General features: G+C 62.3%; 58 protein-coding genes and 1 tRNA gene (2 of these 59 cut by a window edge). 22 read left to right on the top strand and 37 right to left on the bottom strand.

The window, feature by feature from the left end:
* Together ACSQ3L_RS07480 and betI are read right to left on the bottom strand one after the other, a co-directional pair.
* Positions 1 to 1,003, bottom strand: partial view of an ABC transporter substrate-binding protein gene (locus tag ACSQ3L_RS07480; protein WP_436159358.1) — the 5' portion only. The gene continues 80 nt to the left of window position 1, outside the view; the window shows 1,003 of its 1,083 coding nt (coding positions 1-1,003); it begins with the start codon at positions 1,001 to 1,003; its stop codon lies beyond the left edge, outside the window.
* Between the two features lie 30 nt (positions 1,004 to 1,033).
* Positions 1,034 to 1,747 carry a transcriptional regulator BetI gene (gene betI / locus ACSQ3L_RS07475; protein WP_436159357.1) on the bottom strand — a complete coding sequence of 238 codons (714 nt, stop codon included), beginning with the start codon at positions 1,745 to 1,747 and terminating at the stop codon, positions 1,034 to 1,036.
* Positions 1,748 to 2,007: 260 nt separating this feature from the next.
* Between betI and ACSQ3L_RS07470 the strand changes: the two genes are divergently transcribed.
* From ACSQ3L_RS07470 to ACSQ3L_RS07455, 4 genes are all read left to right on the top strand, one after another.
* A complete protein-coding gene (locus tag ACSQ3L_RS07470) occupies positions 2,008 to 3,627 on the top strand; it encodes a phytoene desaturase family protein (RefSeq protein WP_436159356.1) in 1,620 nt (539 codons plus the stop codon).
* Positions 3,614 to 5,179, top strand: a complete 1,566-nt coding sequence (locus tag ACSQ3L_RS07465) for a phytoene desaturase family protein (RefSeq protein WP_436159355.1) — start codon at positions 3,614 to 3,616, stop codon at positions 5,177 to 5,179. Before ACSQ3L_RS07470 ends, ACSQ3L_RS07465 begins: the two co-directional genes overlap by 14 nt.
* 210 nt (positions 5,180 to 5,389) lie before the next feature.
* A complete protein-coding gene (locus ACSQ3L_RS07460; RefSeq protein ID WP_436159354.1) occupies positions 5,390 to 6,616 on the top strand; it encodes an aminomethyltransferase family protein in 1,227 nt (408 codons plus the stop codon).
* Between the two features lies 1 nt (position 6,617).
* Entirely contained in the window at positions 6,618 to 6,878 is a 261-nt protein-coding gene (locus ACSQ3L_RS07455; protein ID WP_436159353.1) for a hypothetical protein, read from the top strand.
* A 6-nt stretch (positions 6,879 to 6,884) separates the two neighbouring features.
* Here the strand turns inward: ACSQ3L_RS07455 and ACSQ3L_RS07450 are convergent, their stop codons facing one another.
* From ACSQ3L_RS07450 to ACSQ3L_RS07435, 4 genes are all read right to left on the bottom strand, one after another.
* Positions 6,885 to 7,943, bottom strand: coding sequence for a dipeptidase (locus ACSQ3L_RS07450; protein WP_436159352.1), 1,059 nt, complete (start codon positions 7,941 to 7,943; stop codon positions 6,885 to 6,887).
* Positions 7,944 to 8,085: 142 nt separating this feature from the next.
* Positions 8,086 to 8,385: a GNAT family N-acetyltransferase gene (locus ACSQ3L_RS07445; RefSeq protein ID WP_436159351.1), complete on the bottom strand. Its 300-nt coding sequence runs from the start codon at positions 8,383 to 8,385 to the stop codon at positions 8,086 to 8,088.
* A 2-nt stretch (positions 8,386 to 8,387) separates the two neighbouring features.
* Entirely contained in the window at positions 8,388 to 9,008 is a 621-nt protein-coding gene (locus ACSQ3L_RS07440) for an alpha/beta hydrolase (RefSeq protein WP_436159350.1), read from the bottom strand.
* A 4-nt stretch (positions 9,009 to 9,012) separates the two neighbouring features.
* Positions 9,013 to 9,945, bottom strand: a complete 933-nt coding sequence (locus ACSQ3L_RS07435; RefSeq protein WP_436159349.1) for a ring-cleaving dioxygenase — start codon at positions 9,943 to 9,945, stop codon at positions 9,013 to 9,015.
* Positions 9,946 to 10,172: 227 nt separating this feature from the next.
* Here ACSQ3L_RS07435 and ACSQ3L_RS07430 point away from each other — a divergent pair, with 227 nt between their 5' ends.
* Positions 10,173 to 11,726, top strand: coding sequence for an alkaline phosphatase family protein (locus ACSQ3L_RS07430; protein ID WP_436159348.1), 1,554 nt, complete (start codon positions 10,173 to 10,175; stop codon positions 11,724 to 11,726).
* 49 nt (positions 11,727 to 11,775) lie between these two features.
* On the opposite strand, the gene ACSQ3L_RS07425 is transcribed toward ACSQ3L_RS07430, so the two are convergent.
* Positions 11,776 to 13,107, bottom strand: coding sequence for a PRC-barrel domain-containing protein (locus tag ACSQ3L_RS07425; RefSeq protein ID WP_436159347.1), 1,332 nt, complete (start codon positions 13,105 to 13,107; stop codon positions 11,776 to 11,778).
* Positions 13,108 to 13,384: 277 nt separating this feature from the next.
* Between ACSQ3L_RS07425 and ACSQ3L_RS07420 the strand changes: the two genes are divergently transcribed.
* Entirely contained in the window at positions 13,385 to 14,305 is a 921-nt protein-coding gene (locus tag ACSQ3L_RS07420) for a diacylglycerol/lipid kinase family protein (protein WP_436159346.1), read from the top strand.
* 27 nt (positions 14,306 to 14,332) lie between these two features.
* Here the strand turns inward: ACSQ3L_RS07420 and ACSQ3L_RS07415 are convergent, their stop codons facing one another.
* On the bottom strand, positions 14,333 to 14,506 hold the full coding sequence (locus tag ACSQ3L_RS07415) for a hypothetical protein (RefSeq protein WP_436159345.1): 174 nt from the start codon (positions 14,504 to 14,506) through the stop codon (positions 14,333 to 14,335).
* Positions 14,507 to 14,660: 154 nt separating this feature from the next.
* Between ACSQ3L_RS07415 and ACSQ3L_RS07410 the strand changes: the two genes are divergently transcribed.
* Entirely contained in the window at positions 14,661 to 16,193 is a 1,533-nt protein-coding gene (locus tag ACSQ3L_RS07410) for a sensor histidine kinase (RefSeq protein WP_436159344.1), read from the top strand.
* A gap of 92 nt (positions 16,194 to 16,285) precedes the next feature.
* On the opposite strand, the gene ACSQ3L_RS07405 is transcribed toward ACSQ3L_RS07410, so the two are convergent.
* Complete coding sequence (locus ACSQ3L_RS07405) at positions 16,286 to 16,762, bottom strand: hypothetical protein (RefSeq protein WP_436159343.1); 477 nt, start codon at positions 16,760 to 16,762, stop codon at positions 16,286 to 16,288.
* A gap of 5 nt (positions 16,763 to 16,767) precedes the next feature.
* Positions 16,768 to 17,094 (bottom strand): DUF883 family protein, encoded by a 327-nt coding sequence (locus ACSQ3L_RS07400; RefSeq protein ID WP_436159342.1) that lies wholly within the window; start codon positions 17,092 to 17,094, stop codon positions 16,768 to 16,770.
* A 431-nt stretch (positions 17,095 to 17,525) separates the two neighbouring features.
* Here ACSQ3L_RS07400 and ACSQ3L_RS07395 point away from each other — a divergent pair, with 431 nt between their 5' ends.
* Entirely contained in the window at positions 17,526 to 17,906 is a 381-nt protein-coding gene (locus ACSQ3L_RS07395; RefSeq protein WP_436159341.1) for a response regulator, read from the top strand.
* Between the two features lie 137 nt (positions 17,907 to 18,043).
* On the opposite strand, the gene ACSQ3L_RS07390 is transcribed toward ACSQ3L_RS07395, so the two are convergent.
* On the bottom strand, positions 18,044 to 18,595 hold the full coding sequence (locus tag ACSQ3L_RS07390; protein WP_436159340.1) for an RNA polymerase sigma factor: 552 nt from the start codon (positions 18,593 to 18,595) through the stop codon (positions 18,044 to 18,046).
* Between the two features lie 3 nt (positions 18,596 to 18,598).
* Positions 18,599 to 18,802: a NepR family anti-sigma factor gene (locus ACSQ3L_RS07385; protein WP_436159339.1), complete on the bottom strand. Its 204-nt coding sequence runs from the start codon at positions 18,800 to 18,802 to the stop codon at positions 18,599 to 18,601.
* A gap of 224 nt (positions 18,803 to 19,026) precedes the next feature.
* Between ACSQ3L_RS07385 and ACSQ3L_RS07380 the strand changes: the two genes are divergently transcribed.
* The 6 genes from ACSQ3L_RS07380 (at position 19,027) to ACSQ3L_RS07355 (ending at position 22,555) form a co-directional block, all read left to right on the top strand.
* Entirely contained in the window at positions 19,027 to 19,821 is a 795-nt protein-coding gene (locus tag ACSQ3L_RS07380) for a response regulator (RefSeq protein WP_436159338.1), read from the top strand.
* A 248-nt stretch (positions 19,822 to 20,069) separates the two neighbouring features.
* On the top strand, positions 20,070 to 20,237 hold the full coding sequence (locus ACSQ3L_RS07375) for a DUF1328 domain-containing protein (RefSeq protein WP_091578592.1): 168 nt from the start codon (positions 20,070 to 20,072) through the stop codon (positions 20,235 to 20,237).
* Between the two features lie 184 nt (positions 20,238 to 20,421).
* Positions 20,422 to 21,450, top strand: a complete 1,029-nt coding sequence (locus tag ACSQ3L_RS07370) for a sensor histidine kinase (RefSeq protein WP_436159337.1) — start codon at positions 20,422 to 20,424, stop codon at positions 21,448 to 21,450.
* A 137-nt stretch (positions 21,451 to 21,587) separates the two neighbouring features.
* Entirely contained in the window at positions 21,588 to 21,767 is a 180-nt protein-coding gene (locus tag ACSQ3L_RS07365; RefSeq protein WP_436159336.1) for a hypothetical protein, read from the top strand.
* Positions 21,768 to 21,898: 131 nt separating this feature from the next.
* A complete protein-coding gene (locus ACSQ3L_RS07360; protein WP_436159335.1) occupies positions 21,899 to 22,225 on the top strand; it encodes a hypothetical protein in 327 nt (108 codons plus the stop codon).
* Between the two features lie 84 nt (positions 22,226 to 22,309).
* Positions 22,310 to 22,555: a YMGG-like glycine zipper-containing protein gene (locus ACSQ3L_RS07355; protein WP_292186766.1), complete on the top strand. Its 246-nt coding sequence runs from the start codon at positions 22,310 to 22,312 to the stop codon at positions 22,553 to 22,555.
* 96 nt (positions 22,556 to 22,651) lie between these two features.
* On the opposite strand, the gene ACSQ3L_RS07350 is transcribed toward ACSQ3L_RS07355, so the two are convergent.
* The 4 genes from ACSQ3L_RS07350 to xylF form a co-directional block, all read right to left on the bottom strand.
* Complete coding sequence (locus ACSQ3L_RS07350; protein ID WP_436163390.1) at positions 22,652 to 24,298, bottom strand: CHASE domain-containing protein; 1,647 nt, start codon at positions 24,296 to 24,298, stop codon at positions 22,652 to 22,654.
* 152 nt (positions 24,299 to 24,450) lie between these two features.
* A complete protein-coding gene (locus ACSQ3L_RS07345; RefSeq protein ID WP_292186760.1) occupies positions 24,451 to 25,251 on the bottom strand; it encodes an ATP-binding cassette domain-containing protein in 801 nt (266 codons plus the stop codon).
* Between the two features lie 10 nt (positions 25,252 to 25,261).
* Positions 25,262 to 26,593 carry a sugar ABC transporter permease gene (locus tag ACSQ3L_RS07340; RefSeq protein WP_436159334.1) on the bottom strand — a complete coding sequence of 444 codons (1,332 nt, stop codon included), beginning with the start codon at positions 26,591 to 26,593 and terminating at the stop codon, positions 25,262 to 25,264.
* Positions 26,594 to 26,742: 149 nt separating this feature from the next.
* Positions 26,743 to 27,783, bottom strand: a complete 1,041-nt coding sequence (gene xylF / locus ACSQ3L_RS07335) for a D-xylose ABC transporter substrate-binding protein (protein ID WP_436159333.1) — start codon at positions 27,781 to 27,783, stop codon at positions 26,743 to 26,745.
* A gap of 269 nt (positions 27,784 to 28,052) precedes the next feature.
* Between xylF and ACSQ3L_RS07330 the strand changes: the two genes are divergently transcribed.
* Positions 28,053 to 29,300, top strand: a complete 1,248-nt coding sequence (locus ACSQ3L_RS07330) for an ROK family protein (protein ID WP_436159332.1) — start codon at positions 28,053 to 28,055, stop codon at positions 29,298 to 29,300.
* 1 nt (position 29,301) lies between these two features.
* On the opposite strand, the gene phoB is transcribed toward ACSQ3L_RS07330, so the two are convergent.
* The 7 genes from phoB to ACSQ3L_RS07295 form a co-directional block, all read right to left on the bottom strand.
* A complete protein-coding gene (gene phoB / locus ACSQ3L_RS07325) occupies positions 29,302 to 29,991 on the bottom strand; it encodes a phosphate regulon transcriptional regulator PhoB (RefSeq protein ID WP_010911896.1) in 690 nt (229 codons plus the stop codon).
* A gap of 16 nt (positions 29,992 to 30,007) precedes the next feature.
* The gene (phoU, locus tag ACSQ3L_RS07320) at positions 30,008 to 30,715 is read right to left on the bottom strand and encodes a phosphate signaling complex protein PhoU (protein ID WP_436159331.1); all 708 of its coding nucleotides are present in this window, start codon (positions 30,713 to 30,715) and stop codon (positions 30,008 to 30,010) included.
* Positions 30,716 to 30,741: 26 nt separating this feature from the next.
* Positions 30,742 to 31,566, bottom strand: coding sequence for a phosphate ABC transporter ATP-binding protein PstB (pstB, locus tag ACSQ3L_RS07315; RefSeq protein WP_127267721.1), 825 nt, complete (start codon positions 31,564 to 31,566; stop codon positions 30,742 to 30,744).
* A gap of 17 nt (positions 31,567 to 31,583) precedes the next feature.
* A complete protein-coding gene (gene pstA / locus ACSQ3L_RS07310; protein WP_436159330.1) occupies positions 31,584 to 32,900 on the bottom strand; it encodes a phosphate ABC transporter permease PstA in 1,317 nt (438 codons plus the stop codon).
* Positions 32,897 to 34,363 carry a phosphate ABC transporter permease subunit PstC gene (pstC, locus tag ACSQ3L_RS07305; RefSeq protein WP_436159329.1) on the bottom strand — a complete coding sequence of 489 codons (1,467 nt, stop codon included), beginning with the start codon at positions 34,361 to 34,363 and terminating at the stop codon, positions 32,897 to 32,899. The genes pstA and pstC overlap by 4 nt, the downstream gene beginning before the upstream one ends.
* A 96-nt stretch (positions 34,364 to 34,459) precedes the next feature.
* Positions 34,460 to 35,488 carry a PstS family phosphate ABC transporter substrate-binding protein gene (locus tag ACSQ3L_RS07300; protein ID WP_436159328.1) on the bottom strand — a complete coding sequence of 343 codons (1,029 nt, stop codon included), beginning with the start codon at positions 35,486 to 35,488 and terminating at the stop codon, positions 34,460 to 34,462.
* A gap of 521 nt (positions 35,489 to 36,009) precedes the next feature.
* Positions 36,010 to 40,590 carry a PAS domain-containing protein gene (locus ACSQ3L_RS07295; RefSeq protein ID WP_436159327.1) on the bottom strand — a complete coding sequence of 1,527 codons (4,581 nt, stop codon included), beginning with the start codon at positions 40,588 to 40,590 and terminating at the stop codon, positions 36,010 to 36,012.
* Positions 40,591 to 40,779: 189 nt separating this feature from the next.
* Here ACSQ3L_RS07295 and ACSQ3L_RS07290 point away from each other — a divergent pair, with 189 nt between their 5' ends.
* Positions 40,780 to 41,130: a hypothetical protein gene (locus tag ACSQ3L_RS07290; protein WP_436159326.1), complete on the top strand. Its 351-nt coding sequence runs from the start codon at positions 40,780 to 40,782 to the stop codon at positions 41,128 to 41,130.
* 52 nt (positions 41,131 to 41,182) lie between these two features.
* On the opposite strand, the gene ACSQ3L_RS07285 is transcribed toward ACSQ3L_RS07290, so the two are convergent.
* Complete coding sequence (locus tag ACSQ3L_RS07285; RefSeq protein ID WP_436159325.1) at positions 41,183 to 41,419, bottom strand: hypothetical protein; 237 nt, start codon at positions 41,417 to 41,419, stop codon at positions 41,183 to 41,185.
* Positions 41,420 to 41,487: 68 nt separating this feature from the next.
* Positions 41,488 to 42,405: a DUF2865 domain-containing protein gene (locus ACSQ3L_RS07280; protein ID WP_436159324.1), complete on the bottom strand. Its 918-nt coding sequence runs from the start codon at positions 42,403 to 42,405 to the stop codon at positions 41,488 to 41,490.
* A 317-nt stretch (positions 42,406 to 42,722) separates the two neighbouring features.
* On the opposite strand from ACSQ3L_RS07280, the gene ACSQ3L_RS07275 reads away from it, so the two are divergent.
* Complete coding sequence (locus ACSQ3L_RS07275; protein WP_436159323.1) at positions 42,723 to 42,938, top strand: hypothetical protein; 216 nt, start codon at positions 42,723 to 42,725, stop codon at positions 42,936 to 42,938.
* Positions 42,939 to 42,952: 14 nt separating this feature from the next.
* On the opposite strand, the gene ACSQ3L_RS07270 is transcribed toward ACSQ3L_RS07275, so the two are convergent.
* From ACSQ3L_RS07270 to ACSQ3L_RS07255, 4 genes are all read right to left on the bottom strand, one after another.
* A complete protein-coding gene (locus tag ACSQ3L_RS07270) occupies positions 42,953 to 43,321 on the bottom strand; it encodes a hypothetical protein (RefSeq protein WP_436163389.1) in 369 nt (122 codons plus the stop codon).
* A gap of 280 nt (positions 43,322 to 43,601) precedes the next feature.
* On the bottom strand, positions 43,602 to 44,459 hold the full coding sequence (locus tag ACSQ3L_RS07265; RefSeq protein WP_436159322.1) for a glutathione S-transferase family protein: 858 nt from the start codon (positions 44,457 to 44,459) through the stop codon (positions 43,602 to 43,604).
* 20 nt (positions 44,460 to 44,479) lie between these two features.
* Positions 44,480 to 45,061, bottom strand: coding sequence for a VOC family protein (locus ACSQ3L_RS07260; RefSeq protein ID WP_436159321.1), 582 nt, complete (start codon positions 45,059 to 45,061; stop codon positions 44,480 to 44,482).
* A gap of 390 nt (positions 45,062 to 45,451) precedes the next feature.
* A complete protein-coding gene (locus ACSQ3L_RS07255; protein ID WP_436159320.1) occupies positions 45,452 to 45,892 on the bottom strand; it encodes an SRPBCC family protein in 441 nt (146 codons plus the stop codon).
* Between the two features lie 95 nt (positions 45,893 to 45,987).
* Here ACSQ3L_RS07255 and ACSQ3L_RS07250 point away from each other — a divergent pair, with 95 nt between their 5' ends.
* Positions 45,988 to 47,076, top strand: a complete 1,089-nt coding sequence (locus tag ACSQ3L_RS07250) for an adenylate/guanylate cyclase domain-containing protein (RefSeq protein ID WP_436159319.1) — start codon at positions 45,988 to 45,990, stop codon at positions 47,074 to 47,076.
* Positions 47,077 to 47,199: 123 nt separating this feature from the next.
* On the opposite strand, the gene ACSQ3L_RS07245 is transcribed toward ACSQ3L_RS07250, so the two are convergent.
* Positions 47,200 to 47,532, bottom strand: coding sequence for a hypothetical protein (locus tag ACSQ3L_RS07245; RefSeq protein WP_436159318.1), 333 nt, complete (start codon positions 47,530 to 47,532; stop codon positions 47,200 to 47,202).
* A gap of 118 nt (positions 47,533 to 47,650) precedes the next feature.
* Here ACSQ3L_RS07245 and ACSQ3L_RS07240 point away from each other — a divergent pair, with 118 nt between their 5' ends.
* A complete protein-coding gene (locus ACSQ3L_RS07240) occupies positions 47,651 to 48,379 on the top strand; it encodes a glycosyltransferase family 25 protein (protein ID WP_436159317.1) in 729 nt (242 codons plus the stop codon).
* A gap of 107 nt (positions 48,380 to 48,486) precedes the next feature.
* Here the strand turns inward: ACSQ3L_RS07240 and ACSQ3L_RS07235 are convergent.
* The 3 genes from ACSQ3L_RS07235 to ACSQ3L_RS07225 form a co-directional block, all read right to left on the bottom strand.
* Positions 48,487 to 48,561: transfer RNA gene (locus tag ACSQ3L_RS07235), tRNA-Glu, on the bottom strand.
* Between the two features lie 90 nt (positions 48,562 to 48,651).
* Complete coding sequence (locus ACSQ3L_RS07230) at positions 48,652 to 49,059, bottom strand: VOC family protein (protein WP_436159316.1); 408 nt, start codon at positions 49,057 to 49,059, stop codon at positions 48,652 to 48,654.
* A 47-nt stretch (positions 49,060 to 49,106) separates the two neighbouring features.
* Positions 49,107 to 49,490 (bottom strand): fimbrial protein, encoded by a 384-nt coding sequence (locus tag ACSQ3L_RS07225; RefSeq protein WP_436159315.1) that lies wholly within the window; start codon positions 49,488 to 49,490, stop codon positions 49,107 to 49,109.
* Between the two features lie 27 nt (positions 49,491 to 49,517).
* Here ACSQ3L_RS07225 and ACSQ3L_RS07220 point away from each other — a divergent pair, with 27 nt between their 5' ends.
* Together ACSQ3L_RS07220 and rpoH are read left to right on the top strand one after the other, a co-directional pair.
* Positions 49,518 to 50,558, top strand: a complete 1,041-nt coding sequence (locus tag ACSQ3L_RS07220) for an RluA family pseudouridine synthase (protein WP_436159314.1) — start codon at positions 49,518 to 49,520, stop codon at positions 50,556 to 50,558.
* 187 nt (positions 50,559 to 50,745) lie between these two features.
* Positions 50,746 to 51,657, top strand: coding sequence for an RNA polymerase sigma factor RpoH (rpoH, locus tag ACSQ3L_RS07215; RefSeq protein WP_013529255.1), 912 nt, complete (start codon positions 50,746 to 50,748; stop codon positions 51,655 to 51,657).
* Between the two features lie 154 nt (positions 51,658 to 51,811).
* Here the strand turns inward: rpoH and ACSQ3L_RS07210 are convergent, their stop codons facing one another.
* The 4 genes from ACSQ3L_RS07210 to ACSQ3L_RS07195 all read right to left on the bottom strand — a co-directional run bounded on the left by ACSQ3L_RS07210 (position 51,812) and on the right by ACSQ3L_RS07195 (position 54,391).
* On the bottom strand, positions 51,812 to 52,711 hold the full coding sequence (locus tag ACSQ3L_RS07210; RefSeq protein WP_436163388.1) for an MBL fold metallo-hydrolase: 900 nt from the start codon (positions 52,709 to 52,711) through the stop codon (positions 51,812 to 51,814).
* A 155-nt stretch (positions 52,712 to 52,866) separates the two neighbouring features.
* On the bottom strand, positions 52,867 to 53,526 hold the full coding sequence (locus tag ACSQ3L_RS07205) for a peroxiredoxin (RefSeq protein WP_436159313.1): 660 nt from the start codon (positions 53,524 to 53,526) through the stop codon (positions 52,867 to 52,869).
* Between the two features lie 218 nt (positions 53,527 to 53,744).
* Positions 53,745 to 54,107 carry a cell division protein ZapA gene (locus tag ACSQ3L_RS07200; RefSeq protein ID WP_436159312.1) on the bottom strand — a complete coding sequence of 121 codons (363 nt, stop codon included), beginning with the start codon at positions 54,105 to 54,107 and terminating at the stop codon, positions 53,745 to 53,747.
* An 11-nt stretch (positions 54,108 to 54,118) separates the two neighbouring features.
* Positions 54,119 to 54,391: a DUF4164 domain-containing protein gene (locus ACSQ3L_RS07195; RefSeq protein ID WP_006200774.1), complete on the bottom strand. Its 273-nt coding sequence runs from the start codon at positions 54,389 to 54,391 to the stop codon at positions 54,119 to 54,121.
* 263 nt (positions 54,392 to 54,654) lie between these two features.
* Between ACSQ3L_RS07195 and tkt the strand changes: the two genes are divergently transcribed.
* Positions 54,655 to 55,092: the start of a transketolase gene (tkt, locus tag ACSQ3L_RS07190; protein ID WP_436159311.1), read on the top strand. The gene runs 1,554 nt beyond the window's last position; the window shows 438 of its 1,992 coding nt (coding positions 1-438); it begins with the start codon at positions 54,655 to 54,657; its stop codon lies off the right edge, out of view.

Raw genomic sequence — 55,092 nt, 5'->3', positions numbered from 1 at the left:
TCTTGTCGACGAATTTCTGCACGTCGTCGTAGCCCTTTTCCTTCAGCACCGCCTGATCGACGCCGGCCATGCCCTTGGCATTGGCTTGGCCATAGCCCCAGTCCTTGACCAGCACCTTGGCGGTCTCCGGATCGTTGACGGCGTTCAGATAATCATAGGCCTTATCGATATTGCCAGGTGCGTCCTTGAACAGCACGTAACCGCAGACCCAGGTCGAGATGCCTTCGTCGGTGTCCTTCTTCGCCATGATCGGCACGCCGGCTGCCACCGACTGCACGGTGGCGTCATTCCAGGCCCAGGCGAGATCGACCTCGCCGCCGCTCAGCAGCTGCACGACGTCGGTGGTGTCGGTCCAGTAGGAGCGCACGTTCTTGTGCACCTGGCGCAGGAAATCGGATGCCTGCTTGAACTGGTCGTCGGTCATCTTGGTCCAGTCCTTGAGGCCGATGGCAAGGCTTGCCAGCGCGTAGGCGTCGTCGACATTGTCGCCGATCGACACCCTGCCCTTGAATTTGGGATCGGCAAAAGCCTTCAGCGATTGCACGTCCTTGGCATCGATCTTGGAGGTGTTGTAGGTGAGCTGGGTATTGCCCCAGTCCCAGGGCATGAACCACGCCTTGCCGTCCGACGTCGTGGCAAGATCCTTCATCGCCATGATGCCGGGATTGAGGTCCTTCCAGCCTGCGATCTTAGACGTGTCGAGCGGCTGCAGCAGGCCGGCTTCGCGCCATTTGACCACGCTTTGCGAGCATGGGTGGCCGAGATCGGCCTTGAAGCCGGAGCGGACCTTCTCGAACGCCTCGTCCTCGTCGCCGAAGAAGGCGAAGGTCGGCGAGTCGTCGTTCTTCTCGACATATTTCGGGTGGAAGCTCGGGTCCTCATAACCGGACCAGTCGAACACGATCAGGTCCTGGTCGGCAGCGACCGCAAGGGCCGCGGCCGAAGCCGCCAGCGCACCAGTCAGCGCCAGGGTCAATGTCAGGCGTCGGGTCAGTTTCTTCATTGCTCCATCCTCTGTCTTGTTCTGGTGTTCTTATGGTTCCGTGGCGCCGGCCGCCTTCGACGGATAGTGTTTCGGAAAGGCCACCGACAGGAATTCATTGGCCGCTTGCAGCGCGCTCTCACGGCTGGTGTCCTCGGTCCCCATCATCAAGCGCAGCCACAGCCCCTCCAGCATGGCGCTGAGCGCCAGTGCCATGACCTGCGGCTCATAGGCATAGGACCCGCTTTGCTTCAGCGTCGCGCACAGGTCGATGAAGATGGTCTGATAGACGGCATCGCGCGCACTGCTCAGCGCCTGGTAGGTCGGCCGCGACTTGGCCTCGCCCCAAAAGGCGCACCAGGCGGCGAGCTTGCGCTTGTTGCAGATCGAACGGTCGAAATCGGCCGCGACCAAGGCCTGGAGCTGATCGGCGGGATCGTCGCCTGCCTTCTGCAGGGCATTGCGCCAATGCGCCGAGTATTCGTCATACATATGCTGCAAGGTCGCGATCAGCAGCTTTTCCTTGCTCTCGAAGTGGAAATTGACGATGCCACGCGACAGGCCGGCGCCGTCGGCGACATCGGCCATCGTCGTTTCCGAATAACCCCGCTTGGCCAGGGAATCGATCGTCGCCTCGATGAGCTGAACCTGCCTGACCTCCTTCGAGGCCTTGCGTCCGCGCTTTTCGGCCTCGCTTTTCCGCGCCGATTCGAGGAGGGCTTCCCTGGCCACTGCTGTCTTCATGCGTGTCATGGTCTCCAGCATCGCCGGCTATCCAACCGGCTTCAATTCGCGAAGATGAGTGGGACGGTGTTCGCCACAATCAAGCACCTTCTGCATGGCCTCCCAGGTTCGGATGTCGAACGCTGGCAAAGCGTAGCCCATACACGACAAAACGCAACACCGTTTGTTGAACATTCATTCAATATGGCTGGACAAAATGGCGACCGCCGTGCCAAATTCCGCGCATTCGGGGGCAGATCACGCAAAAATAAAGAGCGGATCGAGCGGGAAGACAGGCCAAAATGAAAGCTTGGGATGCGATCATCATCGGCGGCGGGCACAATGGCTTGGTCAACGCCTGCTACCTGCAGCGCGCCGGCCTCGACGTTCTGGTGGTCGAGAAGAACGACTGGGTCGGCGGTGCCGCCACCAGCCGCGAGCTGACGCCGGGCTTCCTCTACTCTAACTGCTCCTATGTCTGCTCGCTGTTCCGACCCGAGATCATGCGCGATCTCGAACTGCCGCGCTTCGGCCTGCAGGTCATCTCTTACGAGGGCGGCGCGGTGTTCACCCGCGACGGCGACTACCTCGCCAACTACCGCGACCATGATGCGCACCGGCGCGAGTTCGCCCGCTTCTCCAAGCGCGATGCCGAGGCCTATGACCGCTATGCCCGCGACGTGACGCGGCAGTGCCGCTTCATCCAGCCGCTGCTGATGCGCACCGCACCCGACCCGACTAGCCTCAAGCCGCGCGACCTTGGTGAGCTGCTCTATCTCGGCAAGAAATTCGCCGGGCTTTCCGCCGAAGAAATGGCGCTGACGCTGCGCTTCTGGACCATGTCGATCTCGGAGTTTCTCGACGAATATTTCGAGACCGACGTCATCAAGGCCAATTTCGCTTTGTCCGGCATCATCGGCACCGCGCTCGGGCCGATGTCGCCGGGCACGGCCTATGTGCTTCTGCACCACTACATGGGCGAGGTCGATGGCTCGGTCGGCGCCTGGGGTTATGCGCGTGGCGGCATGGGTGCGGTGACTAAGGCGCTGGCCGCATCGTTCAAGGCATCGGGCGGAACCATCCGCACGGGCGCCGAGGTCGACCATGTGCTTGTCGGCCGGGGAAAAGCCAGGGGCGTGGTGCTGGCTGGCGGCGAGGAGATTTACGGCAGGCTCGTCGTCTCCAACGCCGATGTGAAGCGCACCTTCCTCAAGCTGGTCGAGGAGAAGGAACTGCCCGACATCTTCCTGCGCCGGGTCAGGAACTTCAAGATCCGCGGCTCCTCCGGCAAGGTCAACATCGCGCTCGATTCGCTGCCGGAATTCCCGGCGCTACCGAAGGATTCGCCGGTCTATCGCGGCGACATGCATTTCACCGATTCGATGGAGCGCATGGAGCGCGCCTATGACGACTGGAAGGCTGGGCGATGGTCGGCCGATCCCTTCCTCGACATGGTCATCCCGACGACGCTCGACCCGACCATGGCGCCGCCCGGCAAGCACTTCATGAGCTGCTTCGTGCAATACGCCCCGCCCAAGATCGACGGTAAGGAGTGGACCGATGCCGACCGCGACAGCTTTGCCGAAAGCGTGATTGCGCAGATCGCGGAGTATTCGCCGGGCTTCCGCGACCGCATCGTCCACATGGAGGTGCGCACGCCGCGCGAGATCGAGGCCGAGGTCGGCCTCACCGAAGGCAACATCTTCCAGGGCGAACTAACCTTCGACCAGCTTTTGTTCAACCGCCCGGTGCCGGGCTACGCGCAATATCGTTCGCCGCTCAGTGGGCTCTATATGTGCGGCTCCTCGACCCATCCTGGCGGCGGCGTCATGGGCGCGCCCGGTCGCAATGCCGCGGCTGAGATCCTGCGCGACCTCGCCAAGTCCACCTCGCACATGAGCCCGGCCCATGACGTCATTTGATGCAATCGTCATTGGCGGCGGCCACAACGGTCTTGTCGCCGCTGCCGCGCTGGCGAAAGCCGGCCGCAAGGTGCTGGTGCTGGAAGCCGACAGCGAAGTCGGCGGCGCCGCGCGCACCGAGGAATTCGCGCCGGGCTTTCGCGTCTCCTCCATCGCTCATCTGCTGAACCGGCTGCATCCCGATGTGGTCAAGACGCTGGAACTTGAAAAACACGGGCTAAGAGTCGCGCGCGCCGACTTCATGCCATCGGTTGCGCTGTCGAAGGACGGCCCGCCGCTTGTCTTGCATGGCGCCTATGGCGAGGTGCTGACCGGTGCCAGTCTGTCCGAGCAATCCGCCTGGAGGGAACTGCGCGGGCAGCTGCTGCGCTATGCCGGCATTCTGAAACCTTTCTTGTCCCGTCGGCCGCCCGATCTTGCCGGCATGTCGCTGCTCGAGACCGCTTCACTCGGCCAGACAGCGCTGGCACTGAAAAGGCTCGGCAAGGAGGACATGCGCGACTTCCTGCGCGTGCTATTGATGAACGTAGCCGATCTGCTCGACGAACAGCTAGCCGATATCAGGCTGAAAGGGCTGCTCGCCTTCGATGCGACGCTGGGCAGCCATCTCGGCCCACGCTCGCCGACCTCGTTGCTCGGCCTCTACTACCGCCTGGCCGGCGAGACCGGTGGTGCGACCGGCGCGCAGATCCTGCCGCAGGGTGGCATGGGCGCGGTCGTCGCCGCCATCCGTGCATCGGCTGAAAAGGCCGGCGTCACGATCCGCGTATCTGCGCCCGTAGCAAAAATCATCGTCGAGAAAGGCCGCGCCGTCGGTGTCGCGCTCGACAATGGTGAGATGCTGCGCGCGAGCACAATCGTCTCCGCCATCAACCCGGCGAGCACCTTCCTCGACCTTGTCGGCCCGCGCGAGATCGACACCGGCTTCGTCCGCAAGGTCAGGAACATCCGCATGAAGGGCGATGCGGCGAAGCTCAATCTGGCGCTTGACCGGCCGCCGCAATTCAGCGGTGTCGATGCCGCCGGCCACAAAGGCCGGCTGGTCATCGCCCCCTCGCCCGATCATGTCGAGCGCGCCTTCAACCCGTGCAAATATGGCGAGTTCTCGCCGGAGCCGGTGATGGAGATCACGCTGCCAAGCCTCGCCGACCCATCGCTCGCGCCCGTCGGCGCCTGCGTGCTGTCCGCAGTCGTGCAATACGCGCCCTATCAGTTGAAAGAGGGTTGGGATGCCGGCAAGCCGAAATTCCTCAAGGCTGTTATGGCGCAGCTCGAGTCTCACGCGCCAGGCATCGGCAAGAGCGTTGTCCATGCCGAGCTTCTGACACCGGCTGACATCGAGACGCGCTATCGCATGCCGGGCGGCCATTGGCACCACGGCGAATTGCAGGCCGACCAGATGCTGGTCTCGCGGCCCATTTCCGGCTGGTCAGGCTACGACACACCGCTCGAAGGGCTGTTCCTGGCTGGCGCCGGTTCGCACCCCGGCGGCGGTGTCTCCGGCGCTCCGGGGTTGAATGCCGCGCGGCGCATCATCGCGATGAAGGGGTGATGGGATGTTTCTTTTGGCCAACGCTACACTCTACGGCGCCCCCCTCTGTCCTGCCGGACATCTCCCCCTCTTGGGGGGAGATTGGCTGTCATGCACGCTTTCGCCAATCGCCGGCGTTGCAAGAAAATCGCCGACCATCTTGCAAGCCAATCTCCCCCCAAGAGGGGGAGATGTCCGGCAGGACAGAGGGGGGCGCGAAGGAACGCCGTCATGACCAGCCAGCTCAACACCGCAAACCGTATCGCTGCCCAATCCCATTTCCGCACGCTACGCCTCGGCACGCCGTTCCAGCCGCGCATCGATGCACTGGCCAAAACCCAGGACTGGTACAATTGGGCCGGCTACCGCGCTCCGCACTCACTGTGGGACGAGGAACTCGAATATTTCGCCATCCGCGGCCAGGCGGCGCTGTTCGACATTTCGCCGATGACCAAATACCGGATCGAAGGGCCGGACGCCGAAGCCTTGCTCGATCGCGTCACCCTGCGCGACGTCACCAAGCTCAAGCCCGGCCGTGTCCACTATACGGCGTGGTGCGACGACGAGGGCTTTGTCCTCGACGACGGCACGCTGTTCCGATTGTCGCCGACACGCTTCCGCCTGTGTTCGCAGGAGCGGCATTTGCCCTGGCTGCTCGACAGCGCCGTTGGTTTCGATGTGACGGTCGAGGAGGAGACTGAAGTTGTCGCTGGCCTCGCTTTGCAAGGTCCGACCTCCTTTGCGGTGCTGCGCAATGCAGGCTTCGCCGGTGTCGAGAGATTGAAAATATTCGACCTCGCCGACTTCCCGCATGATGGCGGCACCATCACCATTTCGCGCACCGGCTTCACCGGCGATCTCGGCTACGAACTGTTCGTGTCGGCCGGCAAGGCGCTGAGCCTGTGGGACCGGCTGATGACGGCAGGCGAACTGCGTGGCGTCCGCGCCATCGGCTACACCGCGCTCAACCGCGCCCGTCTCGAGGCCGGGCTGATCGTCGCCAATGCGGATTTCACCACCGCCGAGCACGCCATCCGCGCCGACCGCTTGCGCATGCCCGACGAGATCGGGCTTGGCTTCATGATCGACCTGGAAAAAGGCCATTTCAACGGCCGCCGCGCCATCCTCGATGCTCGAGCCAAACGCAAGCTGCGCCATATGTTGGTCGGGCTGGAGATCGAGGGCAACATCCCGGCCGAGCACGCCATCGTTTACCACAAGAAGGCCCAGGAGGTCGGTCTGGTCAGCGCCGCCATGTGGTCGCCGATGGCCAAGCGCAACATCGCCATCGCCTCGCTGGCGCGGCCATACGGTGATACAATGGTCGAGGACCTCTGGGTCGAGATCTACGCCATGCGCGAACTGCAATATCAGAAGCTGATGAAGCGGGCCAAGGTGGTGGCGCGGCCCTTCATCAAGCTCGACCGCCGCACCGCCAATCCGCCGGCGGATTTCTGACATGACCGACGAAGCGAACAGACTGGATGGAGACGGGGAAGCCGCCGAGCAGTGGGAGCTGGTCAACACGCCGCTCGGTGAAAAATGGTCGGGCCGCACGCGCTATGCCGCCGCCATGTTCTTCTACAAGCGCGACGAGATGAGCGCCGAGACGCTGGAAGTCTACCGCATCTGCGCGCGGCTCGATTCCGAAAATCCGCTGCCCATCATCAGGGATCGCGGCGTCGGCAAGGACTGGCTGACGCGCATGGGCTTCCAATAGGTCGTTCTAACCTATCGTTTTCTCGAGCACATTGAGCCAATTGCGATAAGCGATCTTTTCGATCAGCGCGCGGCCGAAACCGCGTGCCGCCAAGGCATCGATCAGCTTCGGCAGGCCGGCCACGTCGCCGATGACGGCCGGGATCATGGCGCCGTCGAAATCCGAGCCGAGGCCGACGCCATCTTCACCCAGCGCCTGCAGCAGCGAATCGACATGGCGCACCATGATGTCGAGGCTGGTGTCGGCGTTCATGCGCCCGTCCTCGCGCAGGAAACCGGTGGCGAAGTTCAGTCCGACCATGCCGCCGGACTCGCGGATCGCGCCGAGCTGCCAGTCGGTGAGATTGCGCGAATGGCCGCAGATCGCATGCACGTTGGAATGGGTGGCGACCAGCGGCGCATCGCTGAGTGCTGCGACATCGCGAAAACCCTTCTCGTTGAGATGCGAGAGATCGATCATGATCTTCAGCTGGTTGCAGGCCTTAACCAGCGCCTTGCCGGCGTCGGTCAGGCCGGGTCCAGTGTCGGGCGAGGACGGGAAGCGGAACGGCACGCCGTGGCCAAAGGCGTTCGGCCGGCTCCAGACGATGCCGAGCGAGCGCAAGCCGGCTTCATGCAGCACGTCGAGCATGGTGAGCTCGGGATCGATCGCCTCGACCCCCTCGATGTGGAACACCGCCGCGATCGAGCCCTGCGCCATGGCGTTGCGCACATCGCCGGCGCTGCGGCAGACGGTGAGCGCTCCAGCCCGTTCCAGCCGGAACAGGATCGAGGCCATCGCGATCGTCGAGGTCAGCGCCTCATTGCGCGGAACCTCCGGCGGCAGCGGCTCGGCAGCGCTCGGCGCCAGGGGTACGGCGCTGCGCTTGGTTTTCTCGACAGGCGGCGGGAAAATGGCGAACATGCCACCGGCAAAGCCACCGGCTTTGGCACGCGGCAGGTCGATATGGCCGCCCGATTTCCCCTCGATGAACAGCTTTTCGACGTCCGTGTCTTTCGACTGATAGAGCCTGAGCAGCGTATCGTTGTGGCCGTCAAAGACGGGAACGAGGTCGGGTTTGGTCATGGGGGATCATTCGGTTGGTTTGTCGGCAAGGGGCTGAGATATATCATATCTACTTAGGCAAGATGCGCCACCCGCGCAAATGCCAAAGCCATCCCGATATGGTGGCAGCCGCTCGCCGCGCCGTTTCCGAGCGACGAAATCCCTACCGCTTCAGCACGTCGGCCCATTCCTGGTGGCGGCGGAACTGGGCGTTGGCGAAGGGGCAGAGCGGGATGATCTTCTTGCCGGCCGCGCGCGCATCCTCGACGGCGCGGGTGACGAGCCGAAGCCCGGCACCCTGGCCGCGAAATACGTCTGGGACTTCGGTATGATCGATGATGATCTGGTGGTCGCCGATCTTGGTGAACGTCATCTCGGCCTCGGCGCCACCGGGTCCGCGCAGGACATAGCGGCCCTTGGAACCGCGATCCTCCAGTTCGATCTCAGGCAGTTGGTCAGGCATCGCTATGCTCCCTGGCTGACATCGGCAAAGAACCGCCGTGCCGCCTCGATCTCGTTTGGCCGCACCTCGTGCCCGCCTTCATGCCATTCCACAGTGACATCGGCGCCGTCGGCACGCAAATAGGCTTCGAGCCGCGTGGTCAGGTTCGGCGGGCAGATCGGATCGCGCTTGCCTGCGGTCAGCAGAATATGGCGACCGGTGAGACTGCCCTTCACCTCCGGTTCGAACGGGATCAGCGGATGCATCAGCACCGAGGCATCGAACAGTGCTGGCGCCGCAAACACCACAGAGGCCAGGATGTTGGCGCCGTTGGAGTAGCCGAGACCGAGCACGGCCGAAGGCTTCGTCGCTTCGATATGGGCTTTGACGAAGCCGGCCATCTTGTCCGTCGCCCGCACCAGATCGTCCATGTCGTAGACGCCCTCGCCGGTGCGGCGAAAGAAACGCGCCGCACCCTGTTCCGACACATCGCCGCGCGGCGAGACGACGGTCGCCAGGGGCGCGAGATCGCGCCCCAGCGACAGAAGCTGGTTCTCATCGGCTCCCGTGCCGTGGAGGACGAAGAGCATTGGGCCGCCCGGCGAACCGGGCAGCAGCTTGTGGATGTAAGCGTCCTTGCTCATGGCCTCAGCCCTCCAGCTTCTGCAGATGCTGTTCGAGGTAGGGCCGCAGGTGCTGGTGCTGCGTCGGCAGCTTCAGCGCCTCACCGAGATGAGCGGTGTCCTCATCCCTGTCGAAACCCGGCTCGTTGGTGGCGACTTCGAACAGCACACCACCTGGCGTGCGGAAATAGATCGCCCAGAAATAATCGCGATCGATCACCGGCGTCACCCCATAGCCGGTGTCCATCAATGCCTTGCGCACTTCGAGCTGCTTGGCGCGATTCTCGACGGCGAAGGCGACGTGGTGGACGGAGCCGGCGCCGAGATCGGCGAAGGCAGCAGCCGGCAGCGATTCGATATCCACGACATCGGCGCCATTGCCGTTCTTCACAGCGAGCCGCCTGACATTGCCTGATTTCTCGATTTCCTCGTAGCCCATGAATTTCAAAAGCTCCTCGGTGGCGCCGCCATCCTTCAGCCTGAGAGACACCGAGTGAAAGCCACGGATCGCCTCATCAACAGGAATGCCGCCCTTCGCCCAGGGCGCTCTGCTGTCAGCCTTGTCCTCGACCAGCGCGAAACCGTCGCCGTCCGGTCCGGCAAACGCCAGACGCTTCTCGCCGAATGTCTCTTCGCGCGATATCCCGGTGACGCCTTCATCGGCAAAACGCTTTTCCCAGTAGGCAAGCGTACCTTCCGGCACCGAATAGACCGTGGTGCCGACTTCGCCGACGCCATGACGGCCCCTGCCGATGTCGGGAAACGGAAAATAGGTCATCACCGAACCGGGCGTCCCGGCCTCGTCGCCATAATAGAGGTGGTAGACGTCAGGCGCATCGAAATTGATGGTCTTCTTGACCCGGCGCTGCCCGAGTTTTTTGGTAAAGAACTCATTGTTCTGGCGGGCATCCCTGGCCATCGATGTGACGTGATGCAGGCCCTTGATCTGGTCGAGCATTGTCTTGCTCCTTCCCTTGGTGCTTGTGCGGCCCTTGCCGCGGTCCACGCCAATATGAGAACCAGAGCACGTTAGGCAAAGGCTGCAAACATAGAATGGACTGTCCTACAAAGGTGAACAATGAAAGGAGATTTGTTCACCAATCGAATTCCAAAGACAGGCTTGCGCCGTCGTCAAAATTCGGTTCCATGAGCACCGTTCGACCATCCCAGCGACAAGGGTAGCGCGTGACCGGAAAAGCCAGGCGGCCCAACATTCTCCTGATAACCTGCGACCAGTGGCGCGGCGATTGTCTGTCGTCCGCGGGCCATCCGGTTGTGAAGACGCCGAATGCCGACGCGCTGGCCGCCGAGGGTGTGCTGTTCAGGCGGCATTATGGCGGTGCGGCACCATGTTCGCCGGCGCGTGCCTGCCTCTATACCGGCCTCTACCAGATGAACAACCGCGTCTGCCGCAACGGCACGCCGCTCGACACCCGTCACGGCAACATCGCGCTGGAGGCGCGCGGCCTCGGTTATGATCCGACGCTGTTCGGCTACACCGACGTGTCGCTCGATCCGCGCAGGCTGGCGCCGGGCGACCCGCGGCTGCAAAGCTATGAAGGCGTGCTGCCGGGCTTTACAGTGCGCCAGTTGCTGCCCGAGCATCAGAAACAATGGCTGTCCTGGCTGAAGCTGAGGGGCGTCGATGCCAGCGCCGGACATCCCGACATTCATAGCCCAGTGACCGGAGATAAGGCCGGTGCCGTCAGCAGTGCACCGCCCATCTACTCCAGGGACGAGACTCCGGCCGCCTTCCTGACCGGCGAATTCACCCGCTGGCTTGGCGAGCAGGAGCACGCCGCGCCGTGGTTCGCGCATCTCTCCTTCATCAGCCCGCATCCGCCCTTCATCGTGCCGGAGCCCTACAACACGATGTACGATCCGGCTGACGGCCCGGCCTTCCAGCGCGCGGCAAGCTGGCAGGAAGAGGCGGAAAGCCATCCCTATCTCGCCTATGATCTCGGTCGGCAGAAACAGATGAAATTCCGCCCCGACGCCAATGGCAAGGTGCATGACTGGAGCGAAGACGATTTCCGCCGTATCCGCGCGATCTATTACGGCATGGTCTCGGAGGTGGACGCGCAACTCGGCCGCGTCTGGCAAGCGGTCAAGGCAGTGGGCGCCTGGGACGATACCATCATCGTGCTGACCTCGGACCACGCCGAGATGATGGGCGACCATTTCATGCTGGGCAAGGGCGGCTACTTCGACTGCAGCTACCACATTCCGCTGATCATCCGCGACCCACGCCACGGCAAGGTTGCCGGCGGCAGCGTCGATCGCTTCACCGAAGCAGTCGACATTGTGCCGACGCTTCTCGACCTGCTCGGCAAAGATCCCGCGCCGCACCTCGACGGCTTGTCGCTGAAGCCATTCCTAAGCGGCGAGGGTCCAGCAGTCTGGCGCGATGCCGCGCATTGGGAGTTCGATTTCCGCTCTATTGCCGAAGGCGAGGCTGAACGTCACTTCGGCATCGCCTCGCGCCAGTGCAACCTCGCCGTCATCCGCACGGAAAAATTCAAATATGTGCATTTCGGCGGCGGCCTGCCGCCGTTGCTGTTCGACCTGGCAAGCGATCCTGGAGAACTTGACAATCTCGCAGCCGACCCAAAGCATCTTGCCGTACGGCTGGAATTCGCCGAACGGCTGCTCGCCTGGCGGGCCGAACATCTCGACCAGACACTGGCACTGGCAGAGCTGACGGAGCACGGCGTGGTTGGCCACGTAGGTGGGGAATAGGCAGTAGGGGAAACGGAGACCCTACTGCCTACTGCCTACTGCCTACTGCCTACCTCACAATCATCCGCTGTTGATCGCGCTTTTCGGCATAGCTGCCCTTGTCATAGGCGGTTTGAGCCTCAAGCTGCTCCTTGGTGAAGGTCGTGTAGAGGTACTTGTTGCCGTCCTTGTCGGTCATGAATTTGAGATTATCCATGCCGACCGCGACTTCCTTCTCGCCAATGCCGAGGAAGCCGCCGACATCGACGATCACCGCATCGGCCTTCTTGTCGGGCGCCAGCACGACGTCGCCGATCTCGCCGACCTTGGCGTCATTGGCGCCGTAGACGGTGGTGCCCTTCAGGTCATCAGCGCGAATCTCACCGACAGGCATCTCGGTCAACGTCGATTTGTCGATGGCAGCAGTCTTTGTCTGGTCCGGAGCCGAGGCATCGGGGGTCGTGGGCGCCGGAGCCTGTGCCGTTTTGTCAGCCGGAGCGACAGCGGGAGCCGTCGTATCGGACGGTACGGCGGCCGGCGCGACTACCGCCGGCGCATTTGAAGCCGTCGTTGCCGGCGCCGGATCATAGGCCTTGCGGTTGAAATCCGGCTGCGCCTGCAGCTCTTCCTTGGTGGTCTGTGCCACCAGCCAGCGGTCGCCATTCCTCTCGGCCCACTGAGCCTTGGAAAAGTCATAGGTCACATTCTTGGCGCCGAGACCAAGGAAGCCACCAACACCGATGACAAGGGACTCGGCCTTGCCTTCCTTGGTGAGCACGATGTCGTTCACATTGCCGATGTTCTGCGCGTCGTCGCCGGTACCGTTGTAGACGGTTTCGCCGATGATGTTGGTGGCAAGATTGCCGTCGGCGCGCTTCACCGGTTCGGCCGGAGGGGCATTCATGTCGACGGGAGCTTGCGCGCTGTCGGTCGGCGCCGAAGCCGACGGAGCCTGTGCGCCTGTCGATGCGGCTGGAGCCGGCGCATAGGGCTTGCTATCGAACTCCGGCTGCGCCGTCAGCTCATCCTTGGTCGTCTGGGCAACCAGCCAGCGATCCCCGTTCTTTTCGGCCCATTGCAGTTTGCCGTAGTCGAAAGCGACATTCTTCGCTCCGACGCCCAGAAAGCCCCCGACACCGATAATGACGGATTTCGCCTGGCCGTCCTTGTCGAAGACGACGTCGCTGACCATGCCGATGTTTTCGGCATCGTCGCCGGTGCCGTTGTAGACGGATTCACCGATGATGTTGGTGACGATGCTGCCCTCGGCGCGCACTGGAGCGCCACCTGGCTCCTGGACGGCAGGACCCGGCGCGGGCGCCGGGCTTGTCGCGCTCTGCGCATAGGCGCCAGTCGCGACCAGTGTTGCGAGTGCGGTCGTGGCTAAGAGGTTGCGGATCATGATAATCTCTCCTCGTGCGTGATTTCGTGCGCGCCGTGTCCAGAATCGTCGCTTGGGAGATCGGACGCGGCGCCTACCAGTTCACAACGTCGTGAGCATGCTGTTGTTCCGACAAAAGCGGGCGGCATCCGCGGCAAAGATCACAGAGCGGACGCGCGGCGGCTGTAGAATGCGCCGGCGAATGTCGCGACCCTCAAAACGGAACCTTTCCCGCATCGTCGCGTTTCAGCCTGCGGCTGGGTTTGTCCCGGCCCATCACGTTTGAACGGAGCGGGGCATGAAATTTGCAGCGGTGCTGAACCGGGACGGTGGCACCTTGCGCAGCACTGACCTTGCCGCCTTCTGCGATAGGATGCGTCAGACCCTGGAGACGGCAGGGCATTCTCTCAGCATTGACGTTGTTGCCGGCAAGGATCTTGTGGACGCGCTCGACGGTGCTGCATCGCGCCGCTCCGTCGACGTCGTGCTGGCCGGCGGCGGCGACGGAACCATTTCCGCCGCGGCCGCCCGGCTGATGGGCACCAAAAAGGCGCTTGCCATACTGCCGGCCGGCACGATGAATTTGTTTGCGCGCGGGTTGGGAATTCCGCAGTCCCTTGAGGCCGCGCTGAAATCCTTCACTGACGGCGAAATCATTGCGGTCGATATGGCCACGGCCAACGGCCGGCCCTTCGTTCACCAATTCTCGATCGGCATGCATGCCAAGATGGTGCAACTGCGCCAAAAGATGGAATTCGGTTCGCGCCTGGGAAAGATCCGCGCCTCGGTTAAGGCAGCCTGGGCGACGATCAACAATCCACCGACGATGAACGTGACGCTCAGCATCGGCAAAGCCGAGATGGCGGCCCGCATCACCGGCATCGGCATCACCAACAATTTGTTCGGCGAGGGTCACCTGCCATATGCCGACAACCCGGCGGGCGGCGTGCTTGGCGTCTATGTCACGGTGGCGCAACAGCGTACCGAATTGGTCAAATTCTTCTTCAACATGGCGCGCGGCAAATGGCGCGATAACCAACATGTCGAAATCCATCAGGCGGACAGAACGGTTCTGAAAATCCATTCGGGAAGCAGCAGGTTTCGCGCCGTGATGGATGGAGAGCTGGTCCGGCTCGACCGTGAAACGACGATCGAAATTCAGCCTGGCGCGCTGAACGTCCTGGTACCGGCGAGCATCGCCAAGGCAGAGGCTGCCTGAATGCGATCTCGCCCGATAGCCCAAAATCTAGCCGCTTGGCGCACTTCCTTGCTCTGTCGCCGGCGTCTTGACCACTTCACCATAGATTTCGGCGATGCCCCAGGCAGCGAACGCCAGAAGCAACGCGGCAATCAGGATACGCAAGCCGTGCCAGCCCCATCGCCCCTGGCGCGCTTTGTTTTCGGGAATGATCTTGGGCATGGACGATCCTTGTCTCGTTTTGCACCAGCCGCCGCGTCTGGCACAACATGGTCAAGTAACGGTTCCTCGCTAGGATGGTTCCGGGTCGGTGGGCTGGTCCTGGGCCGGCGAGACGGCGCAAGGACGGGGATCAAGGCGGGGCATTGGGGGCTTGGTGAATAGCAAGGCAGAAACGGAGCCGGGTCTGCCGGCCGAGGTTGTACGCGCGGTCAAGGATGTCGACCGGCTGACCGTGCTGCACGGGCTGAAGATGCTGGATACGGCGGCAGACCCGGATTTCGACCGCATAAGCAGCCTTGCCGCAGCGGCAATGCAGGTGCCGATCGCCCTGGTCACGCTCGTCGACCACGGGCGGCAGTGGTTCAAATCCTGTTTGGGCCTGGACGAGACCGAAACGGCGGCCGACATCTCCTTTTGCGCCCATGCGATAGCCGCCGGCGACGAGCCGATGGTGGTGGCGGATGCCGCGACGGACCCGCGTTTCAAGGCCAACCCGCTGGTCACCGGCAAGCATCACATCCGCTTCTATGCCGGCGCTCCGATGATCGTCGCCGGCGCCCGCATCGGCACGCTGTGCGTGCTCGACCGCAAGCCGCATACCTTTCCATCCCGCGCCAGGCTCGAGCAGTTGAAGGCGCTTGCCGACCTCGCCGCCAGCCTGGTCACCTTGAAGAATGCGACCCGCAGCGGCGCCATCGCCGAGGCAGCACTGGCGCGTGAGGAAAAGCGGCGCGCCATCGCGCTCGATGCGGCTTCGCTCGCCAGCTGGGCATGGGACATCCGCACCGACATCATCGAGTGCGACACCTTGCTTTCGGAACTGTTCAACCTGCCGCGCTCGAACCGGCTGCGGGCACGCGACATCCTCACCGCCATCGACCCGCGCGACGTCTACCAGACCGAGACGCGTTTTCGCGACGCCTTGACCGGCAGCGACGACTATTTCGGCGAATACCGGGTGAAGGGCCTTCATCCGCCGCGCTGGCTCGCCACGCGCGGCCGTGTCATCGAGCGCGACAGCGACGGCAAGCCGACGCTGATCTTCGGCGTCAATTACGACATATCGGAGCGCAAGCTTGGCGACGAACGGCAACGGCTGCTGCTGCGCGAGCTCAACCATCGCGTCAAGAACACGCTGGCGACCGTCCAGGCGCTGGCCACGCAGACCGTGCGCCATGCCCGCCAGCCAAGCGAGTTTCTCGAAGCTTTCGGCGCGCGGCTCCAGGCGCTGGGCATCGCCCATAACCTGTTGTCCGACCGAGAGTGGCGCGGCATCGGCATCCGTGAACTCGTCCAGATCGAGGTCAAGCCCTTCGACACGGTCGAACAGCCGCGCATGACGATCTCCGGCGACGACTTGTTGCTGTCGCCCGACCAGGCCGTCGGGCTTGGCCTGATCCTGCATGAGTTGGCCAGCAATGCTCTGAAATATGGCTCGCTGTCCGTGCTATCGGGCAAGGTTGATCTCGACTGGAGGACGCAAGGCAGGAAGGGCGCTCGGCGCCTCGTGCTGACCTGGCGCGAAAGCGGCGGCCCGCAAGTCGCCCCGCCGGACCGGCAGGGCTTCGGCTCGATCCTCATCCGCCGCAGCCTTGCCAAGGTCATTTCAAGCGAGGTGACCCATGAATTCCGGCCGGAAGGCGTGTTCGCCGAAATATCGATGCCGCTGGAAGATCTGTCGAAGTGACAGACTATGATCCCGAACCGAGGGGCAGCGCAGCAAAAAGTGGAAAGCCGGTTTTCACGGACAAACGGTTTCCGTTTGTCCAGAGATCATGGTCAAACAGACCGGTCGTCCTGTTTTCGTTCGCTTTCATCCGGATCGTCGGGTTTCACGTTTTCGCGGTAGATGGCGTAGGCCGCCAGCGCCACGGCAGGCCCCAGAAGGACACCGAGACCACCTTTTCCCTTCAGCAGTGTCGGCAGCACGGCAAGCGCCGCGGCGATGCCGATCGCTTTCAGGTCGGCGTTGCGTCGTTGCGCCCGGCGCCGAGCTCGCGAACCTGCGGATATCTGGTAAATCAGCAGGATCAGCCCGGCAAGCACCAGGAAACCGGCGCCGAAGCCCGACGCCGCGGCAAATGACCCGTAGCGAATTGCCGTCCAGATATAGGCTGCCCCAACCAGAAAGCCGAGGCCGCAGAGCGCGGCCAATGTGGCGAGCATGTAAACGATTGCCGCCGTGCGCGCCCGGCGTATGGCGGCAACGGTTTCTCCCGAGGCGAGACCCGAAATCAGGGATGCGAGCATCTGCAATGCGGCTACCGACGCGCGATGAGCGCGACGAGGAAGCCGACGCCGGCAGCGATCGCCAGTGACGTCACCGGCTTTTCGCGCACGCTTGCCATCATCTGCGCTTCGATATCCTTGGCGTTGCTGCGCAGGCTGTCAAAGGCTGCCTCACCCTGCGCGCGTAGCTGCTCGACCCCTTCCGTGGCCGCACGGCGCGCGGTGCCGTAGCCATGCTCGCCGGTCTTGGCCAATTGCTTGGTAAGCTTGTCGATATCGGCCTTCAATTGCCTGATGTCGGCTTCGAGGTCTGAATTCGCGCGCGCTTCGCTGGCGGTCTTTCCTGAGGCAGTTGCCATTGCTTAACTCCTTGTGATTGCTTGATTTCAAACGCGGCGCATGTCTCATGGTTCCGACATCGGGGACAAAGTAGCCGAAAACGCATCCATGCGCATCCGACTGCCGGCGATGGCGAAGAGACGCTTCCTCAGATCAGCGGCCGGCGCGCCTCGCCCAACGCCCTTCTTGAATATGCTATGAAGGCCAGTTCCTGCTTTTCGAAGTCGCGGAAAACTGCAACGGGCGGTTTTTCGCAAGAATACCGGCGGCTGGAGACAGCACGACTGCTCTGGGTTGACATTTCGACCCCTCTTCGAAAGCCCGCTCCTTGGAAGGCTGCATTTCAACGCGTTGCAAGGATTGAGGTTCCTCCGCCGGCCACATGTCTTTTTTAAATGACAGCACGCCATTTAACGATCATGACTCCATGCGTTTCGAGGAGTCCTTGCCTGTGTCCACATTGCTTGACGGATTGCGGATTCTCGTCCTGGAGGACGAATTTCTGATCGCCATGGATGTCGAGCAACTTTGCCGTGACCACGGTGCTGGTGACGTGGTGATCGCCCGCGATCTGACCGAGGTCGATGGCCGGGAGGTCGCTACGCAATTCGACGCGGCCATTGTCGACCTCATGCTGGGCGGCGCCTCGACGATCGATTTCGCCTCGGGGCTGCGTGCGGCAGGCGTACCTTTCGTGTTTGCATCGGGCTATTCGGATGCCGATGAAATCAGGGCGTCCTTTCCAGGCGTAAGGCTGGTCGGCAAACCCTATTCGGGTGAAGACCTCGTGCAAGCGGTGGCGGCGGCCTGCGGACGCACTTCTCCCGGTTGAGATAAGCCCGACCCTTGCGGATCGCGCCGAATGCATGTCGCTCAAAAGTGGCCCCGGTTGTGAGAATGACAAGCATAGAAACAAAGGCTTAAAGCGCGTCGCACGAATCCGTTTCGTCGGGCTTAGCGGATTGCAGGTCAACTGGCCGGCGAGCCCGTTACCTGGGCCGAGATCGCATCCGGACCATACTCGTCTTCGCCTGATATTTTCAGAATCTCTTGCAAGCGGGTGCGGGCTCGGCTGACGCGGCTCTTGATCGTTCCGACCGCGCAACCGCAAATCTCGGCGGCCTCCTCATAGGAGAAACCCGACGCACCGATGAGGATGATGGCTTCGCGCTGGTCCTCCGGCAATTGTTCAAGGGCGCTGCGGAAATCCTTCAGGTCGAGCTGGCCATGCTGGGCCGGATGAACGGCCAGCCTGGCCGTCATGATGCCGTCGCTATCCTGCACTTCGCGCCCGCGCTTGCGCATCTGCGAATAGAATTCATTGCGCAGGATGGTGAAAAGCCATGCCTTGAGATTGGTGCCGGGCTGGAAGCTCTCATGCTTGTCCCAGGCCTTGACCAGCGTTTCCTGGACGAGGTCGTCCGCCTTGTCGGCATTTTGCGTCAGCGACACGGCAAAGGCGCGCAAGCTCGGGATCGCCCCAAGCAGATCGGTCTTGAAGCCTTGTGAGACCGCTGCCATGCCTCAGTCTTTCTTCCGCGCGGGTTCGGCCTGTTCCAGCTGGCTGAGCAACTGGGCGAAGCGATCCGGCACATCGTCGGAGACCAGCTCGTCGTAATATTGCTTGAGTTTTCGTCCGATTTCGGAGTTCGGTCCCAGTGCGTCACCGGAACCGTTCCGGCGCCTGCTTGCGGCGCCAGCCAGAATATCTTTCGTCATATCCTTCATTTTGCCCTTATATTCCAGTGCCGAAGCCGCCCATAATATTACTCAACACAACGCAAGCGACGCCCTCGTCTGGTTGCCCATCCCGACCCCCCAAACGCCGTCCCGGCATATTAGTTCCACCAGGAACGGAACTTTTTCTCAGGATCGACGTTGTTGAACCGGGCTTGCAATCAGCTTGACCTGCAATCTATGCAATCACGTCATTCTGAGGGAGACGTCTTATCATGAGCTTATCCGCCACCATCGCACCACACCTACCGTTTCTGCGCCGCTTCTCGCGGGCCGTTTGCGGATCCCAGGAGAGTGGCGACGCGCTGGTCGCCGCGATGCTCGAAGCCATCATCGCCGATGTCGATATCTTTCCCGAAGCGTCGAGCGACCGCATCGCGCTGTACAAGGTTTTCGCCAAGCTGTTCACATCGGTCGCCATCCGCGTCCCGCAGGAGCAGGCGCAATCGGCATGGGAACAGCGCGCTGCCGCCAATCTGAACGCGATTGCGCCGCGCCCCCGCCAAGCCTTCCTGCTGGTTGCGGTCGAAGGGTTCAGCGAGGACGAGGCAGCAGAGATCCTCGATGTCGGCGACGAGGAGTTTTCAGAGTTGCTTGCCCAGGCAAGCAACGAGATATCCCGTCAGGTCGCGACCGACGTGCTGATCATCGAGGATGAACCGCTGATCGCCATGGATATAGAAGAAATGGTCGAGAGCCTCGGGCATCGCGTCGTTGGAACGGCACGCACCCATGCCGAGGCGGTGACGATGTTCGGCAAGACACGGCCGAAGATGGTGCTGGCCGACATCCAGCTTGCCGACGGCAGTTCGGGCATCGAAGCCGTGAACGAGATCCTGTCGTCGACATCGGTGCCGGTTATCTTCATCACCGCCTTTCCCGAGCGTTTGTTGACAGGCGAACGTCCCGAACCGGCCTTCCTGGTCACCAAGCCGTTCAACCCCGACATGGTCAAGGCACTGATCAGCCAGGCGCTGTTCTTCGACCGGCAGGCGAAAGCGGCCGCATAGTCGGGAATTGGGGAGTGGAGGAATTGGAGAATTGACGAACCCAAGCGACAGCCTCGCTCGCCGATTCTCGCCAGATCATCAATTCATCAATTCCTCACTTCGTGCCGCCTGATGCACGCATCGGGCGGCGACGGCGAATTTCCAGCGCACTTGCTCCGAACGATTTGCAAGCATCGTCTTTTTCGGCAAAGGGTGGAACAAACCGCATCTACTCACGTTTTCATCGCACCATTCGAAGGAGATGGATCATGCTTTACTGGGCGCTCGTATTTCTCGTTGTAGCGATCATCGCTGGCGCGCTTGGTTTCGGCGGCATCGCCGGCACCTCCGCCGGTATCGCGCAGATATTGTTTTTCATCTTTCTCGCTTTCCTGATCATTTCGCTACTTGCAGGCCTGTTCAAACGGGCTTCGTGAGGACGAACGGCACCGAACACTGGAAGCCGCACCCCTCAAACGGTTTCCAGCCACCGCCGGGCGGTATCCTTCAAAGGAAACCGTCCGGCGGACCGCATTTGGAGGCTGTTTTCGGGGGAAACTCTTTTTGGGAACCCATTTAACAGTGAGCCGTTCAGCCTGAGTTGGGCGGACAGATTGGCCGATGCGTTCCAGAACCAGAGATATCAAGGAAGGCATGAGCGATGAAGTCATCGCCCTGCATCCCGCTGAAACCGGCATGCAGCTCGGCCGGGCTCTTCTCCATGCCTTGCACAATGCCGGCATCTCCGTTCTCTACCAGGATCGCGAAATGAAAACCGTATGGGCGCGCAACATGCGCGCGCCCTGGGCCTCTGATAGCGCTGAAAGCGCCAGCATCCTGCCGGCGGCGCAAGCTGACCGCATCAGTGCGGCCAAGCGTGACGTCATCGCATCCGGCAATCCGCAGCGCCTCGAAATCAGTGTTCCCGTCGAGGATGGCATCCGTTGGTTTCAGGTCTGGATCGATGCCGACCATGGTGATGGCGGCACGGTGCAAGGCGTCGTCACCACAATGGTCGAGACGACCGAGCAGAAGCGCCGGGAGCAGACCCTGACGACGCTGCTGCGCGAAGTCAGTCATCGCTCGAAGAACCTGCTGGCGATCATTCAAAGCATAGCCACTCAAACCGGGCGCTACTCCGACGGCATCGGTGATTTCCTGACACGTTTTCGCGGCCGGCTGCAATCGTTAGCGTCGTCCCAGGACTTGGTAACCTCTTCCAATTGGCGGGGTGCTGCACTTCGCGAACTGATATCGGGCCAGGTTGGCCGCTACGGCGGGGATCCCGTGCGCAGCCTGCGTTTCCAGGGGGCAAACCCCTATCTCAATCCGAACGCTGCCCTGCATATCGGCCTCGCCATGCATGAGCTCGCCGTCAACTCGGTGAGCTATGGCGCCCTGTCGCGGCCCGATGGCTTCGTCGAGGTTACGGCCAACCTGACCGCCGCTGACACCGGGACCTCGCTGTCTCTGACATGGGCAGAGGCGATCGGGGCCAATGACAACCAGCGTAGTGAAAAGCGCTTCGGCAGCGTCGCGCTCGAACGGGTCGTGCCGGCGTCGCTGAATGGCACCGCGACGCTTGAAATCGCGGCTGGTCGCCTCGAATACCGCCTTGTCGTTCCGCACGGCAATTTCGAGACGGAATAAGCGACCGCCGTTTGCCGGATGCTTAACCGGCTGTTCACCATAAAAGCGGATGCTGTTTTTCCCAGATACCGCTGGATCCTGCCGCACCGCCGAACCTTTCCGCAGCAGGACTTGCAGCATCGTATGGGAGGAATGCGTTGACAGTTGCCGACATGAACAGACTGGAGCAGGCCGCTCGTGTTTCGATGGGTGAGTTTGAGGATTCCGAGGCATCCGCGCCACCGCGGCCTCTTGTTCCCTCCGCCTCACCGCGCCTTGCCGCGTTTGGATTGGCCGCGGTGATCGCCGCGATCGCCCTGTACGAGCTGGTCTACTGAGGATCCGTCATGCCTGCCGTTGCGGCTGGTGGACGGAATTGGCATCGCGCCAGCCTAATTCGCTGGCAGGCCAGGCAGAACAGGAACTTTGGCGAATTCGGACCGTTACTATGGCGAGAGGACATCTTCCCATGGAACACATCGCTGCATTGTTGCTGGTCATCGGTTGCTCGAACACGATGGCCGACTGCCGTGAACTCCAGGTGCCCGTAAGCGTTTTCGCGACCGCCGACCAATGCGTCGCCGAACGGCCGTTTGCCTTGGACGACGTGAAGGGCCAGGCCGAGCACATCGTCGCCAAATGCCTTGCGGTCGACCCGGCGCTTGAAGACGACTACGACCAGGTGGTGTGGAAGGTCAGCCCGGACGGCCGTCTCGACGCATCCTTGGAGATTTCAAATGCCGTTGTTGCGTCGAACATGACACGCCCCGAAAAAGACTATCTTAGCCAACAATAAATTCGCGCGGGCAAAGGGCGCCATTTCATGCTAAATGGCGGTTGGAGCTTACTAAAGTGAGGACACAAAGTGAGGAGTGACTCGATGCGGAAGATCATTATTGCCATGGTTGCAGTGGTCGCGGTCAGCGGCTGTACCTCGACCGAGCAGGACGTGGTTGGCGGCGGCTTGATTGGTGCTGGTGTCGGCGGCTTGGTCGGCGGCGGCAAGGGCGCGCTGATCGGCGCAGCCGTTGGTGCCGGCTCCGGCCTGCTGGTGCGCAATCTGCGCAACGGCTATTGCCAGTATCGCGATCATCGCGGCCGGATCTACACGGCTCGCTGCAACTAGTTCGGCGATAATCGAAACGTCAATCCGGAGACCGGTCCGTCGGTCTCCGGATTTTCGATGTCTGGATGCTTGATCCCGCTCGCCTGACGACCGTGGTCAGTTCGCCAGAGGGATTGTGATTTCCACATTCAGCCCATTGGCCTGGTAGTCGCGCTTGATCGTTCCGCGCAATTCGCGCGTGACATTGAGGTCGATCAGCTTGGTGCCGAATCCGGTCTTGGCCGGCGTTTCGAGTTTCTTTTGCCCGGTCTCGCGCCAATTGAGGACCAGCGTCCTGTCGCGCCCCCGCCCTTCGAGCGACCAGTCCACTTTCAGCGCCCAGTCGCCCCTAAGTGAATTGGCGGAATTGCCGGCTTCGCCATATTTCAGCGCATTTGTCGCCAGTTCGTGAAAGGTCAGGCCGAGCGCCTGCGTGGTGGTTTCGTCGAGCAGCACTTCCGGTCCCGACAAAAGCTCTTCGGGCAACTCCTTGCCAAACACCTGGCCAAGTTCGATGCGCAAGAGATCACCAAGATCGGCCTTCTGCCAGCGCGAGCGCGTCAGCATGTCCTGGGACGCCGCCATCGCTTGCAATCTGGCCGCGAAGGATGAAGAGAACTCGTTGACGTCGGTGGCTCGCGAAGCCGTCTGGCGCGCGATGGCCAGCACCCTGGTGATGGAATTCTTGATACGATGCTTCATCTCCTGCAGCATCAGATCCTTCTCGATCAGGCTCTTTTCCGTCGTCTCGTGCAAGCGCGACGCCGCCTCATAGGCCCGCTCCTGGTAGCGCGCCACCAGCGCGATAGCGCCCGCCAAAAGCAGGCCGAACAACCCCAGCATCACCGGGATGGCGCGCGATGACGGCTGCGAGAACGCGCTGGTCGGTCGGAACAGAATGGTCCATGGCCGGCCAGCCACTATGATCTTGCGAGTGACCAGCAGCCTGTCGCGGAAGGTTGAACCCGGTGGCGTCTCCGACCGGAACAACAGATTGTCGCCGTTCACCACGCCGTCGCCGTCATAGATTTCGGTGTTGACCGGCAGCAGCGGCGATCGGCTGAGTGCGACCTGGAACAGGTCACGAGCTCGAAAAGCCGCATAGAGAAACCCGGCCGTGGAGGACCTGGACGCATTGATGACATCGGGCGCGGTTTCGACATTGAGCCGCACGAAGACGAGGAAGCCGGTGAACGTCTGCGCGGCACTGGTGTCCTGGCCCAGTTGCAGCAGCCCGCTGGCGTGCTGCTGGTCGTCCGACATCGCCTTTTCGACAGCGGCGCGCCGTACTGGCTCGCTGAACATATCATAGCCGATGCTGGCCCGGTTGGACGGATCCTGCGGCTCGAACAGCATGATGGGCGTGCGCCAGGGTTGCGTTGTGTCAGGATAGATTGGATGGCTCACGCCCTGGTCGCGCAGTATGTCGCGCTCGACCGACGCCTCGTCTCCAGTCTTCACCAGCCTGAGAAAGCCAATGCCGCGCAAACCGGCGAAATTCTTGTCGACATCGAGCGCTTTGAAGAACGCTTTGAACTCATTGTCGGAAATATCGCCATTGCGGGCATCGAACAGGGCCTGTGTCGAGCGCAGCAGCGACAAATGCAGGTCGATGCGGCTCTCTATCCGGTTGAGCGCATCGTCGGCCGTCGCGTCGAACTTGATGCGTGCGGCTTCCTGCGTCGCGAAATAGGCGAACCCCGCCATTGTCATGCTGATCAGCGCGACGGCGATGAACGCGACGACTGGGAAAAGCTTCTTCAACGGATGAATGCGGTCCCTGAGCATGTCGGGCCTTTATGGGCAAGTCGCCGTGCCAACACAATGGCAAGGCCAAGCCATCCTGACGGCTGGCACATCGGATGGCCCGAGACCCGGCACATTCGTCCGGCCACGCGGCGTCGCTACGGCAAGCCTCAGGCGGCGATCTTCAGCGCGCCCGGTCCGGGAATGGCGCCTGGCGGGCATTTGCCCAGAATGATCATGCCGAGCACCTCGTCCTGTGTCACATCCGTGGTGCGGGCGGTGCCGACGACCTGGCCGTTCTTCATGACGCAGACCCGGTCGGCAAGCTCGAACACATCGTGGATGTCGTGGCTGATCAGGAAGATGCCGATGCCATCGGACTTGAGCTGCTTGACCAGTTCCCCGACCTGCGCCGTTTCCTGCGGACCGAGAGCCGCCGTCGGCTCGTCCATGATCAGGATGCGGGCATTGAACAGGATCGCGCGCGCGATCGCCACCGATTGCCGCTGGCCGCCCGAGAGCTTGATCACCGGTTCCTTGAAGCGCTGGAAACGGGGATTGAGCCGGCCCATCACCTTGCGCGCCTCCGCCTCCATGGCAACGTCGTCGAGCGTGCCCCAGGCGGTCATCAGCTCGCGGCCGAGGAACAGATTGGCGGCGGCATCGACATTGTCGGCCAAGGCCAGTGTCTGGTAGATCGTCTCGATGCCGTATTTCTTGGCGTCGCGCGGATTGGAGATCGATGCCTCCTCGCCGTTGACGAAGATCTGGCCCGCATCGCGCTTGTAGGCGCCGGACAGGATCTTGATCAGCGTCGACTTGCCGGCGCCATTATGGCCAAGCAGCGCCACGACCTCTCCGGGGAAAAGATCGATCGAGGCGTCGTCGACGGCGCGGATGCCGCCAAACGCGATCGAGATGTTGCGCATGTCGATCAGCGCAGTGGCTGCAGGAGCAGTCTTGTCGGTCATGGCATGCCTCCTAGACGCGCTTGCGATAGACGGTGTCGAGCCAGACGGCGATGACCAGCACGGCGCCGACGACGATGCTCTGCAGCGGCGAGTCGATGCCGAGCAGCACCATGCCGGACTGCAGCGACTGCATCAAAAGCGCGCCGAGCATGGCGCCCAACACCGTTCCGGCGCCGCCGGCCAGCGACGTGCCGCCGATGACGGCCGCCGCGATGACCAGCAACTCGTCCAGCGTGCCCAGCGCATTGGTCGACGCGTTGAGTCGGGCCGATGAGATCGCCGCGCTGATGGCCGCCAGCACGCCCATGATCATGAAAACCTTCATGGTCACCCAGCGCGTGTTGATGCCGGCGAGTTCCGCGGCCTCCGGATTGCCGCCGATGGCGAAAACATAGCGGCCGAAACGCGTGCGCTTGGTGATGAAGGTCATGATGATGCCCACCGCCACCGCCATCAGCACCGGTATGGCGATGCCATGTGCGATGAACAGCCCGCCTTCGGGAATTGTGATGCCGTTCTGCTGCGCATATTGGCGCACGATGCCGATCGGCCATGGATAGGAATTGGCGATCCAGACGGCGCCAAGGATGGCGGCGCAGGCGACCACGCCAAGCAAGGTCTCAGCCCAGACGGGGCGCAGTGGAAAGGCGAATCGCTTGCGCTGCGAACGGCCGTTGAGCAGCGCGAAGGCAACCGCCGCACAGGCAACGACGCCGACGATCCAGCTGGCTGTGGCGCCGATCGAGCCGCGTGGTCCACCGCCCATCAGTTGGAAGGTGGCGTCGAGCGGCGCGACCGTGCGGCCGCTGGTGATCAACCACGCCATGCCGCGCCAGACCAGCAGGCCGCCCAGCGTCACGATGAAAGCCGGAACCTCCATATAGGCGATGATGAAGCCCTGGAACCCACCGATCAGCAGACCAAGCACCACGCCGGCGGCAAGCGCGATGATCCAGAGCCAGGGATTTCCGAGCTGGAAGCCGATGACGCGAATGAGGAATTCGGCCTGCGCCACGCCCATGATCATGCCGATCACGCCTTCGACGGAGCCAACCGAAAGGTCGATGTTGCGCATGACGATGACCAGCACCATGCCGGTGGCCATGATCGCGACCGAGGAGGTCTGCACTGACAGGTTCCACAGATTGCGCGGCGTCAGGAAAAGCCCGCCCGAGAGGATGTGTATGCCGACCCAGATGACCAGCAGCGCGCCGACCATGCCGAGCATGCGCGTGTCGAGCTCGGTAGCCTTGAGAAACCGCCCTGCGGCGCTGAGTTCGGATGCCCGCGCCCGGTCCGCTGCAGTGCTGGCGACCGGCTGATTTGAGGTCGTGTCGGTCATCTTGCTATCCTCCCACCGGTTGCCGTCTGGCGCGGATGCCGGAATATGGATGCTATGTGCTTTCCGCTGTCATTTGAAGCGGAAGCCCCTTGAGAAACGCCGCGGCTTGGGGCCGCGGCGCCGAGATTTCGAACCGATGGCGGCCTGGTTTAGTTGCAGGCCGCGACGCTGCCGGCCGCAACGCCCGCGCAGACTTCGTCCTTCTTGATCCAGCCGGCGTCGATGACGACGTTGAGATTGTCCTTGGTGATGGCAACTGGGGTCAGGAACAGCGACTTGACGGTGTTGCCGCCCGGCGTCGTGAAGTCCTTGGCGCCGGCAATGTCACCTGTCTTCTTGCCGTCGGCGAGCTGCGAGGCGATCTCGGCGGCGTTCTTGCCGAGTTCGCGCGCGTCCTTCCACACCGACACGGTCTGCGTGCCGAGAGCGATGCGGTTGAGTGCTGCATGGTCGCCGTCCTGGCCCGAGACTGGCACGGTGCCGGCAAGGCCCTGCGCCGTCAGCGCCGCGACGACGCCGCCTGCGGTGCCGTCATTGGCCGCGACCACTGCATCGACCTTGTTGTCGTTGGCGGTCAGGAACTGTTCCATGTTCTTCTGGGCATTGGCGGGCAGCCAGCCGTCAGTATAGGCCTCGCCGACATTCTTGATCTTGCCGCTGTCGATGGCGTCCTTGAGCACTTCCATGGAGCCGGCGAACAGGAAATCGGCATTCGGATCGGCACCCGAACCCTTGATGAAGACATAGTTGCCTTCCGGCTTGGCCTTGAACACTTCGCGGGCCTGCATGCGGCCGACTTCCTTGTTGTCGAAGGTCAGGTAGAAGACGTCCTTGTTCTCGATCAGCCGGTCATAGCCGACGACCGGAATGCCTTCGTCCAGCGCCTTCTGCACGGCCGGGCCGATGGCCGAGGCATCCTGCGCCAGGATGATCAGCGAATTGGCGCCCTGCGAGATCAGGCTCTCGACATCGGTAAGCTGCTTGCCGGGATTGGACTGCGCATCGGCGGAGATGTATTTGTCGCCGGCGGCCTCGATCGCCGTTTTCATCGCAGCCTCGTCGGTCTTCCAGCGCTCTTCCTGGAAGTTGGACCATGAAACGCCGATGACCTTGTCCTTCGCCTGCGCGACCGACGCGAGCGTCAGCGACATGGCGACACCCGCCAGGATGGCGGCTGTGAATCTTTTCATATTATCCTCCCTGCGCCGCGTATGGCGCGACCAAACTGACCCGAAGGCCGGCACAGAGGCCCTATTTTTTCGAGCCTCGAAAAAATACTGATCCAACACCCGAACGCTGTCAACATCGATTCTGATGGATTTTGATGTCCTTCCGAAATTTTTTCGAGCCTCGGAATAAATAAATGACAGGTCGGCCTACGTCTGCCAGTATTTGACCGCGTTGCCGGCAGCGTTCCAGGGCAGGAAGAACCGCGGCGACCGGGAGGATGTGAAGAAACATGTCGGTCGGAATCCGCCACGACGATTTGCGCCGTCGCAACCGCGCGATGGTGATCGCGGCCGTGCGCCGCTCCGGACAGCCCTCACGCACCGAGATCGCCGCGACAACCGGACTCAGCCATTCGACCATATCGGCGATCTCTTCCGATCTCATTGGCGAAGGCATCCTGACCGAAAGCAAGCCGAGCGAGGCTGGCTCGCTCAAGCGCGGCCGGCCGCAGGTCGGCCTCAGCCTCAATCCCGAAGCGGCGGCGGTGATGACCGTGGTGCTGTCGCTGAATTTTCTCTCCGTCACTGTCATCGACTATGCAGGCCAGGTAGTCGCCGAGGAACAGCGCCGGCTGGACACGCTGACCATGCCGCGCGACGCGCTGATCGGCGAATGCGTCGCAATCGTGCGGCGCCGCCTCGAAGATCCCGACCTTGACGTGCGCAGCATTGCCCGCATCGCGCTGGCGATCCAGGGCATCACCGACACGCGTGCCCGCGCCATGCTGTGGTCGCCGATCACGCCGCACACCGATATCGCCTTCGCCGACATACTCGAAGACGAGTTCGGCATTCCCGCCACCATGGAAAACGACTGCAACATGATGGCGATAGCGCTGCGCTGGCGCGATCCCCAGCGCTACCGTGACGATTTCATCGCCATCCTCCTGTCGCACGGCATCGGCATGGGCCTGGTGCTGAAGGGCGAGCTGTTCACCGGCACCCATTCCTCGGGCGGCGAGTTCGGCCACATGATCCACCGGCCGAACGGCGCGCTGTGTCGCTGCGGACGGCGCGGCTGCGTCGAGGCCTATGCCGGCAACTACGCCATCTGGCGCAACGCAAGGCAACTGGGTGAGGACGCAGAACCCGTTGCCGATGTCAGCGATGCCGACATGCGCGCCCTGGCGACCGCGGCCCGCGAAAGGGATGGACCGGAGCGGGAAGCCTACCGCAAAGCCGGCGAAGCGCTCGGCTACGGCCTCGGCAGCCTGTTTGCGCTGATCGACCCGGCACCCGTTGCCATGGTCGGCGCCAGTGCCGCCGCTTTCGACCTGATCGAGCCGGCGCTGCGCGAGGCCATCGCCCAGACCGCCGGCGGCCAGCACTCGAAATCGATTTCCTTCGACACCGAGCCCAACGAACTGCCGCTGATCCGCGAAGGCTGCGCGATGCGGGCGCTGACCTTCGTCGATCAGGAGATTTTCGCGCCCGGCGCGCAGGCGAGAGCGGGCCTCGTCGGTAAGAACGTCGCTTGAGTTAGTCCTCCCTGATGGCGTAGCCCGCGCCTCGGATCGTGCGGATGACGTCGGGCATGCGGCCGTTGTTGACCGCCTTGCGCAGCCGGCCGACATGCACGTCGACCGTGCGCTCGTCGATGTAGATCGTCTCGCCCCAGACATTGTCGAGCAGCTGGCTGCGCGAGAACACGCGGCCGGGATGACGCATCATGAATTCGAGCAGGCGGAATTCGGTCGGCCCGAGGCGGATCTCGCTCTTCTTGCGATAGACCCGGTGCGACTCGCGGTCGAGCACGATGTCGCCGACCTTGAGCACGCTGGACAGCACTTCCGGTTTGGCGCGGCGCAGCAGCGCCTTGACGCGGGCCATGAACTCCGGGGTCGAGAACGGCTTGACCAGATAGTCGTCGGCGCCGGTCGACAGGCCGCGCACGCGATCGCTTTCCTCGCCGCGCGCGGTCAGCATGATGATCGGCAGCCGCTCGGTCTCTGGACGCATTCGCAGGCGCCGGCAGAGTTCGATGCCGGAAACCGCCGGCACCATCCAGTCGAGCACCAGAAGGTCGGGAACGTTCTCCTGCAGCCGGATCTCGGCCTCGTCGCCGCGCGTCACCACCTCGACCTGGTAACCCTCGGACTCCAGATTGTAGCGGAGCAGCACGCCTAGCGGCTCCTCATCCTCCACCACCATGATGCGTGGCGCGATCATCGGCTGGTTACCCCTGTCATGCCGCTGGCGCGGACATTGCCGTCTCGTCCTGCTTCGGACGATTGGCGGGCAGTTGCGTGCCGGTCAAAACATAATAGGCATTTTCGGCGATGTTGGTCACATGGTCGCCGATGCGCTCGAGGTTCTTGGCGCAGAACAACAGATGCGTGCAGGCCGTGATGTTGCGCGGGTCTTCCATCATATAGGTCAGCAGCTCGCGAAACACGGAGGTGTATTTCACGTCGATGCGCTCGTCGTCGGCGCGCAGTTTGGCCAAGGCCTCGGCGTCGCGCGCCGCATATTCCTCGATCACGCCCTGCACCTGGATCAACACCAGCTGCGCCATCCCGTCGATCGAATGCGACAGGTCGCGCGGCGTGACGCTCAGCCCGACGGTGCCGACGCGCTTGGCGATGTTCTTGGCAAGGTCGCCAATGCGTTCGAGATCGCCGGCCATGCGGATCGAACCGACCACCGCACGCAGGTCGTTGGCCATCGGCTGGCGCTTGGCGATCAGCGTGATGGCCCGGTCGTCGAGCTCACGCTGGCGCGCGTCCATGATGGCGTCGTCGGAGACGACGCGCTGTGCAAGCGCATTGTCCGAATTGAGCAATGCCTTGGTCGAGCCACTGACCATCAAGCGGGCGAGATCGCCCATGTCGCGGATCAGGCGGCTGATCTGCTCCAGATCCTCATCGAAAGATGCGACGGTATGTTCACCCATGATCTTCGTCCCTCGTATGCCTGAACTTAGCCGAACCGGCCGGTGATATAGTCCTGGGTGCGTTTGTCGTCGGGGGTGGTGAACATCTTGTCGGTGGCTCCCTCCTCAACCAGATAGCCGAGATGGAACATCGCGGTGCGCTGCGACACGCGCGCCGCCTGCTGCATCGAGTGGGTGACGATGACGATCGTGTAGTTCTGACGCAGTTCGTCGATCAGTTCCTCGACGCGAGCGGTGGCGATCGGGTCGAGCGCCGAACACGGTTCGTCCATGAGGATCACCTCGGGCGACACGGCGATGGCGCGCGCAATGCAAAGACGCTGCTGCTGGCCACCGGAAAGGCCGGTGCCAGGTTCCTGCAGGCGGTCCTTGACCTCGTTCCAGATTGCCGCCTTCTTCAGGCTCGACTCGACGATCTGATCCATGTCGGCCTTGCGCTTGGCCAGTCCGTGGATGCGCGGGCCATAGGCGACGTTCTCGTAGATCGACTTGGGGAACGGATTGGGCTTCTGGAACACCATGCCGACGCGCGCCCTGAGCTCGACGACGTCGATGTTCTTGTCGTAGATGTCCTCTTCGTCGAGCGTTATCTTGCCGGTTACCCGCGCTGAATCGATGGTGTCGTTCATGCGGTTGAGGCAGCGCAGGAAAGTGGACTTGCCGCAGCCGGAGGGGCCGATCAGCGCCGTCACCTGATTGAGGCGGACGTCGAGATTGACATCGAACAGCGCCTGCTTCTCGCCGTAGAACACGCCGACCTTGTCGCCGCGCATTTTGATCACTTCGTTCGACTTGGCGTTCATCTTGTCGCCCACTGCGTTTTCAAGGGACTGTTCGGTCATGATGTTCATACCAAAATGCCTTTTTTCTACCAGCGCCGCTCGAACCGACGCCGAAGCACGATCGCGGTGATGTTCATGGCCATAAGGAAGACGAGCAGGATGATGATGGCGCCGGACATACGCTCGACGAAGGCGCGTTCGGCTTCGTTCGCCCACATGTAGATCTGCACCGGCAGCGCGGTGGCCGGATCGAAAGGCGTCTTCGGATAATCGGCGACGAAGGCGACCATGCCGATCAAGAGCAACGGGGCGGTTTCGCCGAGCGCACGTGCCAGACCGATGATAGTGCCCGTGAGTATGCCGGGCGCGGCAAGCGGCAGGATGTGCTGGAACACCATCTGCATTTTGGAGGCGCCAAGACCGAGAGCTGCCGAGCGGATCGACGGCGGCACGGCGGCAAGTGCCGCGCGCGTCGCGATGATGATCGTCGGCAGCGTCATCAGCGTCAGCACCAGGCCGCCGACGAAAGCGGCGGAGCGCGGCATGCCTAGGAAATTGATAAACACCGAGAGGCCGAGCAGGCCGAATACGATCGACGGCACGGCGGCCAGATTGTTGATATTGACCTCGATCAGGTCGGTGAGGCGGTTCTTCTTGGCGAATTCCTCAAGATAGATCGAAGCGGCGACACCGATTGGCAGCGCCAGGAGCAACACGATCACCATCATGTAAAAGGAGCCGATGATCGCCACGCCCATGCCCGACGTTTCCGGGCGGCTGGAGGCGCCATAAGAGAACAGGCCGGTGTTGAAATGCTCCGCCATCACGCCATCGGCCTTGAGCTTGTTCATCCAGGCGATCTGCTGGTCCGAGACCTTGCGTCGCGCTTCCTCGACACTGAGGTCGATCTGGCCCTTGAAAGCCGAGTCGAGATTGGCGGCGGTGAGGATGTTGACGTCGCGCGTCGTGCCGATGACCGACGGATCGGCTGCGACGATGTCGCGCAACTGGACGCGGGCGCCTTCCGACAGGAAGCCCTTGAGCTGCCTGATTGCCGGCTTGTCGTCGGGATTGATGCCGAGCTTGGCGACCAGCGCGTTTTCGGCGAGCTTGGGATAATTTGCCTTGATCAGAACGCTCGGATCCGTGGCGCGCTTTCCGGAAGGATCGATCACCTTCTCATCGAACGTGATCGGCAGCGATACCGTCGTCTGCCAGAAGGCGGTGTAGCCTTTCGAGACGATGGTGATCAGCATGATGGCCAGGAACGCCAGGCCAACGGAAATCGCCACGGCGCCGTAGATGCGGAAACGGCGTTCGGCGGCGTAACGGGCCTTCAGGCCGATGTCGCGGCGCGGATGGGCCGCGGCCCTGACCATCGTATCCATGGGGATGTCGGTCATTCGTACTGCTCCCGGTATTTGCGCACGATGTAGAGCGCGACGATGTTCATCACCAGCGTCAGCGCGAACAGCGTCAGGCCGAGCGCGAAGGCGACCAGCGTCTGCGGCGAATTGAACTCGAGGTCGCCGGTGAGCTGGTTGACGATCTTGACGGTGATGGTCGTCATCGCCTCGAACGGGTTGATGGTGAGATTGGCGGCGACGCCCGCCGCCAGCACGACGATCATCGTTTCGCCGATGGCGCGCGAGGCGGTCAACAGGATGGCACCGACGATGCCCGGCAGTGCCGCCGGCAGGATCACCCGCTTGATCGTCTCGGAGCGGGTCGCGCCGAGGCCGAGCGAGCCGTCGCGCATGGCGCGCGGCACCGCGGTGATGATGTCGTCGGACAGAGAGGATACGACCGGGATGAGCATGACGCCCATGACCAGGCCGGCGGTGAAGATGCTCTGGCCCTGGATGAAGGGCGAACCGCCGGTCAGCGCCGCCGACAGGTCGCGCAGGAATGGTCCGAGCGTGACGACGGCGAAGATGCCGTAGACGATGGTCGGTATGCCGGCCAGCAGTTCAAGCGCCGGCTTGACCACGGAGCGCACCCTGGGTGTTGCGTATTCGGCCATATAGACAGCCGACATCAGCCCGACCGGTACCGCCACCAGTAGGGCGACGGCGGCGATGTAGAGCGTGCCGGCAAGAAGCGGGATCAGGCCGAACTGGCCCTGGCTGCCGCCCGAACCGGCAGCGGCAAAACGCGGATCCCAGACCGTGCCGAAGAAGAAGCTCATCGGCGAGACGCTCTCGAAGAAGGTGATCGTCTGGAACAGCATCGAAAGCACGATGCCGACCGTGGTCAGGATGGCGATTGTGGAAGCCGCGAGCAGCCCCCACAGCATCAGCCTCTCGACATTGTTGCGCGCCCTGGCGCGCGGCGCGATCTGCCTGAGCGCATAGAAGGCGCCGGCGATCGACAAAGCGAGAATGACGACGGCACCGAACAAGCCGAGCCGGTCCTGGACCTTGTTCGCCTCGACGGCGATCGGGATCATGTAGTCCTGGGTGTCGCTCGCCAGTGCCACGCCCTTGGCGGCGAGCAGCGGCTGCAGCTCGGCGAAGCTGGCAGGCGGTGCGGCCAATGTGCCTGCATCGAGTTTGCGCAGGCCCCTGGCGAGGCTCTTTACCAGGCTGACGTCCAGCGCCTCGCTGGCAACCTTGCTGTCGACGGTGCGCTCGGGCAAGGCAGCATGAATGTGTCGGTCAAGATAGACTGAAGAGCCGACGGCCCAGACGGCAAGCAGCAAAAGAGCAGGCAGGACGGCGAGCAGGAAGGCCCACCAGCCGTGATAATGGGCACGCGAATGCGGCTTGACCTTGCCATTGTCCTGGGCCGCGGCACGCTGGCGGCCGATGAAAAAGGCAACCAGGCCGATGGCAACGACGATGGCCAGTACGAGCAAGGACGACATGGACCCACCCCAAGGGAAATTCTAGCGCAGCCGCCATTGCGGCGTGCGGTGAAACCAGGGCGCGGATTTGGCCCGCGCCCTGGTCCGGTAGCTTGACTACATCGCCTTTCCGGCGGCGAAAGCGTCGCGCTGGGCCTGACGCTCGGCGTCCGGAGCAGCCACGAGGCCGTATTCGGCGAGCGGGCTCTCGGGGCCGACCATCTGGTCGTCAAGGAAGAATTCGACATATTCCTTCAGGCCCGGAACGACGCCGAGATGCGCCTTCTTCACGTAGAAGAACAGCGGGCGCGAAACCGGGTATTTGCCGGTAGCGATCGTTTCGGTCGAAGGCACGATGCCTTCCACGCTGGCGACCTTCAGCTTGTCGGCATTGTTCTCGTAGAAGGAGAGGCCGAACACGCCGACACCGGTCTTGTTGGAGTCGATGCGGGCGAGCGTCTCGGTGTAATCGCCATCGATGTCGACAGCCTTGCCGTCCTTGCGGATGGCGATGCAGGTCTTGCCGACTTCCTTGTCGTCGCTGATGCCGGTGGCCTTGATGGCCGCCTTGTCGCAGCCGGCGTCGAGAAGCTTGGTCTCGAACACTTCGCGGGTGCCGTGCTTTTCGCCGGGGATGTAGGCGGCAATGTCCCAGTCGGGGAGCTTCGGATTGACCTGGCTCCACTTGGTGTTCGGATTGTCGACCAGTTTGCCATCGACGACCAGCTTGGCTGCGAGCGCCTTGTAGATGTCGGCGGGAACCAGCGCCCAGTCCGGACCCTTGATGTCGGTGGCGAAGACGATGCCGTCATAGCCGATGCGGACTTCCTGGACTTCCTTCACGCCGGCGTCGGCGCAGGACTTCAGTTCGTCCTTCTTGATCGGACGCGACGAGTTGGCGATGTCGATCGTGTCTTCGCCGACGCCCTTGCAGAATTCCTTGATGCCGGCGCCGCTGCCGCCGGATTCGACGACTGGGGTCTTGAAGTTCGTGAAGGTTTCGCCGAACTGCTCGGCGACGATCTTGGCATAGGGTAGCACGGTCGATGATCCGGCGACCTGTATCTGGTCGCGCGCGGCGGCGAAGCCGGACGACGCGGCGAGCGCAAGCGCCGCGGCCGACGCCGTATAGAGGAATTTCTTCATGTGGCCTGCTCCTGTTCGGAAGATGGTCTCTCGGCGCCAGTGTCTCTCGGCGCCCGCTGAGGCCAATAGCCTTCGATTATAACAGTCGCATGACAGTTTGATGTCACCCCGGTAACGCGTCATCGGGACGAGCAAGATGCCGCCTGGCCGGCACTCCCGATGCAGCGCAGCTTTGTCCCCGGAATCAGAGACTTGCTCCGGTTGGGCCGAAACTGGCCGGCGATTTGGGGTTAGCCGGCCTTTATGAAAAAAAGCCGGACGGGAGCGCGTTGCTCTCGGCCAGACGGTGTCGTGGCCGGGCCATCGCCGAAAACAGGTCCGTTGGGGTAGGTTGACGCTGTTCCATGCTGGCGGTCGCTGCTCCCGCCCGTAACTGGAGAGCGGAATTCGAATGTGGCCATTGTCTCGGCTGGACGCCGCCTTTGATATGGTGCGATCGCGCCATAGTCTTTGGCGTTGGCTGGGGCGCGAATCTTCACCGCATCCCCGCAATCGGCCAGAACCGGCGCGGCGCCGGCCTCTTAGCCGGCGTTGCGCTGAGCCTGGCGGCTGGCGCCGACCCAGCGCTCGACCTTCTCGAGTAGGGCTCTGGGGCTGATCGGCTTGGGCAGATAGTCGTCCATGCCGGCCTCCAGGCAGCGCTCGCGGTCGCCTTTCAGCGCATGCGCGGTAACGCCGACGATCGGCACATGCGTCCCGGTTTCCTCCTCCAGACGGCGAATGGCGGCGGTCGCCTCCAACCCGTTCATCTCCGGCATCGAGACATCCATCAGGATCATGCACGGATTGAGCCGGCCGAAGGCGTCGAGCGCCTTGCGGCCGTTGCCTACGATTTCGAACCCGTAACCGGTCTCGCCGAGAATCTGGGTGAACACCATCTGGTTCACCTCATTGTCCTCGGCCACCAGGATATCCAGCCTGTCGCCGCCATCCGTCGCGGCGGGCCGGGGGCGGATCGAAGGCGGCTGCAGCAGCGCGCGCTGTTCCGCCGGCGCCGTCGGCTGTGGCCGTGCAAAATTGCTCGGAGGAATGTCGGCTGCCAGCGGCGGGGCGCCGCTGCCGCTCGTGTTGTGGCGATGCCGCTGGATGGTGGCGACCAGCGTCTCCAGCAGCACCGATGAGCGCGCCGGCTTGATCAGCTGGGCATCGATGCCAAGGTCGCGGTAGCTGGTGTTGGCAAGCGACTGGTCGACCGAGGTCAGCATGATGATCGGCGTGCCGGCAAGACCGGCGGTGTTGCGCACGATGCGCGCCATTTCAGCGCCGCTCATCTCGGGCATCTGGTAGTCGAGCACGACGCAATCGACCGGCACGCCATAGGCGGCGGCGGCGATCAGCACCTTGAGGCCCTCGGCGCCGCTTTCGGCCGCGCAGGAATCGAACGTCCACGATGTCATCTGCTCGGTCAGGATCGCGCGGTTGACGGCATTGTCGTCGACGATCAGCACGCGCGCACCGGTCACGTCGATCGGCATGATGCGTTGTCCGTTCTGCTGTCCAGCCCTCGGCAGCGTGACCGAGAACCAGAAGGTCGAGCCCTTGCCCTCGGCGCTCTCGACCCCGATGTCGCCGCCCATCAGTTCGACGAGCCGCGAGGTGATGGCAAGGCCGAGGCCCGTTCCCTCGTGCCGCCTCGTCGACGAGGTGTCGACCTGGCTGAATTTCTCGAACACCAGTTTCAGCTTTTCCTCGGGGATACCGATGCCGGTATCGGTGACCGAGATGGTGAGCTTCGTTCCGGTCGGAACCCGCTCGCCGGTGACGTCGACCAGCACATGGCCTTCATCGGTGAATTTCACCGCGTTGCCGAGCAGGTTGGTGACGATCTGCCTGATGCGGCCGACATCGCCGACGAACAGGCTCTCGAGCCGAGGCTCGACGCGCACGATGAGCTCGAGGTCCTTCTCCTTGGCGCGTGTCGACACCAGCGTCGCCACATCCTCGATCGCCTCGGCGAGATTGAAGGGCGCCGGATCGAGCACCAGCTGGCCGGCATCGATCTTGGAGAAGTCGAGGATGTCGTTGATGATGGTGAGCAGCGCGTTGCCCGACTTCACGATGATGTCGGTAAACGTCTTCTGCTTGGGGTCGAGATCCGATTTGGCCAGCAGTTCGGCCATGCCGAGCACGCCGTTCATCGGCGTACGGATCTCGTGGCTCATATTGGCGAGGAATTCCGACTTGGCGCGGTCGGCGAGCACGGCACGCTGCCGCGCCTCGCGCAGCTCAGCCTCGCGCATCTTCAGCTCGGTGATGTCGGTGGTCGAGCCGATCAGGTAAAGCGACCCGTCGGAGGCGATCATCGCCCCCTTGCGGGCGAATTGATGCCTGACGCTGCCGTCGGCCGCAGTCACCGTCTCCTCGACCTCCTGGGTTTCGCCGGTGCGCAATAGGGCGAGATCGCCATTGACGAAGGCTTCGCCGTCCGGCCCGAAGATCTCGATATCGGTCTTGCCGATCGCCTCTTCCTGGCTGAAGCCGGTGAGATCGCTCCAGCCCTTGTTGACGTAGAACTGCCTGAGGTCGGAGCGCTTGGCGTAGATCGACACCGGCACGTTGTCGATCAGGCTGCGGAACACCTCGTTCTCGCGCATGCTCTCTTCCAGCGCCCGCTCGCGTGCCTTGACGTCGGTGATGTCGGTGCTGGAACCGACCAGATGCACCGATCCGTCCAGCGCCACCAGGCGGCTCTTGCGCGTCATCAATTGCCGAACCGTGCCGTCGCGATGGGTGACGGGTTCCTCGACCTCCTTGACGGCGCCGGTCACGGCGACTTGCGTGTCGTCATGGCTGTAGCTGTCGCCGTCCTGCGCACCGAACAGCTGGCGGTCGGTGCGACCGATGACATCCTCCTTGGCCAAGCCTGTGATCGCACACCAGGCCTTGTTGACGAACTCGATGCTCAGGTCCTGGCCCTTGATGAAGGCGGCCACCGGCAACTCGTCCAGTACGTGCCGGAACAGATCGATCTGGCGCATCGAATCGCGCAATGCCGCTTCGCGGCTCTTGATCTCGGAAATGTCGACGCGAACGCCGATGAAGGTGCCGTCGTCGGTCCGCATATCGTAGACCTGATACCAGCGGCCGTCGGGGTTGTGACGCTCGTAGGAGGAATTGGGCAAGCGGTAGCGGGCGAGGATCGCGTCCAGCCAGCGGTCATGGTCGCTATCGTAGAGTTGGTCGACCTGCGGATCGCCGCTGTTGCGGAAATAGCCGTTCGCATGGCCCAAAACGAGTGCCTCGCGGAATGTACAGCCGGGCTGCCATGCCGGCTTCAAGGCGGGCAGCGTATCCTGGATCTTGCGGTTGGCGAAAACGAACCGGTCGTCGCGATCGTAGATGATCACGGCCGCCGGCAAGGATTCCAGCACGCTGGCGAGATGCTGGCGCGCATCCTGCGCCTCCGTCTCGCGGCGCTTCATGTCGGAAATGTCGAACAGGAAACCGGCAACGTAGTTGCGCCCGCTGGCCATGCCGACGCGGCTCTTCCTGACGATGCGCGAGCGCTTGGCGCCATCGGCCTCGAAATTCTCTTCCACCTCGTATGGCCGCCCGGTCGCAAGCACGTCACGTTCGCTCTGCTCGAAGAGCGCGACAGCGTTCGTCGGGAGGAAATCGCCGCCGGGCTTGCCGAGCATGGCTTGCGGCGTCTGGCCAAACAAGGCAGCGAACGCCTCGTTGACGAACACGAATCGCAAATGGTCGTCCTTGACGAAAATCGGATCCTTGACGGCGTTGATCACCGCTTCCGCCAGTCGCGCTTTCTCCAGCGCGTCGGCAAGTTCGGCCTCGCGATCCTTCATGTCGGTGACGTCGACATAGGAAATCAGCCGCTTGCCGCCGGCCAGCGGCGCCATCGACGAGATCAGCGTGCGGCCGTCATTGCGTGGGAACTGCCGCGATCCGGCAGTACCGGCCCTGATTTCCGCCTCGCGCTCGGCGATATGCCGCTGCCATGACGCGTCGTCGGCGCCAAACGGATCGATGTCGCGGCTGGCATCCATCAAATCGCGGAAGCTGCAGCCGATCTCGGCCCGCCGGGCATCGATCTGCCAGAAATCATAAAAGGCACGGTTGATGACTTCGGCGCGCATATCGACATCGAGGACGAGGACACCGATCGGCATCTGGTCGACCATGGTGCGGAGATTGACGAAGGTCTCGGCGATCTTGGCGTTGGCGCTCTCGATCTCGGCATCGCGTGCCTTGATCTCGGTGACCTCATAGTAGGTCAGCAGACGCTTGCCCCCGGACAGCGCCGTCACCGAGAACATCATGGTCCTGCCGTTGGCGTGGACAAACTCGCGCGGCGCAACGGAGCCGGCGCGAATCTCGTCGATGCGGGTAGCGAGATAGCGCTGCCATTGCTGTTCGTCGATGTCGCCATAGATGCCGTTGCGGCGGTTGAGTTCCATCAGCAGGCTGAACGGAGCGCCGACAGTGACGGTGCCGTCCGGAATCCTGGAGAGGTCGCGATAAGCCTTGTTGACGATCAGCGTGTCGAGCCTGGCGTCGAGAAGCACGACGCCCATGTGCATGGCGTCCATCGTTCGCTCGAGATCGGCCAGATGTTGGTCGAGGAGATGCTGGTCGGGTTCGGCGTCCGTCGATGGTCCCTGCCCGGGACTTTTGAAGGCGCCGGCCAGTGCCGTGACGTTGCGGCCTATGCCGCGATAGCCGGCAAATCTTCCCTCGCTGTCGAACCTTGGGAAGCCTGATGTCAAAACCCAACGACAATCGGCGCGGCCACCTTTCAGCTCATAGACGAAATCGCGAAACGGTCGGTGCGCCTGCAGGTCTTCCAGATGCGCGGCGCCGCTGCGGTCACCGTTCAGGACCTGGTTGAGGAAGTCGAAGCGGAACCGGCCAAGCACGCTTGCCGGATCGATGCCGGTGGCTGCCTGGTAGTTTTGCGAAAGCCAGGAGAAACGCAGTTCGGCGTCGGTCTCCCAGACCCAGTCCGACCCGGCTTCGACCAGTTGGCGAAGCGCATCGTTCGAATCCATGCAGGCGGCGGACGACGATGCATCGTCGCCATGCGCTATGGATTTGCGAGGCCCGCGCTTGCCGCGCGCGCCGATTGTTTCGTCCGCTTCCGCCATGCCGTCCCACCCCGAAAACCAAGGCCGAACCCTCCTCCGCGGTTCGTCGGCGGAATGTGCCCGAGAAGCATTAACGATCCGCTAACCTTAACGGCCGGTTAGACATATCGGCCGACACCGCCTGCTTCATTCCGCCAGGTTGTCGGCGGGGTCGAAGCCGCTATATAAGCGCCGGCAGGGGTATTGCTGATGTTTGGACGGATTGTGCCTTTGTTCATGGGGCTGGCGCTGCTTTTCGGCAGCGGCTGCTCGCGCAGTTACGACGGCACTGTCGTCATTCCGAGACCGCTCGATGTCCGGCGCTTCTGGGATCGTCCGCCACCAAATGTCGACTATGGGCCATCCGAGGTCGAGAACGGCGCCTTTCCGGTGGCGCCACAGCCGCCGAGGCGATTTTCCGAGCGCAAGGTCACCCATGCCGCGCCGAGACGGCACCAGACAAGGCTGGCCCCGTCAGCGTCCCTCTCCGCGCCGGCGAAACCGCTCACATGCAGGAACGTCAGCGAGCCCGGCAAGAGAGCTCGCATGGTCTGCGATTAGAGCAGCTCCCAAAGCGGGGAACCGGTTTTCCAGTAAGACGCTCAACTCGTCTTCACAGCGAGGCAGCGCCCTTTTTCGGCTCTTTCGCACCGAGCTTGTCGAGTGCAAGGCGAACCTGACGCAGATCGTCCTGCCAGCCGTCATCGTCGTCCATCGGGCTCTCCGTGGCAGCCCGCTGCAGCCCACGCGCCTCGGATTCGATCTCACGCAGTTCAGCGATTTTCTGTTCGGTGGTCAGGGAGTCGTCTCCGACGATCTCCAGCACCCGCATTTCCCTGAACGTAGCCATGGCGTTTCTCCAGGCTGATGTCGATTAAAACGCCGTGAGGGCTTCTCTGTTCCAGCGATGGCTAGCGGTCACTCGGCCGGGAAAAATGCCGGGCCTACGACGCGCACCAGCCGCTTGCCGGCCTCGATCGACTGGTGCTGGGCGGCGCCCGAGACTTCGGCGCCGGTCGCGACAATGGCTGCAACGGTGCCGAGATCCGGTTTTGCCGTCGGCAGCGGAATGATGGCGTTGCTCATGTCGGCGGGCGTCACCGTCCTTGCCCGCAGTTCGGTGACCCGCTGGTAATAGCGCCTGACGTCGCATGCCTTGAAATTCGCGTCATCGCGGTATCTGAAGGCCGCAGGCAGCTCGGTATAGGGCTTGCGCGTATCGAGCGCGATCATCTGGTCGGTTTCGAGGCTGGCGTCGCTCAACGTGTAGAGGTCGACGCCTGGATCATCGCAGATGTACCGGCACTGATCGGCCGTCTCCTTCATGTCGCCGCTAGCGGCAAATTGCGACTTTGGCGCCGGGAAGAAATATCCGTCCGACAGGCGCACGCAAAACAGCATCGCATTGCCGCCGAGCGTGGCTCCCGCTGATTGGGTGGTACTGGGCGCGGCGCGCGCAGGCCGTTGCTTTGCAGAAGGCGCGCAGCCAAGCGCGACGAAGCGCGCCTGCAGGCCCGATGTGTCGCGGCCCGAATTCCCAGCCGTAGCGATCCGGCGCTGCACATCCGTGCGGCTCCTGGCAAGATCGGCGCAAGCGTTGAAGAGGCCACCGAGCGAACTTTTTGCCGTGCACTGCCGCTGTCTCTCGATAGTCTGGATGGCGGCAAGTTGCCGGCGCAGCTGGGCAAGCTCCGGGCTCGCCCCGCCGCTGCGTCCGGCCGAAAGCAACTGGCTTCTGATCGCGCCGCAGCTGTCCGCGTAGGACGAAAGCGTGCCGAGAAAAAACGCCGACACCGATATCAGCGCGATCATCATGAGAGGCGAGAAACGGATCATCGGGACGACTTGGTCCTTGTTGCTGAGAATCTGGAATTACAGTCCTTGACTTCGGCAAGCTTAGGCTAAATGAGTAACGTCTAATTTCTTCCAATCTTTTTCAACCTGGAGAGACTTCATCTATTGCATTAAATCGCCTCCTGTAAATTCGATATTACATTTTTATTTCAAGATTGAGACGAACCCGAAAAGAAAAGCGCAAGGCCATCGCCGACGGCCCGCAGCGCAATGGGCCGGGATAAATCCGCCGTTACCCGCCAGATGCGCTTGAAACCTTTGCCCGTCCTTCGGCGTTGAAGGACCAAAGGAGAACTCGGATGTCGATCCACTTCACCGTCTCGGACCTGACAAGAAACCTGTTTCACTCGCTGGGGCTGGATCACGAGCGCGCGCCAAGGCCTCTTAACGCCGAGCAAAGCCTGTTGCTGGAATGCTATCTGGCCGGCCAAGTTCCGGAATCGGCCTGGAGCGATTATGTCTTCGAGACGCCTGATCTTGCTCGGCACGCCGAGGCAAGGCGCAGTCACCACTGAGCCGACAATGGGGCTTACTTGGGAGAGGCGAATTGCAACGTGAACACGTTGCCGGCGACCCCTTGCGCCAGCTTCGGTGAGAAGGTCAGGGGCAGACAATTCCGCAAAGCCGCTGTCGCGGCATCGACGAACGATTTTTTCGCCTTGGCGTCACCATTCACTTTGGTGGCCGTCGGCCTCGGTGGACCGATCAGCGTGCCGTCCCGCTTGAAACTGAAGCTCAAGGTGACGCTTGCGGTTCCGGCGCCCGCCGGCGGCGTCCAGCATGCCTGGATCGCGGCCCCGACATCGTCCATTGTGTTGAGTTCAGCCGCATTCGAAAGATGAACGGCGCCCGCCAGCATCACGCCCGCAATCGCAACCCGCCTCGCAACGCTTTTCATCGCCAGCCCTCGTCTCGCACCGACCGACAATCCATGTCGGACCGCCAAAATGGATGGTAGGGCCGACGCCGGCGATGACAACATCTCTCGGCAAAATTGACGCCAAAAATAGCGACACCCGATGAGGTTTGCGTGGCCCGGCAATGGCGCACAAAGCAAAAAGGCCGGCATTTCGCCGACCTTTCCCATCGCTGTGACGTTCTGCGCCAGTACATCCGTGGTCGCGGGCCGAAGCGAATTGCCCCGAGTAGACAGGGCTTTGGTTAACGAATCCCTAACCTCAGGCCTTGGCCTGCGACTTCACATAGGCGATGTAGCCGCGCACGTCGCCGGCCGGCTCGCTATAGGCCTTGCCGAGCGTCTTCTCGATCGCTGCCACATAGTCCTTCGCCCATTTGGGCAGAGGATAGTCGATGACAGCCAGGAATTCGAGCGTCGCCGCCAGTCGGATGTCGGCGATCGACGGGTTCTTGCCGCCGATGAACGGCTTGCCATCCCTGAAGAAGGAGTGGAAGACCTCCAGCGGCTCGGCGATCGCCGCCATCGCCGCCTTCTGGGCTTCGGACTTCTTGTCAGGGTGGGCGTCGCTGTGGCCGACCTCGCCGGCATATTGCGGAAAGCCTAGGAACGGATAGGTGGCGCGCGCCACATAGGGATAGAGCGTACCGATCAGGTAGAACATGGCGCTGTCGATCATCGCCCGCTTGGCCGGCGCCTTGGGATAGAATTTCTCCAGCCCATGCTTGTTGGCGAGGTATTGCATGATGGCGCAACTTTCCCACAACACGCCTCTGGGAAGGCCCTTGTCCTCGATCATCGGCGTCAAATGGGCGGGGTTTCGCGCCATGAATTCCGGCGAACGGGTGTGTCCCCAGGCATCGGTCTCGGCATGATCGAAACCGGCCGCGCGCGCAAACACCCGCACGGTCATGTTGTTGACGCTCGGCTTCAGCATGCTGAGCTTCAGCACCGGCTTCTTAGCCGGCTTCGCCTTGGCCCTAGGCGCGGCTTTTGCCGTCGCTTTCACGGCAGGCTTGGCAGCCGCCTTGGCTGCCGGCTTTGCCGCAGCTTTCGCCGCCGGCTTGGCGGCTGCCTTAGCGGCCGGTTTCCTAACACTCTTCGTCGCTGTCTTGGCCATCTTGTTCCTCCCTGGTCTGTTCAGTATGGGTTCTTCGGTGCCCGGTCGTCCGACAAGGTTGCGCGGGAACGCTCGACGAGCGCCTGGATCGCGTCGGCGAGATGCACTTCCGCGATGTTGTAGTCGCCGCGCGCGACGCGCAGCCTGTGCGCCTCCATCAGCACGTCGGCATGGGTGAAGCCCGCCGGCGGTTCGAAGCGGTAGGAGGCCAGCTCGATCAGCAGGCCGAGCGGATCCTCGAAATAGATCGAATCCATGAAGCCGCGATCCTTGACGCCGCTGTGCTTGATGCCACGCTCGTCAAGCCGGGCGACCGCCTGCAGGAAAGTGACGCGCGACACCGAAAAGGCGATGTGGTGGACGCAACCCGGATCGGTCGGCGTGCGCCGCTTCTCCGGCATGCGGCTCTCGTCGGTGAAGATGGTGATCAGCCGGCCGTCACCCGGATCGAAATAGAGGTGGCTTTCCCTGGGCTTGTCGAGGTTGGGCTGTTCGAAGATGAACGGCATGCCGAGCACGCCTTCCCAGAAATCGATCGAGGTCTGGCGCCCGGCGCCGACGAGCGTGATGTGATGGACAGCTTGCGATTGTAGTTTCTGCATCTGGCTCCTCCCGGCCACGCCGCGCCTCGCCGGCGTACGGGTTTCAGATGCCCAGTCGCCGCCCGGCCTCGCTCCCCTGCGCTCCGCATTCCGCATCCTGCAGGAGTGCGACCGGGGCTTTGATGAACGGATGCTAATTCAATCCGAGGCGTTGCGCCAGAAGCGCTGAGTTTCAAGAACTCCACGCAGGCGACAAGAGCGGCGCCGGGATCGCGGACGCCTTCGCCGAGCTCGCCGAAACGATCCGTCGTCGGCAGCTATAATGGTGCGGCAGCCCGCAGGTCGCTGGGTTTCCCGAGCGGCCGGTTTGGCGACGGCAGTTCAAAGGGCCTCGTTGACGCATGCCGCGCCTGGTTCGGATGACGGGCATCCGCGGCCCTTAGATGAAAATCACATATTCTTCATCGGCACGTCGGGATCGACATGTCCCCCATCGGCAGTGATCTTCAGCCTTGAGAGGTAGTGCTCCCATCCCCTTCGGTGGCTGTCACGCTCCTTTGCGTTCGGCAGTCCGCTGTGCGTGAAGCGGATCAGTGTCCCCGCATCCCTCGCGATCAGGTCGATCTCGACATGGCTGGAGCCGGGCGGCACGGTCTTGTTGTCTTCCCAGCCAAAACTGTAGGCAAGACGGTGGACCGGGATCACCTCGGTGAACTCACCGCGCGCCATATGGCGACCACCGACATTGACGAGGAACAGACCGCCCGGCGTTGCATCCAAACTCGCTTCGGTCCCGATCCATCGCACGATCTGGTCCGGATCCGTCAAAAGCGCGAACACGGTCGCTTGTGGCGCCGCGACCTCAATCTCTGTGTAAACCGAATCCGCCATTGCTCACTCCAGGTCACATCCGCATCGAATGCCGTGCATGATTGAAGCGAATGTGGGGAGTTGCAAGAAGATGTTCGAGGTGTAAGCATAAGCTGGTGCCGAGCGACCTCCTACCGATGCTTCTCGCAAAATCGCTTTCATTTCTTCTGGACGACGCCGCGCATATTGGCGACGGTGGGCGACTTCTATTGCAGCTCTCAACGCATTTGATGGAAGACGGCTTGCCGATCATTGCCGGCGCGCTGGCGCAGGATGCTCAGGACCCGATCATTTCACGCCGTATCTGGCTCTGGCGAGCGCCTAGCCGTGAAGTGGTCGAGGCTTTGGGGATAGGCGCCGACCGCCAGAATGCCGATCCCCGGCTCGTGCTGCGGGAGTGGCTTGGCACGACGCGGGCGATCGTGTTCGACGAGGGTGCGGGCGGTGTCGCACCGACTTTGGTGTGGGCGTTCGATCATACTCCGGATGAGGCGCAGTCAGAGCTGCTGCGGCAAATCTCCCGGTTTGCCGCGGCTCCGATGACCGCACTCGCAGAACGGTCCGCGAAACGCGCACTGCTCGAAGCATATTTGGGAAAGCGCAGTGCAGCACATGTGCTCAACGGTCATTCTCGTCGAGTAAAGGGAGAGACGATACGGGCTGCGCTTCTGTGCGCGGACCTTCGAGGTTTCACCGATCTATCCGAGGTTCATGATGCAAACGAGGTCGTATTGGTACTTGATGCCTGGTTCGATTGCGTCGCCGGCGCGGTGCACGCATTTGGTGGCGAGGTTCTCAAGTTTATAGGTGATGGCGTCCTCGCGATTTTCCCGATTGGCGAGCGCGATGCAAGGGCCGCATGCGACGCGGCGGTACGCGCCGTGAAGGCCACGCGCGCCGGGATAGATCATCTCAACCAAACTCGGCGCCGCAATGGGGGTCCAGAGTTCGGATATGGCATTGGCCTGCACGTCGGCGAGATACTTTGGGGGAATATCGGCACTGCCGGCAGGTTGGACTTCACCGCGATCGGCAAGGCTGTAAATCTTGTCAGCCGCATCGAAGGGCTGTGCAAGCCGTTAGGACGGACAGTGCTCGCGTCGACAGCGTTCGAGGCAGAAACTACCGAGCCGATGATCGCCATGGGCAGTCATCCGTTCAGAGGAATAGCAGGCGCGCAAACACTTTTCGGCTTGCCGGAATAGATCGAATGGTCGAGCGCGCCGTGGATGTGTCGTTCACTGCATATCTTGATATCGTGCGAAGCGGAGAGATCTAAGAGATTCGCGGTCTTCGGTCGAAAGCGAACTGCCTCCAACGCCAGCACGCTAGTCGAGAAATCTGATCTTAGTGAAGGACATCATCTCCCCCATGACATTGCCGCTGTCGTCGACCTGCTGGCCTTGCCCGACCGTGACCGTCACGCGTTTTCCCTTGTAGCGGGACGGCATCACGGTTAGCTCGTTCCAGCTTTCACACTCGGGTGCGGCACACAGGCCAACCTGCTCGGCCTTCTTGCCGTCGACAATCGTCAGATAGCAATTGTCGCCGCATTCGAACCCTCGAATGGTGCCAGTGATCCTCCTGTCATTGGAGAAGGACGGGCCACACTGGGCAATCAGGGATACGGACACGAGGAGGATTAAGGTGATTTGTTTCATGCGGATAACTTGCTGCAACATGTGATGCGGCGCAAGCATTGCACGCCGGAATACGCTTTGCGGCTGCGGCCGTTCAGTGCGCGTAGACTTTCAAAACGCCAGTGGCTATACGGGTCGTATGCTGAGATTTCCCGATGACAAAGTCTATGTACGTATTTGCCACGTCAAAAATGGCTATGAGGACCGCGAACAGCACATCGCAAGGCAGATCGACCGACATGGTATTCCGGCCACCTGGTATCTGCACTGGGATGTTCCAGATATTACTGAGGAAGATGTCGCAAGATTTACCACGACAAGCGCTCTCAAGATGGCGGAACTGTCCTGCTCTTTGAAACACATCGGCATCTGGCGTGAGTTTCTGAAGACCGACAAGCCTTATTGTCTGGTTTTAGAGGATGACGTGTTCCTGGCAGCCAATTTCAACACAAAATTCAACCTCGCTCTTGCAGAACTCGGCGATCCAAATCGCAAAGCCGCCATCTATATCGGCAACGCCGGCACATACTACATTTCGGCGTTCAAGTTGAAGCGTGGACAACATCTCTATCCGGCCCCTCACGGCAAAGCGACCGATTCCTACATCATCACCCGCTCCGCCGCGGCGGCGAGATGCGCCTGGTTTGACGAACGCAAGATGTCCGCGCCGATCGGTCACGAGATCGACCGTGCCGATGCAGCGCTTGGCGTCGAGGTGCTTTGGTTCGAGAGACCCTTTGTTGAGCAAGGCACCCACATTGGCGCCTTCCTGACGTCCATCAACCCCGATAAGCAGAGGCCGCTTTGGTACAAGCGCATTGAGTGGCTGTATAAAAAATATCGCCGACAACTGGTTGGCCACGTCTAGAGTCAGCAGTTATGCATCGCGTAGGTCCGACTGCCCCAAGCGCACAGACTGATGTTCGACCAGTATAGGACAGTCTTTGTGCCTGCATGGCTAAGTGCTTGAAAGCTTGGTACGCCCAAGGGGAATCGAACCCCTGTTCCCGCCGTGAGAGGGCGGTGTCCTGACCGCTAGACGATGGGCGCGTTCAAGAACCGGCGATATAGGCTGAGCGCCGGGAAAAAGCAACTGGGGTTCGGCCGCTTTACCGGATCGCATAAAAACCGGCGGCAAGGCTAGCGTTTCGGCTCGATCAGATCCCAGAGATTGCCGTGCAGATCGGCGAAAACGGCCACCGTGCCATAGGGCTCGAAACGCGGTGCGTCGCGGAATTCGACGCCCTTCTCCAGCATAGCCGCATGGTCACGGGCAAAGTCGTCGGTTTCGAGGAACAGGAAAACACGGCCGCCGGTCTGGTTGCCGATGCTTTTGCGCTGTGCCTCGTCGGAAGCCTCGGCCAGCAGCAGCCTGGCGCCTTGTCCGTTGGCCGGCGCCACCGTGACCCAGCGCTTGCCGCCGCCGAGATCGACATCCTCGACGAGCAGGAAGCCGAGCCGCTCGACATACCAGGCAATCGCCTCGTCATAGCTGGCGACGACCAGGGCGACGGTCGCGACACGACGATGTTCGGCGAACCCGGTCATCTCTGAGGCTTGCTCATCCCCGAGGCTTGCTCATCGCTGCGGCCCGCTCATTTGTTGCGAATTGCAAAACGACCGATCACGCGGCGTTCTGTCATGTCGTAGACGAAGATCGTGCGGCTGCCGTCGGCAAGCTCGGCGTCGATCGAGACCCGGTTGCCGGACAGCGACTGGCTGATCACCTTGGCGCCGACCGGAAGCACGATATCGCCGCTGATCGGCTCGCCGGCGGGCGTCTGGATATCGCCGGCCAGCGGCGGGGTCACCGGCGGCGCATTGCGCGCTTTGTAGACAAGGGCGCCGATCACCACCATAAGGGCGAGGAACAGCAGGCCGAGATTGATACCGACGAAGCGGACGAGTTTCCTGCGCACCTTTTCGACCTCGGGGTCGAGCGGCTTATCCTGGTCTTCTTCGGCAATTGGGCTGGCCATGGCAAAACAGTTCCGGACGGTTTTTCAATGAGCGCTCATAGCGAAGAGGCCCCTGAATTGATAGAGGCGGCACCAACCGTGCTGGTGGCGGGCGCGGATGCGGCCGGTCAGCGTCTCGATCAGTGGCTGGCGGCGGGCCTTGGCCCCGACATGTCGCGCAGCCGCGTGCAGATGCTGATCAGGCAGGGTGCGGTTTCGATCGACGGCAAACCTGTCGACGAGACCAAGCGCAAGATGACGCCAGGCGAAAGCGTCTCGGTGGTCATGCCCGAGCCGGAGCCGGCGGCGCCCCAGGGTGAAAACATCGCGCTCGACGTGCTCTATGAGGATGACGAATTGATCGTCATCAACAAGCCGGCTGGGCTTGTCGTGCACCCTGGCGCCGGCAACTGGACCGGCACGCTGGTCAACGCGCTGATCCACCATTGCGGCGACAGTCTTTCCGGCATCGGCGGCGTGCGCCGGCCAGGCATCGTTCACCGCCTCGACAAGGAGACCAGCGGCGTCATGGTGGTCGCCAAGACCGACCGCGCCCACAAGTCACTGTCCGAGGCCTTCGCCGATCACGGCCTGACCGGCGACCTCGAACGCGCCTACCTGGCGCTGGTCTGGGGCATACCGCAAAGGCCAACGGGAACGGTCGACGCGCCGCTCGGCCGCGCCGCCGACCGCGTGCGCCGCGCCGTGGTGCCAGAAGGGCGCGACGACGCCCGCCATGCGGTCACCCATTTTGCCGTGCAGGAGCGCTTCGGCGTCGATCAGCAGGAATTCGCCACCGCCAGCCTGGTCGAGTGCCGGCTGGAAACCGGCCGCACCCACCAGATCCGTGTCCACATGGCGCATATCGGCCATCCCGTGGTCGGCGACCCGGACTATGGCCAGGCCTTTCGCACCAAGGCCAACCGGCTGCCGGAACCCCTGAAAAGTCAGGTCAAGGCATTTTCCCGGCAAGCTTTGCATGCCTGGCTCCTTGCATTTCGCCACCCCACTACCCATCTAACGATGAGGTTCGAGGCGCCGTTGCCGGGGGACATGGAGGAACTCGTCGGCGGTTTTCGCAAGCTCTGAACCGGTCATAGAAAACCTGAGCGGCATTGTTCACTTTACCGTGACGCACTGTTTCGTGTTGAACAAATGCTGTCTTTTCTGGTTTTGTTCCTATATATATCGGTTGTCGCGGGCGAGCCTTTTGGTGCTCGCGTCACATGCCCGCCGCGTTTTGGGGGCATCACTCCAATAGAGAGGGGGCGCTATCATGGCCCAGTCATTACCCAGTATCGTTTCCGGCGAAGGCGGCCTCAGCCGCTACCTGGAAGAAATCCGCCGCTTTCCGATGCTTCAGCCGCAGGAAGAGTACATGCTCGCCAAGCGTTACGCCGAGCATGAAGACACTTCCGCGGCGCACAAGCTCGTCACCAGCCACCTCAGGCTCGTCGCCAAGATCGCCATGGGCTATCGCGGCTATGGCCTGCCGATCGGCGAAGTGATCTCGGAAGGCAATGTCGGCCTGATGCAGGCCGTCAAGAAATTCGAACCCGAGCGCGGCTTCCGCCTCGCGACCTATGCCATGTGGTGGATCAAGGCCTCGATCCAGGAGTACATCCTGCGCTCATGGAGCCTGGTCAAGATGGGCACGACCGCCAACCAGAAGCGCCTGTTCTTCAACCTGCGCAAGGTGAAGGGCAAGATCCAGGCGCTGGACGACGGCGACTTGAAGCCCGACCAGATCGCCGAGATCGCCACCAGGCTGAACGTTTCCGAAGCCGAAGTGGTGTCGATGAACCGTCGCCTGTCGGGCGATGCGTCGCTCAATGCCCCGATCCGGGCCAGCGAAGGCGAATCCGGCGAATGGCAGGACTGGCTGGTCGACGACCACGAAAGCCAGGAAGAGATGCTGATCGAGCAGGACGAGCTGGAAAACCGGCGCGGCATGCTGTCGGGCGCTCTTGCCGTGCTCAACGAGCGCGAGCGGCGCATCTTCGAGGCACGTCGCCTCGCCGAGGAGCCGCTGACGCTGGAAGAGCTGTCGTCCGAGTTCGACATCAGCCGCGAACGCGTGCGCCAGATCGAGGTGCGCGCCTTCGAGAAGGTGCAGGATGCGGTCAAGGCCGCCGCCAAGCGCCAGACCCAGGCGCTGCGCACCATCGAGGCACAGCCGGCGGCTTAAAGCCGGGTTCGGCAACAAAGATCAAGGTGGCGTCAGGAAACTGGCGCCGCCTTTTTTCTTGTGTGGTTGGCGAAAGCGGAGGCGACATCCGATCTCCCCCCTTGCGGGGGAGATCGGCAGTTTCACCGGCCGCGCCCGCCACAAAAAATACCCCTCAAAGCCCATCCAGCGGAAACTTCAGGTACCGCAGTCCATTGGCTTCCGGTTCCGGCAGCCGTCCGCCATTCATGTTGACCTGCAACGCATGCAGGATCAGCCTCGGCATCGGCAATGTCCTGTCGCGGGTTTCACGCAGGGCGACGAAATCGGCCTCGGTACGCGCGGCGACGAGGTGCGTGTTGCCGGTTTTCTGCTCCTCGACCGTACTTTCCCACAATGGGTCTCGGCCATCGGGCTGGTAGTCATGGCCGACGAACAGGCGCGTTTCGCCCGGCAGCGCCAGGATGTCCTGGATCGAGTGCCAGAGCCGCACGGCGCTGCCGCCGGGAAAGTCCGCCCTCGCGGTGCCGCTGTCGGGCATGAACAGCGTGTCGTGAATGAAGGCGGCATCGCCGATCACATAGGTGATCGAGGCCAGCGTATGCCCCGGTGAGAACAGCACCTTGACCGGAAGGGCGCCGATCCGGAACGTCTCGCCTTCGCCAAACAGCCTGTCCCACTGCGAACCGTCGGCGGGAAAATCCGGCCAGTTGTAGATCGCCTTCCACAGTTTCTGGACGTCGACGACCCTGTTGCCGATCGCCGTGGGCGCTCCAGTCTTCTGCCTCAGATAGTGTGCCGCCGAGAAATGGTCGGCATGCGGATGGGTATCGAGGATCCACTCGAGCTCAAGCCCATTGTCCCGGATAAAATCGAGCAAGGCGTCGGCGCTCTTCGTCGCCGTGGCGCCGGACCTCTCGTCGAAGTCGAGGATCGGATCGATGATGGCACATCGCCTCGTCGGCTGGTCGGCGACGACATACTGGATGGCCCCGGTCGGCTTGTCGTAGAAGCCGGTGACCTGCGGCCTAGCCAAAGCTACGTCCAATTTGCGCTTCCCCAACCCTCGATGCATGTCGCCCAAAAGTGACCCCGGCTTTGGAAGAACGGCATGCCCAAACAAAACATCCGCAGGAATGATTTTCCCTGTCGGCACCCGAGGGGAGCATGGTTGTCCCCTCGGGTGACCCAGTCAAGTATCATTTCGCTCGCAGAGGCGAGACGAAGCGGTCAGGCGGATGGCTGCTTGGTCTTCCTGAGATAGGGCAGGATGGTCTCGTAGGCGCCGAAACGCTTGATTGCATCCTCATTGGAAACGGCGGCGGTGATGATGACATCCTCGCCCTGCTTCCAGTTCGCCGGCGTCGCCACCTGATGCTTGGCGGTGAGCTGCATGGAATCGACGGCGCGCAGAATCTCGTCGAAGTTGCGCCCGGTGGTCATCGGGTAGGTCAGCACCAGCTTGATCTTCTTGTCCGGTCCGATGACGTAGACCGAGCGCACCGTGGCGTTGTCGGCGGGCGTGCGGCCCTCCGACGTCTCGCCGGCGCCGCCCGGCAGCATGTCGTAGAGTTTGGCGACCTTGAGGTCCTTGTCGCCGATCAGCGGGTACTTCACCGAATGGCCTGTCGCCGTCTTGATGTCGTCCTGCCACTTATCGTGGCTCGCGACCGGGTCGACCGAAATGCCGATGATCTTGACGTTGCGCTTCTTGAACTCCCCTTCGAGCCCTGCCATCGTGCCAAGCTCGGTCGTACAGACCGGTGTGAAATTTTTCGGATGGCTGAACAGGATCGCCCAACCGTCACCGATCCAGTCGTGGAATTTGATCGTCCCTTGCGTGGTCTCGGCGGTGAAATCCGGTGCAATGTCGTTGATACGAAGGCTCATGGCACATCTCCCCTGTAAGCAGAACTCGTCGGCAGCGAGGACGGCAAGCGGTAAACCATGCCGCCACCAAGGTGCCCACGCTCCAACATCGGCGCATCTTAGCGCAAAAATCGCGGTCGCAAGATAATATGAAACCCTTGTCGGGGCGCAGCGAGCATTTTCATGCTGCCATCGGGCCAAAAGCGTAGCAAAGCCTTGGCTGAGAGGGACCGTCCCGCCTAGGCCTTGATCGCCAGCGTCGTTGCCAGGTCTTCCATCCGCTGTGCCAGCGCACCAAGCGCGTCGGTCAGCATGCCGTCGCTCTTGTCGGCCTTGGTCAGCGCGTCGTCACGCGTCTTGCGCAAGGTCAGCACTTCGCTTTCCATGCCCTTGACGCGCTTCTGCAGTTCGGAGAGTTCATCCATCACCATGATGCCGGCCATCACGGTCAGCCGCTGGTCGCCGATCTCGCCGAACGAGTCCTTCAGGTGCGAAACATAGCGGTCGAAACGTTCGGCAAGATCGATCAGATGCTCTTCCTGGCCCTCGTCACAGGCCATGCGGTACTGCTTGCCGTCGATTGAAACCGTGACCTGTGCCATCGGGCCAGCTCCTATCTGTCCAACACGGCGCGGATGGTTTCCATGGCGGTCACCAACCGTCGTGACACTTCCTTGTTGGCGTCCTCCAGCCGTTCGGCGCGCGCTTCGGAATTGTCGAGTTCCTGCGCCAGCCGGGAGCGATCGGCATTCATCCGCTGAACCTCAGCCTCGGCTTCCGAGTAATCGCGCTCGTGCTCGAGCTTGGCCGCGACGGCGTTTTCCAGCCCCTCGATGGCCTTACCCAGCCTGGCGATGACTTCCTTGAGTGTCGTTTCCCCGGTCATGGCCTTCGTCCTGTGCCCTGCCCATCACCGAATCGCTCGCGTTCAGAACGCGTTATTGAGGAAACATTAGGCACCGGGTGAAGGCAACGTCAATAAAGCTCTCGCGACTGTCCCCTGCTAACGCTAATGTAGGCTCGCCGCCGGCATCACAAGACCGGCAAATGTGCACCCGATTTGTTGACTAAAAGCGCGCGCCTGCTATGTGTCGCGCACCCTTTTCAAGGGCTCTCCCAAGCCCCCAAACCCCCACTTCTGGAGGAACCATGACGTCGCGTGAACAACATGACCGGATGGCCAATGCGATCCGCTTTCTCTCCATGGACGCCGTCGAGAAGGCAAATTCCGGCCATCCCGGCCTGCCCATGGGCTGCGCCGACATCGCCACGGTGCTGTTCACGCGCTTCCTGAAATATGATCCCAAGGCCCCGCACTGGGCCGACCGCGACCGTTTCATCCTGTCTGCCGGCCACGGCTCGATGCTGCTCTATTCGCTGCTGCATCTGACCGGTTACGAAGACATGACCATCGACCAGATCAAGCACTTCCGCCAGTTGGGCTCGAAGACCGCCGGACATCCCGAATACGGCCACGCCACCGGGATCGAGACGACGACCGGCCCGCTCGGCCAGGGCCTGGCCAATTCGGTCGGCTTCGCGCTCGGCGAGCGCATCATGAACGCCGCCTTCGGCAATGATCTGGTC

Origin of the sequence: Mesorhizobium sp. LjRoot246, assembly GCF_964254115.1 — a bacterium.
Lineage (GTDB): Bacteria > Pseudomonadota > Alphaproteobacteria > Rhizobiales > Rhizobiaceae > Mesorhizobium.
The sequence above is the reverse complement of the archived record's forward strand: the minus strand, read 5'-3'. Positions and strand labels throughout refer to the sequence as shown.

Coding starts and splice junctions, on each gene's coding strand:
- betI (WP_436159357.1), bottom strand. CDS start 1,747: ATGCTGGAGACCATGACACGCATGAAGACAGCAGTGGCCAGGGAAGCC.
- ACSQ3L_RS07470 (WP_436159356.1), top strand. CDS start 2,008: ATGAAAGCTTGGGATGCGATCATCATCGGCGGCGGGCACAATGGCTTG.
- ACSQ3L_RS07465 (WP_436159355.1), top strand. CDS start 3,614: ATGACGTCATTTGATGCAATCGTCATTGGCGGCGGCCACAACGGTCTT.
- ACSQ3L_RS07460 (WP_436159354.1), top strand. CDS start 5,390: ATGACCAGCCAGCTCAACACCGCAAACCGTATCGCTGCCCAATCCCAT.
- ACSQ3L_RS07455 (WP_436159353.1), top strand. CDS start 6,618: ATGACCGACGAAGCGAACAGACTGGATGGAGACGGGGAAGCCGCCGAG.
- ACSQ3L_RS07450 (WP_436159352.1), bottom strand. CDS start 7,943: ATGACCAAACCCGACCTCGTTCCCGTCTTTGACGGCCACAACGATACG.
- ACSQ3L_RS07445 (WP_436159351.1), bottom strand. CDS start 8,385: ATGCCTGACCAACTGCCTGAGATCGAACTGGAGGATCGCGGTTCCAAG.
- ACSQ3L_RS07440 (WP_436159350.1), bottom strand. CDS start 9,008: ATGAGCAAGGACGCTTACATCCACAAGCTGCTGCCCGGTTCGCCGGGC.
- ACSQ3L_RS07435 (WP_436159349.1), bottom strand. CDS start 9,945: ATGCTCGACCAGATCAAGGGCCTGCATCACGTCACATCGATGGCCAGG.
- ACSQ3L_RS07425 (WP_436159347.1), bottom strand. CDS start 13,107: ATGATCCGCAACCTCTTAGCCACGACCGCACTCGCAACACTGGTCGCG.
- ACSQ3L_RS07420 (WP_436159346.1), top strand. CDS start 13,385: ATGAAATTTGCAGCGGTGCTGAACCGGGACGGTGGCACCTTGCGCAGC.
- ACSQ3L_RS07415 (WP_436159345.1), bottom strand. CDS start 14,506: ATGCCCAAGATCATTCCCGAAAACAAAGCGCGCCAGGGGCGATGGGGC.
- ACSQ3L_RS07400 (WP_436159342.1), bottom strand. CDS start 17,094: ATGGCAACTGCCTCAGGAAAGACCGCCAGCGAAGCGCGCGCGAATTCA.
- ACSQ3L_RS07390 (WP_436159340.1), bottom strand. CDS start 18,595: ATGGCAGCGGTCTCACAAGGCTTCAAGACCGATCTGCTTGGGGCGATC.
- ACSQ3L_RS07385 (WP_436159339.1), bottom strand. CDS start 18,802: ATGAAGGATATGACGAAAGATATTCTGGCTGGCGCCGCAAGCAGGCGC.
- ACSQ3L_RS07380 (WP_436159338.1), top strand. CDS start 19,027: ATGAGCTTATCCGCCACCATCGCACCACACCTACCGTTTCTGCGCCGC.
- ACSQ3L_RS07375 (WP_091578592.1), top strand. CDS start 20,070: ATGCTTTACTGGGCGCTCGTATTTCTCGTTGTAGCGATCATCGCTGGC.
- ACSQ3L_RS07370 (WP_436159337.1), top strand. CDS start 20,422: ATGCGTTCCAGAACCAGAGATATCAAGGAAGGCATGAGCGATGAAGTC.
- ACSQ3L_RS07360 (WP_436159335.1), top strand. CDS start 21,899: ATGGAACACATCGCTGCATTGTTGCTGGTCATCGGTTGCTCGAACACG.
- ACSQ3L_RS07355 (WP_292186766.1), top strand. CDS start 22,310: ATGCGGAAGATCATTATTGCCATGGTTGCAGTGGTCGCGGTCAGCGGC.
- ACSQ3L_RS07345 (WP_292186760.1), bottom strand. CDS start 25,251: ATGACCGACAAGACTGCTCCTGCAGCCACTGCGCTGATCGACATGCGC.
- ACSQ3L_RS07340 (WP_436159334.1), bottom strand. CDS start 26,593: ATGACCGACACGACCTCAAATCAGCCGGTCGCCAGCACTGCAGCGGAC.
- xylF (WP_436159333.1), bottom strand. CDS start 27,783: ATGAAAAGATTCACAGCCGCCATCCTGGCGGGTGTCGCCATGTCGCTG.
- ACSQ3L_RS07330 (WP_436159332.1), top strand. CDS start 28,053: ATGTCGGTCGGAATCCGCCACGACGATTTGCGCCGTCGCAACCGCGCG.
- phoB (WP_010911896.1), bottom strand. CDS start 29,991: ATGATCGCGCCACGCATCATGGTGGTGGAGGATGAGGAGCCGCTAGGC.
- phoU (WP_436159331.1), bottom strand. CDS start 30,715: ATGGGTGAACATACCGTCGCATCTTTCGATGAGGATCTGGAGCAGATC.
- pstB (WP_127267721.1), bottom strand. CDS start 31,566: ATGAACATCATGACCGAACAGTCCCTTGAAAACGCAGTGGGCGACAAG.
- pstA (WP_436159330.1), bottom strand. CDS start 32,900: ATGACCGACATCCCCATGGATACGATGGTCAGGGCCGCGGCCCATCCG.
- pstC (WP_436159329.1), bottom strand. CDS start 34,363: ATGTCGTCCTTGCTCGTACTGGCCATCGTCGTTGCCATCGGCCTGGTT.
- ACSQ3L_RS07300 (WP_436159328.1), bottom strand. CDS start 35,488: ATGAAGAAATTCCTCTATACGGCGTCGGCCGCGGCGCTTGCGCTCGCC.
- ACSQ3L_RS07295 (WP_436159327.1), bottom strand. CDS start 40,590: ATGGCGGAAGCGGACGAAACAATCGGCGCGCGCGGCAAGCGCGGGCCT.
- ACSQ3L_RS07290 (WP_436159326.1), top strand. CDS start 40,780: ATGTTTGGACGGATTGTGCCTTTGTTCATGGGGCTGGCGCTGCTTTTC.
- ACSQ3L_RS07285 (WP_436159325.1), bottom strand. CDS start 41,419: ATGGCTACGTTCAGGGAAATGCGGGTGCTGGAGATCGTCGGAGACGAC.
- ACSQ3L_RS07280 (WP_436159324.1), bottom strand. CDS start 42,405: ATGATCCGTTTCTCGCCTCTCATGATGATCGCGCTGATATCGGTGTCG.
- ACSQ3L_RS07275 (WP_436159323.1), top strand. CDS start 42,723: ATGTCGATCCACTTCACCGTCTCGGACCTGACAAGAAACCTGTTTCAC.
- ACSQ3L_RS07270 (WP_436163389.1), bottom strand. CDS start 43,321: ATGAAAAGCGTTGCGAGGCGGGTTGCGATTGCGGGCGTGATGCTGGCG.
- ACSQ3L_RS07265 (WP_436159322.1), bottom strand. CDS start 44,459: ATGGCCAAGACAGCGACGAAGAGTGTTAGGAAACCGGCCGCTAAGGCA.
- ACSQ3L_RS07260 (WP_436159321.1), bottom strand. CDS start 45,061: ATGCAGAAACTACAATCGCAAGCTGTCCATCACATCACGCTCGTCGGC.
- ACSQ3L_RS07255 (WP_436159320.1), bottom strand. CDS start 45,892: ATGGCGGATTCGGTTTACACAGAGATTGAGGTCGCGGCGCCACAAGCG.
- ACSQ3L_RS07245 (WP_436159318.1), bottom strand. CDS start 47,532: ATGAAACAAATCACCTTAATCCTCCTCGTGTCCGTATCCCTGATTGCC.
- ACSQ3L_RS07240 (WP_436159317.1), top strand. CDS start 47,651: ATGCTGAGATTTCCCGATGACAAAGTCTATGTACGTATTTGCCACGTC.
- ACSQ3L_RS07230 (WP_436159316.1), bottom strand. CDS start 49,059: ATGACCGGGTTCGCCGAACATCGTCGTGTCGCGACCGTCGCCCTGGTC.
- ACSQ3L_RS07225 (WP_436159315.1), bottom strand. CDS start 49,490: ATGGCCAGCCCAATTGCCGAAGAAGACCAGGATAAGCCGCTCGACCCC.
- ACSQ3L_RS07220 (WP_436159314.1), top strand. CDS start 49,518: ATGAGCGCTCATAGCGAAGAGGCCCCTGAATTGATAGAGGCGGCACCA.
- rpoH (WP_013529255.1), top strand. CDS start 50,746: ATGGCCCAGTCATTACCCAGTATCGTTTCCGGCGAAGGCGGCCTCAGC.
- ACSQ3L_RS07210 (WP_436163388.1), bottom strand. CDS start 52,711: ATGCATCGAGGGTTGGGGAAGCGCAAATTGGACGTAGCTTTGGCTAGG.
- ACSQ3L_RS07205 (WP_436159313.1), bottom strand. CDS start 53,526: ATGAGCCTTCGTATCAACGACATTGCACCGGATTTCACCGCCGAGACC.
- ACSQ3L_RS07200 (WP_436159312.1), bottom strand. CDS start 54,107: ATGGCACAGGTCACGGTTTCAATCGACGGCAAGCAGTACCGCATGGCC.
- ACSQ3L_RS07195 (WP_006200774.1), bottom strand. CDS start 54,391: ATGACCGGGGAAACGACACTCAAGGAAGTCATCGCCAGGCTGGGTAAG.